This window comes from Streptomyces sp. NPDC005820, assembly GCF_040630255.1.
Lineage (GTDB): Bacteria > Actinomycetota > Actinomycetes > Streptomycetales > Streptomycetaceae > Streptomyces.
Window position 1 is genome coordinate 57,672 of the sequence record NZ_JBEXXE010000018.1, and the last position, 57,671, is coordinate 115,342.

The window sequence follows — 57,671 nt, forward strand, 5'->3', positions numbered from 1 at the left end:
GTTCCAGCCGCCCTCCAGCGTCTCCACCCACTCGGTCTCCGGGCGCACGGTGGTGCAGGCACGGCCCAGCAGGAACGCCTCCTTCTGCAGACCGCCGGAGTCGGTGACGACACCCGCCGAGCCGAGGACGGCGCCCACCAGCCCGGCGTAGGGCAGGGGACGGCCGGCGCGCACCGCGCCCTGGTTCAGGTCGATGCCGTGCTGCTCGGCGCGGGCCACCAGACGCGGGTGCGCCAGCAGGGCCACGGGGACCGGCAGAGCGGCCAGCGACCCGATGATGGCGGCGAGCCGCTCGGGGTCGTCGGTGTTGTCCGGGCGGTGCAGCGTCGCCACCAGGTAGGGGGCGTCGGCGTCGATGCCCTCGGGCAGCACCGGGCGGGGGTGCTCGCCCGCGAGCACGGCGTCGCGGATCCGCAGGCACACGTCCACCATGACGTCGCCGACCAGGGTCGAGCGGTGGGCCAGACCCTCGTTGGAGAGGTGGCGCATCGCCTCCTCGGTGGGCGCGAGCAGCAGGTCCGCGGCATGGTCGGTGAGGACGCGGTTGTGCTCCTCGGGCATCCGCCGGTTGAACGAGCGCAGACCCGCCTCGAGGTGGGCGACGCGGTAGTGCAGCTTCACCGCCGAGAGGGCGCCGGCCACGGTCGAGTTCGTGTCGCCGTACACCAGCACCCAGTCGGGCTTCTCCGCCTCCAGGACCTTGTCCATGGCGGCGAGCACCGCGCCGGTCTGCTCGCCGTGGCCGCCGGAGCCCACACCGAGGTGCACATCGGGGTCCGGGATGCCGAGGCCCGAGAAGAAGACATCGGACAGGTCGGCGTCGTAGTGCTGCCCGGTGTGCACAATCACATGCTCATGGGGCGTTTCGGCGAAAGCCGCCGCGATAGGGGCGAGCTTCACCAATTGGGGCCGCGCCCCCACGACACTGATGACCTTCACGTGTACTGCTCCCGCCGGATAAACGTATGGACGCCGAACTCAGATCATACGGGCGCGCCGCAGATGTCCTTTGTCGCACCTGTGGGCCCCGGCCCCGTCCGCCGTGCGGGGCCTGACGAACGGTATGCTTTGATGCGGCCGGGTTATCGGGTTATGTGGCCGTGCCGACAGCGCCCGAGTGCGACGCACGAGACGCCCGCTGTGGACGGAACTGGTGTGTGAGCCCCATAAATGGTGCGGGCTCCAGCAACGTGCCAGAAGCTTTGGATCAGGAAAGGCACATTCATGGAGCTCGACAGCGCCGCCGGGCAGAGCAGATCGAAAGCCTCCCGAGGCCGAATCGTGATGCTCGTCGACAACGGCGTTCGGAACGACTCCCGCGTCCAGAAGACGGCCCGGTCGGCCGCCGAGGCGGGCTGGGAGGTCATCCTCTTCGGCATCTCGCCCACGAGCGAGATCGAGACCTGGAACATCGGCGCCGCCGAGGTCCGCCTGGTGCCCAAGCCCGGTCCGCTCGCCCGCCGTCGGCAGGACCGCAAGGGTCTGCGGTACCGCAGCCCTCTCGCCTACCGCTCGACGCAGGTCGCCGAGTACCGCCAGCAGCAGGTGAAGGCCTGGCGCGCGGACCTCAAGTTCCGGGCGGACGCGGCCAAGGCCCAGACCCAGGGCCCCGGCCGGCCGAGCGCCAGTGGTTCCCCGGCCCGGCTGATCGTGCCCAAGGCCGGCGCGAAGGCGATGAGCAAGTGGGTCTCGATGCGTGCGCGCACGACCCGCCGGGCGCGCAAGAACCGCACGAACTTCGACGCCCCGCTCGACAAGGCGCTCACCGGCTTCTGGCAGATGACGATGGGCGAGCGCTCCTGGCGCAGGCTGCTGCCCTACCTCTACGACTACGAGCTGGCCTTCGGCAAGCACATCGACGAGCTCGAGCCCGACCTGATCCACGCGCACGACTTCCGCATGCTGGGCGTGGGCGCCCGGGCGGCCGTCCGCGCCCGGGCCGCCGGACGCCCCGTCAAGCTGGTCTGGGACGCGCACGAGTTCGTGCCCGGCCTGCACTCCCAGCACGAGCGCTGGCTCCCGGGCCACGTGGCCTGGGAGAAGGAGCACTCGGTGTTCTCCGACGCGGTGATCACCGTCTCGCCCACGCTCGCCGAGCTGCTGGTGAAGACGCACAAGCTGCAGGAGACGCCGTACGTCGTCCTGAACGCCCCGGTCACCTCGCCGGACCCGGAGGAGGCGGCCGCCGCCGACCCCACCCCGGACCTGCGTGAGCTGTGCGGCGTGGGCAAGGACACCCCGCTCCTCGCCTACTGCGGCGGCATCAACCCGGTGCGCGGCGTGGAGACCATGATCGAGGGCCTCCTGCACCTGCCCGACGTCCATGTCGCGCTGGTCTCCACCCCGCCGGGCAGGCCGTTCCCCGCCACGGCGAAGATCGTGCAGCTGGTCGAGGAGCTGGGGGTCGGCGACCGCGTCCACGTGCTCCCCTTCGTGCCGCACTGGCAGGTGCCCGAGTTCCTGTCCACGGCCGACGCCGCGGTCAGCCCGCTGCACCACCTGCCCAACCACGAACTGGCCCTGAGCAACAAGTTCTTCGAGTACTCCCAGGCCAAGCTCCCGCTGGTGACCAGCGACATCCGCACCATGGCCGAGATGGTCGAGAAGACGGGCCAGGGCGAGGTCTTCAAGGCCCAGGACGTCGAGGACTACGTGCGTGCCGTCAAGGCCGTCCTCGCCGACCCGCAGCGCTACCGCACGGCCTACGACGACCCGGGCCTGCTGGAGCAGTGGACCTGGGAGGCCCAGGCCGTGGTCCTGGACGAGATCTACAGCCGACTGCTGCCCGGCACCGAGGCTCCGGCCACGTCGAAGGCCAAGGGCTGACGGACCCGGCGCTCGACCGTCCCGGGCCCAGGGGCCCGGGACGCCAGGACGGCGGTGCCCGTCCCCGGTACGGAACGCAGAACAGGTGGAGGACCTCCTCGCATGACCCAAGTACTCCTGATTGCCGGCACGGCGCCGACGCACTCGATGCTCAAGGCCGCTGTCGAGCAGTTCCGGGCAGCGGGAGCGACGGTGCGGCTGGCCGGTCTCTTCGACAGCGACGCGGTGGACGGCGTACTCGACGGCTCCGACGTCCGTTCCCTGACGGAGGCGGCCGCGGCGCGCGGCAAGGCGTTCGTCAAGCGCGTCTCGAAGCTTCCTCCGCCCCGCCGGACCTGGGCGAGCGCCGAGCGCGACCCCTGGGTCCGCCGCCAGGCGCGCAAGGCGCAGGTGCTGGTCGCCCTGGACGCCCCCGGCGTGTACGCCGTCTGGCGGCTCGCCCAGGACAACCGGCGCGCGGACGCGGTCTACGGCGTGGCGCCCGCGCTCAGGGCACTGCAGCTGCGGAGCGAGCGTCCGATGCACCACGCGCTCTGGGACGCCGTCCGTACCGTCCCGACCCCCGTCGGGACCCTGCGGTCGACCCGGCGCGGGGTGCGGCACGGCGCGGGCGCGGTGCTGCGCAAGGCCTCGTCCCCCGCGGTGATGCGTACCGCGATCGGGGCCAAGGCGTGGCGGACCGCCGTGAACGCGCCTCGGGTGCCGGACGGCGTGCGCGCCAAGCTGGCCCGTCGGGTGAGCGTGAGCATGGCCAAGGGCGGTCGCAAGGCCGGTGCCACCCTGGTGCTGGACCAGGCCGCCGCCCGGGTCGCCAACCGCAAGCTCAGCGCGGCCCTGCTGGCGGATGCCGCACGCGCCGACCTGGCCCGGGGCCACGACGATCCCGCGGTGCGCGCGAAGGCCGTCAAGGCCGCGCTGACCCTCGCGGACCAGCGGCTGAAGAAGAAGGAGTTCGCGACCGCCGCGGACCAGCTCTCCACCGCCTTCGCCCTCGCCTTCGACCGCGGTCTGCACTTCGACGGCGTGTCCTCACCGCTGGCCGAGGACCCCGAGGGGTATCTGGCCGTCTTCCGGGCGAGTGCCGCGTTCCAGGCGCTGTCCGCACCGCGCGGACGCGCGCTCCCGGCGGCCCCAGCGCCGGCCGGGCGCCCGCTGCGGCTGCTGATCGCCTACCCGAACTCCCGTTTCCTGCGGGCGATCCTCGACCGCTACGAGAACCACCCCGGCGTCGAGATCCGCTGTCTCGACGTCACCGAGGACGAGACCCTGCGCCCCCTGGTCCGCAACACCAAACGGATCACGGAGCACGCCCTGGGCGGGCAGCAGGCGTTCCACGACCAGGTGGAGGCGGCGCTGCGGCCCCATCTGGACTGGGCGGACACCGTCTTCGTCGACTGGTGCACCAACGCCGCGGCGCTCTTCACCGCGGTCGACCCGGGCACCGCGCGCGTGGTCGTCAGGCTGCACAGCTTCGAGGCGTTCTCGTACTGGCCGCATCTGGTCGACTTCACCCGCGTGGACGATCTGATCCTGGTCAGCGACCACCTGCGGGAGATGACGGAGAAGGTCCTCCCCCAGCTGGCGGATCCCGGCACCGCCACCCCGCACGTCATCGCCAACGCGATGGACCTCGCGCCGTTCCCGCGGGAGAAGACCGGTGACGAGCCGCGGTTCGTCCTGGGCCTGGTCGGGGTGAACTCGGTGGCCAAGGACCCGCGCTGGGCGCTTCAGGTGCTGCGGCTGCTGCGCGAACGGGACGAGCGCTACCGCCTGGTGATCATCGGGGAGAGCTTCAACCCCAAGGCGAGCGCCGCCGCCCGTGCGTACGACGGCCTGCTCCAGCGGGATCTGTCGGAGCTCGAGGCGGCCGGTGCCGTGCGCCGGGTGGGACAGACGGACGACGTGCCGGCGGCGCTCACCGGGATCGGGGTGATCCTCAGCAGTTCGGTCCGGGAGAGCTTCCACTGCGGCCTGGTCGAGGGCACGGTCAGCGGGGCGCTTCCGGTGGTCCGCGACTGGCCGTTCTTCGCCGCCCTGGAGAACGGGCCGCGGACGCTCTTCCCGGCCGACTGGGTCGTCTCGACGCCGGAGGAGGCCGCGGAGCGGATCCTGGCGCTCACCGGCTCGGAGGAGAACCGGCGGGCGGCGGCGGAGCCGGCGGCCAAGCACGCGCTGGCGCTGTGGGACTGGCCGGTGGTGGGCCTGGACTTCGACAGGCTGCTGCTGGGCGACCGGGGGTGACGCGTCCGGCGCCGTGCCGGTGACGTACGACGGTACGTCGAAGGGGGTTCGGCCGGATCCCACGGGACCTGGCCGAACCCCCTTCGGCGTACCTCTTGCGGCGGACCGTGTGCGGGGCAATACGCCTAGAGCGCGCGCTCCACGAGCACGCCGTCCTTCTCGTCGTACAGCTCACCGGTCCGCGGGCACTCCCACACCCCGGCCTCCCCGGCGTGCTCGACCAGCTTGACGCCGGCGCGGCCGACCCAGCCGACCCGGCGGGCGGGCACACCGACGACCAGCGCGAAGTCCGGCACGTCCTTGGTGACGACGGCACCGGCTGCCACCATGGCCCACCGCCCGATGGTGATCGGCGCCACGCACACCGAGCGCGCGCCGATCGAGGCGCCGTCGAGGATCTTCACGCCGACGGCCTCCCAGTCGCCGCCGCGCTTCTGCTTGCCGTCGGGGTCCACGGACCGCGGGTTGTGGTCGTTGGTGAGGACCACGGCCGGGCCGATGAAGACACCGCTGCCCAGCTCGGCGGGCTCGTAGACCAGCGCGTAGTTCTGCAGCTTGCAGTTGTCGCCCATGCGCACGCCCGAGCCGACGTACGCGCCCCGGCCGATCACACAGCCCTCGCCGAGGCGGGCGCCCTCACGGATCTGCGCGAGGTCCCAGACACTGCTGCCCGCGCCGATCTCGGCACTCTCGTCGACCTGCGCACTGGGCTGGACCCTGTAGTTCACTGCTTCGCCTTCCGGTGTTGCTGCTCGGGTGCTGAGCATACGAGTCCGCGGACCTGGCCGAAACCTTGGGCCTCGGGCACCTGGAACCGCGAAGACGGTGTCCATTCCGCGGAACCCGGATCGCGCCAATGATGGGTCTGTCAAACGAGCGGGTCTGTTCCGTAGTCGGTGGTGACGGTGGGTGTGGTCAGCCCAGGAGGATGCGGTGGCGGAGGAGAGGGAAGCTCGCACGGCCGTACATCTGGCGCTTGATCAGCTTGGTTTTGTTGTTGACGCCTTCGGTGCCGCCGTTGTGGTGCGGCAGGGTGAGAGCGGCGTCGACTGCGGCGCGGTCCTTCTCGAGGCCGAGTGAAGGCATGCAGGTGGGGTAGGTCCTCGGCCTGGGCCGAGGTGATCCAGGCGCTCAGCAGGGCGGCATTGCCGTCGGCGGGATCCAGCAGCACGGCGAAGCGGTGGACGAGGTCGGCCAGAGCGGTCATCTCGTGGCAGGCGGTGCGGGCGGCCTCGATGCGTTCCCGCTGGTGATCTTTGAGGCGGTCGGGGCGGGTGAGCAAGTAGCGGGCGAGGCGCCGGGGCGAAAGTGCGGGCCGGTCGGCCTCGACGCGGCCCTGGTTGATGTAGCGGACGAGCAAGTTCGAGCTGCCGGTGTAGCCCAGTTCCCTGATCTCCTGGAGGAGATGGGTGACGGGGACGGCCGGGTTCTCCAGTCGCGTCGGCGCAGGTGATCGCGGTAGGGATCCACGAGGGTGGGCCGGTACCTCGATGACCAACGCCGACAACCCCGAAAACACCGTTCCCACGAGCGTGTTCGCATCATGCACGCTCAATGATCACCGGCGAGCACTCACCGTCACCATCGACTACGGAACAGACCCGAACGTTTTACAGTCCCATCTACTGGTGTGTGCTGAAGGCGGCGGCGGTGCCGTCGGGGACGATCAGAGTCTGCGCCGTCTGTGCGGTGAGGGTCCCGGTGGCCGAGTTGAGGAGGCGCGCGGTGCTGACGCCGTTGGAGGAGACGGTGCGCAGGTCCGGGGTGCCGTCGCCGTTGAGGTCGGCGGCCTGCAGAACCGGCAGGGCCGCGAACTCGTAGCCGCTGCTGGCGAGTTGCTGCGGGGTGACGGGGCTGCCGTAAGCGAGGTCCTGCAGTTGTTGCGGGGTGTAGTAGTAGAGCGCGCCGGTGCTTGTGTTGCGGGCGAACAGTGCGGGCAGCCCGTCGACAAGGCTGCTGGTGATGCTCCAGCCGGTCCAGTCGCCGGAGCCGGTGGGGTTGGTGCTGGTCAGCGGTAGCGCGTTGTCGAGGCCGACGAACGCGCCGGGGCTGGGCATGCCCGGCTCGTCCCACACTTGCCCGCCCACGATCATGAGCAGGTCGGGGAAACCGGTGGATGCTTCGCCGTTGAGGATGTGGTAGAGGTCGCCGCCGCTGGCGATGCTGGTGGCTTTGCTGCCGGGCGTGCCGGTGACGCCGGTGAGGTCGGTGAAGACGGTGCCATTGACGTTGACCTGGTAGCCGCTGTAAGGGCTCAGCACCGAGCCGTCGCCGCTGCCGAACAGCACCACTCCGTGACCGGTGGCGGGGTTGTAGTCGAGGACATCGTTGAAGCCAGCGCCGGATCGGAAGTGCCCGGTGATGGCCTGGGTGCCGTCCCAGTCCGCAGGGGAGCCGGGCGAGTTGGTCCCGGTGCCCTGCACGCCCAGGTCGGCGACGCTGGTGGTGAGCTGCCCGTCGGCCGTGCCGCAGGCCAGCCACAGCCCGCTGGGCATGCCTGCCTGGGCGCCCACCACGGTCAGATCGGGCAGGCCGTCACCGGTCAGGTCGCCGTCGTTGGCAGTGGCCACCTCAGGTGTGGCATCGGCGCGGGCGGCAGTCACCGCACCGGAGAGGGACAGCGCGCAGAGCGCGGCAGCTACGGCCGCGCTCAGCATCTTGATGCGCAGGGTGGGTCTCACCGTCGGGTACCCCCAGATCTGGTCGGGCAGGATCAGTCGTGTCGATCGGCGCTCCAGTGGACCGGCTTTTCCGTGCCCGTGGCAGACGTGATTGCTGCGGAGATGACCCGACAGGTCCGAGTCGAGAAGGAAACTTTGCGAATTCTTGGTGTCTGATTGTGTAGGTTTCGTCCGGCTCGCATGTTCTGCGACAGTCACCCGCGCAACCGCGGACTGACTCGCCGCAGCCTGTGTTGCTGCAGACGACTCTTCCGCCTCACCGCGTAGGACACGGTCTTATCCGTTCCGCATTCGCAGGGTGGCTATCAATGCGGCGAGCGGGTGTCTGTTGGTGATAAGGATGGTTCCGGGGTCGTCGCTTTCGCGTAGGAGTAGTGCTCCGCCGGGGGTGGTGGCGAGGTAGACGCATGCGGAGCCTTCTTCGCTGTACGACGATTTCTGCCAGTTGGGTTCGGTCATGTCTCGTCTCTCAGATGTCCTGGGTGATGTGATGGATCAGGTCGCGTGAGGCGGCGGGTTTCAGGGCGACTGCCTCCATGCGGTCCAGAACGAGACGGTACTTCTCCAACTGACCTGTCGCATCGACGAGTTCGCTGCCATGGGCGGTGTCGACCTCCACGGTGTCGAGTGCCGGTACCGGACCGTGGAAGTAGTCGACGGCGTGTCCCGTGGTGGGGAATGACGTGCCGTTGAAGGGGATCACGCGGACGGCGACGTTGCTCTGCTTGCTGACCTCTGCCAGGTATTCCAGCTGTGTCCTGGCCACCTCGCGGCCGCCGAACTGCATGCGCAGGGCTGCTTCGTGGACGATCGCGGTGTACGGCGGTGGTTGTTCGCGGTGGAGGATGGACTGGCGTTTGATGCGGTGGGAGATCCGGAACTCGATCTCGTGCGGGCGCAGAGCGGGAACCGCTTCGCGGAACAGCGCGCGGGCGTGTTCGGGGGTCTGGAGCAGGCCGGGGATGTTGATGACTTGGGTGACGCGCAGGGCGGTGGCGTGGTGTTCCAGTTCGGCGAGGTCCAGCAGACGGGGCGGCAGGGTGTCGCGGTACTCCTCCCACCAGCCTCGTGTTCGATCCGCCGCCATGCCGGCGAGGGCGTCGACGAGGGGTTCGTCCGTGCAGTCGTAGATGTGGGCGAGGGTGCGTACGCGTTCGGCGCTGATGCCGAAGCGGTTGGCCTCGATGTTGCTGACCTGCGCCTGAGTGGTGCCCAGGGAGCGGGCTGCTTGGGCGGCGGTCATGCCTGCCCCTTCCCGCAAGCGGCGCAGTTCGATGCCGATGCGGAGGCGGCGGGCCGTGGGGACGCTTCGTGGTGCCAAGTCCTCGCTCCGTTCCGTACACCTGTTGTGGAGATCACTCACGCGAGGCAAATCCCTGAATCTTTTGCTAGATACTGCAAAACCTTCAGGGAGTGCAGTCTACGGTGAGTCTCGAACCGCTCAACCAGCCCCGCCGACAGGCCGGAAGCGCACCGCGTCGCGGCACTGCCACCGCCCGGCCGGGCCGTCGAGCGAACCAACACCCCCCACCGCAGGAGGCGTTCATGGTCACCGTATCCCCGTCGGAGTGCGAAGCGTCACCAACTTGGGCGTACGCCCTCCAACTGCCCCGCGACCCCCGTGCCGCCCGTATCGCCCGCGTGACTCTTCGAGCCGTCCTCGCTGGACATGGCATGTCCCAACTCCAGGACTCGGCTGAGCTCGTGGCCACCGAGCTGGTCACCAACGCCTACCGCCACTCCGGCGGCCCCGCGACTCTCCGTCTTCGAGGACTTGCCCGCACCCGGCTCCGGGTGAGTGTCTGGGACGCCGATCCGTACATCCCTCCGCCCTTCGACAAGCGGTCCCGGCCTGCCGGGCTCGTCTCGCCGGAGGCGGACGGTGGACGTGGTCTCTTCCTCGTCTGTCATTACGCCGAGGCCTGGGGTGGCTTCCCGCTTGGCGGTGACGGCTTCGGGCGGGGCGGGAAACTGCTGTGGTGCGAGGTCGGGGCCTCGGCCGCGGACCGGGCGGCTGTGGCGTGAGTGTCGGTGAGGGGCGGGCGACCGTTCTGGCCCGGCGCTATCGTGGTGAAGGTGACACGCTCTGTGACCAGTGGAGGAATGTGGTGACCGCCATGACCGAGCGTCCCCGGGCCATAGACGCCCCGCCGAGCGGCTCCTACGAGGAGATGCTCCAGATCGTCGAGGAGATGGACACACCTGTCGGCTACAGGGCCGAGCTCATCCGGGGGAAGATCGTCGTGTCGCCGTGGTCGAGGCTGCGTTACAAGCGAGTCATGAAGTCGCTGCGACTTCAGCTGGAGCCGCACGCTCCCGAGGGGCACGACGTCGACGTCGCTCCCTTCCTCTTCGTCTTTCCCGGCTCCGAGCGGGCATGCGGCCCTGACCTGCACGTCGCTGACGAAGCCGCCTTCGAGGCCGACGGCCGTCACGCCGATGCCTCCGCCCTCTCCCTCGTCGCCGAGCTGACCTCCGACTCCACCAAGGACGTCGACTGGCTCGACAAGATGGCGACGTACGGGCAGATCGTCCCGGTGTATCTCCTGCTCGACATGCGGATCGGGGAGATCAACGTCCTGTGGGATCCGTCTCCCAAGGGATACCGGTCGCGGACCAATGTGCCGTTCGGGCGGCCGGTGCGGATCCCGGCGCCCTTCGACTTCGAACTCGACACGTCGGAGTTCGCCGTGGAGGAGTACGTGGACCCGGAGATCGAGCAGAGGTAGGGGCGGAGAGGGGGCGGCTCGGGTTGCCCCCGCCGCGGGGCAACCTGGCAGGTCAGGTTGCTCCGCACGTCCTGATCCGGATGTCGTCGGCCCCGGGGCTCTGTCGGGTGTGCTCCGCCGCCTGCGCGGACGCCCGAAGAGCCCTGAGGGTTGCGTGTGCGCCTCCTGTGATTCTTGTCATGTTCTGGAGGCCCTGGGGTGTATTGCATGTGCACTTCATGCAAAGAGATGATTCCTTGACCTTGTTTAGGTTCTCTTTACATACGGGGCGAGTGTGTCAACAACGGGGAAAGTGTGGCGGCGTGCTGCCGTCACGGTCGCGGCAGGGGCATTGCTGACCTGGGGGCTCGGAACCGGCGACACGCCTGCCGCGGCCGCGGTCGCGTGCCCGTCGGGAGTCGAGTCGGACTTCAACGGCGACGGCGTCAGGGACACCGCGGTGGCGGACCCCGAGGCGACCGTCGACGGAGTGGCCAAGGCCGGTGCCGTGCATGTCGTATACGGCGGCGGCAAAGGGACTTTGACGGTCACTCAGGCGCCGGACAACATTCCGGGCGCCCCCGAGACGGGCGATCAGTACGGCTACTCGATGGCCGTCTACGACGCCGACCTCGACGGGTGCAGCGACCTGGTGGTCGGCACCCCCTACGAGGATCTCGGCACCGTTCCTGACGCCGGGCTCGTGCAGGTGATCTACGGCGCCACGACCGGGCTGGGCTCGGGCAAGGCCGTCAAGGAGTTCCTCCAGGGCACCGACAAGCCGCTCGGCGGCGCCACCGAAGCCGAGGACTGGGTCGGTTACGCCGTTGCCGCCGGAAAGACCTCGGCCGGTACGCCGTTCCTGCTGATCGGTTCCCCCGGCGAGTCGATCGGCACCCGCGAGGACGCGGGCGCCTTCTACTACATCAGCGGCACCGCGCAGACCGTCGCCGGCGTCAACCAGGACACCGAGACCGCCGGCGCCGTGCCGGGCGCCGCCGAGCAGGACGACCGCTTCGGCTCCACCCTCGCCGCCACCCCGACCCACTTCGCGGTCGGCACGCCCGGCGAGGCGCTCGGCACCGTGGCCTTCGCCGGCGGCGTGGCCTACTTCAACCACACGCTGACCTCCAACTCCCCGAAGCCGCTCGGCGGTCTCGGCCAGGACCAGGACGAGATCAGCGGCGCCGAGGAGGTCGGCGACCAGTTCGGCGCCGCGCTCGCCATGGTCCCGTACCGGCCCTCCGGCGCGACCTCCACCACCGAGTCGCTGCTCGTGGTGGGCGTCCCCAACGAGGACCTGCTGACCACCGTCGACGCGGGCGCGGTCCAGGTCTTCCGGCTCACGGCGAGCGGCACCTTCAGCCAACTCGCCTGGATCGACCAGAACACCGAGAACGTGGAAGAGGCGGCCGAGGCCGGCGACCTCTTCGGCAAGCGCCTCGCGGCCGTCAACACCTCCCCGAACGCCACCTCCACGGCCACGACCACCAAGGTCGCCATCGGTGTGCCCGGCGACGAGTCCTCGGAGGAGCACGCCGACAAGGGCGGAGTGCAGATCGTCCCGCTGGTCGGCGCCCCCGGCGCCGCCGACCAGTGGATCGACCCCGGCTACGGCATCCCCTCCACGCCCGCGCCCCGCATGCTGACCGGCCTCTCCCTGGCCGCCACCCCTTCCCTGCTGTACGTGGGCGTGCCCTACGGCCCGGCCGACGGCCACGCGGTCTACGGCTTCCCATGGAGCGTGACCTCCGGCGGGGCCCCGACCCAGACGATCAAGCCCGGAGAGGGCGGCATCCCGGCGGGCGACGTCGCCTTCGGGGCGACCGTCCGCTGACGAGACGCCGGGCGGACGTGCCCCGAAGGGGCTCCACGCTCGGCCGACGGTCCGTCAGCCCCCTTGCCGACGATGCGCGCGTCCGCGCCGTCCGACCCCGCCGTCCCCGGCCTCCGCGCCGGCCGGCGCCGTCCGACCCGGCCGCCCCGTGGGCACTGACGACACACGCAAGCAGCGAATGGGGAGGAAACCCTTGTCCGCACAAGGACATGCGGCGGCGCAGCCCTGCGCCGCGCAGGACGGCAGAGTGATGCCGTCCACCGGGAAGGCCTGGCGGCGCGGTACCGCCGGGGCCCTGGTGGCGGCGTTGCTCGGGCTGGGACTCGGCGCCGGAGGAACACCGGCCGCCGCGGCGGCCGCCTGCGCCGGCACCCAGTCCGACTTCAACGGGGACGGCGTACGCGACACGGCGATAGCCGATCCGGATGCCACCGTGTCCGGCAAGGAACGCGCGGGCCTGGTCCACATCGTGCTGGGCGGCGGCAAGGGAGTCGTCGAGATCTCCCAGGACACGACGAACGTGGCCGACGCCCCGGAGGCCGGGGACCAGTTCGGCTTCTCGCTTGCGGTGTACGACGCCAACAAGGACGGCTGCAGCGACCTGGCCGTCGGCATCCCCTACGAGGACGTCGGCACCGTCAAGGACGCGGGCTACGTCCAGGTCATCTACGGCTCCACGACGGCGGTCGGCTCCGAGTTCAACAGCAGGGGCTTCGTCCAGGGCGCGAACCAGCCCCTGGGCGGCGGCCCCGAGACGGACGACTGGCTGGGCTACGCGGTGGCGGCCGGCACCTCGCCCACCGGCTTCCCCTTCCTGGTCATCGGCGTACCGGGCGAGGACGGCGCGGCCGGCGCGGACATCGGCGTGATCGGCTATGTGTACGGCACCGACTACCAGGCGGCGTCCGTGGGCCAGGACACCACCGGCGTGTGGGAGGAGGCCGAGCCCTACGACCGGTTCGGCGCCTCGATCTCCGCGACCGACCGGCACTTCGTGGTCGGCGCCCCCGGAGAGAGCCTCGGAAGCGTCGCCTTCGCCGGCGGCGTGGTGGCCTTCAAGCCGTCGATCAACACCTACGGCATCCCCGACCCCATGTTCGGCATGGGCCAGGGCCGCACCCCGGGACCGGACTCCGCCGCCCAGACCGACGACCGGTACGGCGCCGCCCTCGCGATGGCCCCCTACCGCCCGTCCGGAGCGGCCACCATCACCGACTCGCTGCTCGCCGTGGGCGTCCCCGGCGAGGACCTCGGCACCACCGTCGACGCCGGTGCGGTGCACGTCTACCACATCAAGGCCGACGGCACGGTGACGCTGCTCAACTGGATCGACCAGAACATCGAAGGAGTCGAGGGGGAGGCCGAGGCCGGCGACTTCTTCGGCCAGCGGCTCACGGCCGTCAACACCACCACCAACGTGGTGAGTACGGCGTCCACGGTGCGCCTCGCGGTGGGCGTGCCCGGTGAGGAGTCGACGGAGGCGGCCCCCGAGGCGGGCGGCGTCCAGATCCTCCCGATGATCGGGGCGCCCGGCGCCTCGGACGCGTTCGTCGAACCGGGCAACGGCATCCCCTCCGGCCCCGCGCCCCGCACGTACGCGGGCATCGGCCTCGGCAGCAGCCCCTCGCTGCTGTACGTGGGCGTGCCCTACGGCCCCGCCGAGGGACGGGCGGTGCACGGCTACCCGTGGAACACGGCCACGGGCGGCGCGCCCACCCAGACGTACAAGCCCGGTGAGGGCGGCATTCCCGCGGGTGGCGTCGCCTTCGGCGCGACCATCCGATGACCGGACCCGAGACAGACATGAACCAACGGGAGAGTGGACGCGTGTCCGCAGACAGACAGAGACCGATACGGCGTGGCGTGCTGGTGCGCGCCGCCGTCGCGGCCGCCGTCGCCGGCGCGGTGACGGCCGGCACCCTGGCGGTCCTGCCCGCCGGTGGCCCGGGCCACGACCAGACGCCCGTCGCCGCCGACCAGCCGACGGTGACCGAGCAGCAAGCCATGGCGGTGGCCAAGGACAGCGGCAAGAAGACCGAGGTCATCGGTCTGCGCACCGAGCGCCGGGAGATCTTCGCCGAACCCGACGGCACCTTCACCGCCCGCGAGTACACCGAGCCGGTGCGCACGGTCCAGGGCGGCAAGTGGGTCCCGGTCGACGCGACGCTGGTGAAGCGCGCGGACGGCACCTGGGGCCCGAAGGCCGCCACCGTCGACCTCAGCTTCTCCGCCGGCCAGGCCGACAAGCCGTTCGTGACGATGCAGCGCGCGGGCCGCGAGTTCGCCCTGACCTGGCCGTACGGCAAGCTGCCCGCACCGCGGGTGGACGGTGACACCGCCACCTACGCCGAGGTCCTGCCCGGCGTCGACCTGACCGTGCGGGCCGAGGCCGACGGCTTCGGCCATCTGCTGGTCGTCAAGACGCCCGAGGCGGCCGCCGACCCGAGACTGGCCACGGTCGATCTCGGTATGACCACCGACGGCCTGAAGATGACGGAGGACACCACCGGGGCGATCCTCGCGGAGGACGCCGCCGTCGGCGGCACCGTCTTCCAGGCGGGCAAGCCCTCGATGTGGGACTCGGCCGCCGTCCAGGAGACCGCCACCAGGAAGCAGGGCCCGAAGGCCGTCGCGAAGGCGCTGAAGTCCGCCGCGGCCGCCGCCGACGGGACCGCCACGGCCACCCCCGGTCCCAAGACCGCCCCCGAGCCCGCGCTCGAAGGCCCGGGCGGCGGCGGCAAGGTCGCCCCCCTGGGCGTCGAGGTCGGAAGGGGCAAGCTGCGCCTGGTCCCCGACCAGAAGCTCCTCAAGGGCACGGACACCGTCTTCCCGGTCGTCATCGACCCGATCTCGCGCACCACCTCGCGCACCTCGTGGACCGGCGTCATGTCCGGGATGCCCAGTGAGCAGGACTGGAAGTACTCCGGCAGCGCGGGCGTCGGCAAGTGCCCGACCGACTACAACCCGGTCTCCTGCAACGGCGTCGGCGTACGCCGCGTGATGTTCACGATGCCGCTCTCCTTCTACAAGGGGAAGCAGATCCTGGGCGCGACCTTCTCCGCCCGGGTCGAGCACATCTACAGCGCCTCCCCGACGGCGGAGCCCATCCGGCTCTACCGCATCGGCGGCCAGAACTACTCGCTCTCGTCGTCCAGCAACTGGTCCAACACCTCGGACGACTGGGACGACCACATCGCGACGGTCGACAAGGCGATCTCGCCGACCTCCTGCTCCAGCCAGGCCAACCTGCACTTCGAGAGCGGCGCGACCGGCGAGCTGACCAGCGAGATCAAGACGGCCGCCGCCGGCGGCTGGAACTCGATGACCCTGGGTCTGCGGGCCGCCGACGAGTCCCGCTTCGCCGAGTGGAAGCGGATCTGCGGCAACGCCTACCTGTCGGTCAAGTACAACAACCTGCCGCGGCAGATCAAGACGTCCGACATGACCACCGACCCCGGCGGTCTGTGCAAGTGGGGTTCGACCCGCGAGTACTCCGAGGTCCCGCCGAAGCTCCAGGCCATCGCGAGCGACCCCGACCACGGCAACGGCCAGACCGACAAGGTCAAGGTCGAGTTCAAGGTCGAGTGGACCGACCCGACCACCAAGGAGGCCAAGTCCTACACGTACCTGACGCCGGACTGGCTCTCCCCGACGGCCAGCACCAAGTTCACGCACACGGTCAAGTCGTCGATCCCGCAGAACACGGTCATCTACTGGAGCGCACGCGCCACCGACGGTGACGGCTACGGCCCGTGGAGCTACGACGGGGACACCGCGCAGCGCTGCGAGTTCATCTACGACAAGACACTGCCCGGCAAGCCGAACGTGCTGTCCAAGCAGTACCCGTCCGACACCGTCTACCACGACGGCGTGGGCACCTACGGCACCTTCACCTTCGCGCCCAACCCGAACGACTCCATCCCGGACACCGACGTCGTCAAGTACCGCTACGCCTTCGACGGCACGGCGAGCCCGGCGACCGTCGCCACCCCGGCCGCGGCCGGCGGCTCCGTTTCCGTGCAGTGGATGCCGACCCGCTCCGGCCGGCACTGGGTCGACGTGATCGCCGTCGACAAGGCGGAGAACCCCAGCACCAAGGCGCACTACGAGTTCCTGGTGAGCGAGGGCACGCCGGTTGTCGCCCAGTGGAACCTCGCCGACCAGGCGGGTGACACCGAGGCGCACGACGAGAGCGGCGAGTTCTCGGCGACCGCGGGCACCGCCGTCGCGTTCGGCGCGGAGGGCCCCGGCGGCAAGGTCGACAAGGCCGCTCACTTCGACGGCACCTCCGAGGCGTACCTCGACGCGAGCGAGACCGTCCTCGACACCGCCAAGAGCTTCAGCGTCAGCGCCTGGGTGCGCCCCACCGCGCTGGACAAGGACATGGTGATCGTCAGCCAGGACGGCACCGGCGAGCCCGGCTTCACCTTCGGCTTCGACGCCTCGGCGCAGACCTGGAAGTTCTCCGCCCCGGTCAACGACGTGGACTCGCTCGGCGAGTGGAAGGCCGTCTCCACCGGAGTGACCCCGGTCAAGGACCAGTGGGTGCTGCTGACCGGCGTGTACGACGCCCAGAACAGCGCCGGCCCCACGCTCCAGCTCTACATCAACAAGGACCTGAAGGGCTCCGCCACCCGGCGCTCCACCTGGAAGTCGTACGGACCGCTGCAGATCGGCCGCGCCACGGCCAAGAGCGGCTACCGCGGCAACTTCACGGGCGACCTCGCCGAGGTCCGCGTCTTCGACCGCGTCCTGCCGGCGGCCCAGGTCGCCGAGCTGATGACCATCAAGCCGGAGCGCAAGGCCTACTGGCAGCTCGACGACGCCAGCGGCGGCGCCTCCGCCGAGTCCGGCGGCGGCCAGGCGCTGACCCTCGCGGGCAACGCCTCGATCTACCGCCCGGCCGACCCGCTGTTCGACACGGCCGCCCTGGTCGGTGACGGCAACCTGGTCCTGGACGGCGACGGGGACTACGCGTCCACCGCCACCGCCCCGGTCACCGGCAACAGCAGCTTCACCGTGACCGCCCGCGCCCAGCTCACCTCGCTGGACCCGGAGAAGTCGCAGACGGTGCTGTCCCTGCCGGGCGCCAACACCAACCGTCTCCAGGTCCGCTACCAGGCGAGCACGCAGCAGTGGGAGCTGGCCGTCGCCAAGACCGACGCGGCCGCCCCCGAGGTCGTCAGCTTCACCGACGACCAGGAACTGCCCGACACCGGCGGCTCCGGCCAGCACCTGGCGGTCGTCTACGACGCCTTCGCCAACTCGATCCGCCTCTACGTCGAGGGCCAGCTCGTGGCCGGTGCCTACGGCACCAACGACACCCTGTGGTCCGCCACCGGGGGTCTCCAGGTCGGCCGTTCGCTGCGCGGGGCGAGCGAGTTCTTCGCCGGCGCGATCGACGAGGTCCGCGTCTACAGCGGCGCGGCCGACCAGGTCGCGGTGCAGCAGATGGCCGCGCTGACGGCGCTGCCCGACATGTGACGGAGCGTCACTCCTGAAGTGTGCCGGGTCCGACGAGGGCCCGGCACACCTGGTCCTGCCCCTTCCCCCCTCGTCCCCTTCCCCCCTTCCCCCTTGCCCTCCGTGCCCTTCATGACGTTCCTACGATCAGGAAGTTGCCGAATGTTCTTCCGTGGCCGCTCTCTGAGCCGCCGCATGCCTCGACAGACGGTCGTCGCCACAGTGCTGGGACTCTCCCTCGCGCTGTCGGCGTCCTCGGTACAGGCGGCGGGGCTCGACGACGGCGACCGGGGCCGCACCAGCCGCCCCGGCGTCCAGGACGACGGGGATCCCGCGAAGGGATCCGACGCGAAGAAGAAGTCCCGCCCTTCGGATTCGGCGCGCAAGGCGGCGGTCAAGGGCCTGGACAAGGCGGTGTGGCCGAAGCAGGGCGGCGCCGAGGTGAAGATCGGCGCCACCGCGGAGGCGGGCGGCCTGCCGGTCACGGTCACCAGGGCGAAGGCCAAGGTCAAGGCGGCCCAGTCCGCTGATGCCGTGCGGGTCGACGTCCTCGACCCGAAGCGGGCCGACAAGCTCGGCGCCGACGTCCTGCTCGGCGTGGAGCGCGCCGACGGTGCGGACGAGGCCGGCAAGGTCCGTCTGACGGTGGACTACTCGGAGTTCGCGGAGGGCTTCGGAGGTTCCTACGCCTCCCGCCTCCAGTTGGTCCAGCTCCCCGCCTGTGCCACCGTGGCCGTGCCCGGCAGCAAGGACTGCCCCGAGCTGCCCAAGGCGCTGAAGACGGTCAACGATGTCAAGGCGGGAACGGTCTCTGCGGATGTGACCGCGGCTCCGGCCTCCGCCGAGGGCGTTTCGACGATGGCGGCCGAGGCGACCTCGCTGGTAGCGGTGGCGGCCGGCCCGTCGTCGGCCCAGGGCACGTACAAGGCCACGGCGCTCGCGCCCTCCGCCAGCTGGACGGTCTCGAACTCCTCCGGCGGCTTCTCCTGGAACTACCCCTTCCGTTCGGTTCCGACCCCGGGCGGTCTGACCCCGACCGTGGGCCTCGGCTACTCCTCCCAGTCGGCGGACGGCCGCACCTCGGCGACGAACAACCAGGGCTCCTGGATCGGTGAGGGCTTCTCCTACGACCCGGGTTACATCGAGCGCCGCTACAAGCCGTGCTCGGAGGACGGCCACGACGGTTCCGGCGAGCAGTGCTGGGCGTTCGAGAACGCCACGATCATGCTCAACGGCTCGTCCTCGGAGCTGGTCAAGGACGACACCACCGGCAAGTGGCACCTGTCCGGCGAGGACGGCAGCAAGGTCGAGAAGCTGACCAACGCCACCAACGGCGACAACGACGGCGAGTACTGGCGGGTCACCACGACCGACGGCACCGAGTACTACTTCGGTCAGAATCGGCTGCCGGGCTGGGCGTCGGGCAACGAGGAGACCAACTCGGTCTGGACGGCCCCGGTGTTCGGCGACGACTCCGGTGAGCCCTGCTACAACGCCACCTTCACCTCGGCGTACTGCCAGCAGGCGTGGCGCTGGTCGCTGGACTACGTCAAGGACACGCACGGCAACGTGATGTCCTACTTCTACGAGCGCGAGACCAACTACTACGCGCTCAACGGGAAGACGGACGTCAACGGCACCGCGTACCACCGCGGCGGCTACCTGAAGCGCATCGACTACGGCCAGCGCGACGGCCAGGCCTACGCGGCGAAGGCCCCGGCCCGGATCGTCTTCAACACCGCCGAACGCTGCCTGCTCACCTCGGACTTCGACTGTGCGGAGAGCAAGCGCACCGCGGCGAACGCCTCCCACTGGCCGGACGTCCCGGTCGACCAGGAGTGCAAGTCGGGCACGAAGTGCACGTCACCGGTGCAGACCTTCTTCACGACGAAGCGGCTGACGTCCGTGGTCACGCAGATGCGCAAGGACGCCACGACCTACCAGGACGTGGACGCCTGGACCTTCACGCACCTGTTCACGGACAACGGCGACGACTCCAAGACGCTGTGGCTGTCGAAGATCGAGCACGAGGGCCGCGTCGGTACGGCGGTCAAGCTGCCGTCCGTCGACCTCTTCGGCGAGCAGCTCGCCAACCGCGTCGACGCGATCGGCGACAACATCGCCCCGTTCTACCGCTTCCGCCTCTCGACGGTCCTCAGCGAGACCGGCTCCCAGCTCGACGTCAACTACGCGCCGACCGACTGCACCAAGGCCACGCTCCCCAAGCCGGGCGAGTCCACCAAGCGCTGCTACCCCGTGAAGTGGGCTCCGCCCGGTTACATCGACCCGATCACCGACTGGTTCCACAAGTACGTGGTCGCCGCGGTCATCGAGTCCGACCGCACCGGCGGCGGCGACCAGCTCGTCACGCGCTACAGCTACCAGGGCGACGCGGCCTGGCGTAAGGCGAAGCCGGACGGCATCACCGACGACAAGTACCTGACGTGGGGCGCCTGGCAGGGCTACGGCAAGGTCACGGTGACCTCCGGCAGCGCCGACGACCAGAAGACCCGCGTCGACTACACCTACCTGCAGGGCATGCACGGTGACGCGGACCCCGACGGCGGCACGCGCTCCGTCTCGGTGACGGACTCCACGGGGGTCTCGTACACCGACTCCGAGGAGTTCACCGGCCATGAGCTGGAGGTCGCCACGTACGACGGCTCCAAGCTGATCTCGAAGGCGATCAGCGAGCCGTGGAAGCACACGACCGCGACGCAGACCAGGAGCTGGGGCACCACCCGCGCCACCATCGTCAAGGCGGACACGGCACGCGGATACAGCCTGCTGTCCAACGGCACCTGGCGTCAGACGAAGTCGACCACGACGTACGAGACGGATCTCGGCACCGGCCGGGCGGTCACGGTCGACGACCAGGCCGACGTCTCGAAGAGCGACGACGACACCTGCACCCGCCTGTGGTACGCGGACAACACCGCGAAGAACATCCTGGCGCTGCCCTCGCGCAGCGAGTCGGTGTCCGTGAAGTGCTCCGCCACCCCGGACCGCAAGACCCAGGTCCTCGCGGACGAACGCACCTCGTACGACGATCTCGCCGTGGGCGCGGCGCCCACCAAGGGCGACGCCACGAAGACCGAGCGCCTGACGGCCCACGACGGCACCACGGCCACGTACCAGGTCACGGGCACCACCACGTACGACGACTTCGGCCGTCCGAAGATCCAGAAGGACGCGAAGCAGAACCCGACGCGGACCGACTACGTCGAGACGAACGGTCTGCTCACCCAGACCAAGCTGACGAACGCCCTCGGTCACATCACGACCACCGACTATGTCTCCGCGTGGGGTCTGTCCACCGGCCAGACCGACCCCAACGCCCGGCGGACGGACCTCGCCTACGACGCCCTCGGCCGGCTGACCTCGGTCTGGCTGCCCGACCGCGCCAAGTCGCAGACGCCGAGCATCAAGTACGCGTACAACGTCCGCAAGGACAAGGTCACCTCGATCAAGACCGAGAAGATCGAGAACGACGGTTCCTACGGCGCCGAGTACCAGCTCTACGACAGCCTCCTGCGCCCCCGCCAGATCCAGACCGAGGGGCCGGACGGCACCCGGATGGTCGCGGACTCGTTCTACGACGGCGCGGGCAAGATCAAGCAGACCAACTCGACGTACAACGCGGCCGCCGTCCCCTCGGACGAGCTGCTGCTCGTGCACAACGGCGAGGTCGGCGCGCAGACCCGCTTCGAGTACGACGCCCTCGGTCGCACCACGGCCGAGATCTTCGCGGTCTCCGGCGTCGAGCAGTGGCGCACCACGACCACGTTCGACGGCGAACTCACGCACATCGACCCGCCGGTCGGCGGTGTGCCCACGACGACCGTCTCGGACGCCGAGGGCAACACCACCGAGCTCCGGCACTACAAGGGGGCGTCCCCGGCCCCGCTGACCGCGTACGACTCGACGAAGTACACCTACACGCGGGCCGGCAAGCTGGAGACGGTCACCGACGCCAAGGGCAATGTGTGGCGGTACGCGTACGACCAGCTCGGCCGCAACAAGACGACGGTCGACCCGGACGCCGGAACCTCCCGCACGGAGTACGACGAGCTGGACCGGCCCGTCGCCGCCTGGGACGGACGCGACAAGAAGACGTCCACGGCCTACGACGCGCTCGGCCGGGTCACGAGCACCTGGACCGGTGACGTCGACACCGGCACGAAGCTGACCGAGACCCGCTACGACAAGGCCGGCTGGCTCGGCCTGCCGTACGCCCAGCTCAGCTATGTCACCTCGACCGAGTACTTCGCGTCGGTCGTCCAGTCGATGGACGAGTTCTACCAGCCGCTGAAGACGGCCTACTCCGTGCCCGCGTCGCAGGGTTCCCTGGCCGGCACCTATGTCTTCACGTCGACCTTCAACCGTGACGGCACCCTCCAGTCGGCGGGTCTGCCCGCGGCCGGCGGCCTGTCCGCCGAGGCCGTGACCTACGGGTACGACGCGCTGCAGCGTCCGACCACGATGACGGGCACGACCTCGTACGTCACGAACACGGTCTACTCGAAGGACAGCGTCCTGCAGCAGCTGGAGCTGTACACCGGCTCGGGCAAGAAGGTGTGGCAGACCTTCGACCACGAGACGGGCACCGACCGCCTCACCCGGTCCACCGTGGACGTCTACGGCGCGACGGCTCCGGCGAAGCAGTCGTCGTACTCGTACGACCAGGCCGGAAACGTCCTGTCGATCGCGGACACGGCGAACAGCTCGTCCCCGGACGTGCAGTGCTTCGCCTACGACAGCCAGCAGCGGCTGACCGAGGCGTGGACGCCCGCGTCCACGGCGGCGAACGCGGCCGGCGCCGGCACGGTCGGCTCCACCGCGCCCGTCGAGGGCTCCCGCCCGAACGCGTGCACGGCGGCCCCGGGCACGAGCGCGCTCGGCGGTCCCGCCCCGTACTGGAAGTCGTACGAGACGGACGCCATCGGCAACCGTAAGTCGGAGACCATCCACGACATCGGGCTGAACGCGGCCAAGAACATCACCCGCAGCTACGAGTACGGCGGCGCGGGTGCCCTCGGCGACGGTCCGCACCAGCTGACCAAGGTCACCGAGCAGACCCCGACCGGTGAGAAGCAGTACGCGTACGAGTACAACGACGCGGGCGCCACCACCAAGCGCACGATCGGCGGCGACGCCCAGTCCCTCGAGTGGGACGACGCCGGCCGGCTGACCAAGGTGAAGGAGGCGAGCGGCTCCGAGACGACGTACCTGTACGACGCCTCCGGCAGCCGGATCCAGCGCAAGGACTCCTCGGGCACCACGGTCTACCTGCCCGGAATGGAGCTGAAGCTCTCCGCCGACGGCACCAAGAAGTCCGCGACCCGCTACTACGCGCACGCCGGGCAGACCATCGCGATCCGCACCGACGACGGCAAGCTGTCGTTCCTCGCGGCCGACCATCACGGCACGGGCGAGCTCGCGATCGAGGCGGCGACGGGCGCGATCTCGCAGCGCCGCTTCGACCCGTACGGCGTCCAGCGCGGAACGGCCGCCGGAACCTGGCCCGGCGAGAAGGGCTATGTCGGCGGCACCACCGACACCTCCACCGGCCTGACCCACCTGGGCGCCCGTGAGTACGACCCGGCGATCGGCAAGTTCATCTCGATCGACCCGGTCATCGACTACACGCAGCCGCAGCAGATCAACGGCTACGCCTACGCCAACAACAGCCCGGTCACCCTCTCCGACCCGAGCGGACTGCTGTCGTCGACGACATGCAGCCTCTTCCCGAGTGCGCTCGGCTGCGGGACGCCGGACTGCGGCATGCTGTGCGCGCCGGGCTCCGAAGGGGCGAAGGTCACCGAGGCGCAGAACGAGGTCAACCAGGCCCAGAAGCAGCAGTCGTCGGCCAAGAAGCGCATCAGCTCGGCCGGCAAGGAACTCGTCAAGATCGTCCGGGACATCCTCGGTGTCGACGCGGCCCTCGACTGCATCTCCACGGGTGACGTCGGCGCCTGCGGCGAGACGCTGCTGAACATCGCCGGCAGCTTCGCCGGCGGCCTCGCCGGCAAGATCATGGCGAAGTACGGCCTGCCCTGGAAGTGGGCGAAGGGGGTCAAGCTCGCCAAGCGGGTCGTCAATCTCGTCGGTGATCTCATCGGCGGGGTCAAGGACCTGCTGAAGGCGAACAAGGCGCTGGCCAAGGCCAAGGACGGGCTGGCCGTGGCCCGTTCGAAGGCCGCGGCGGCCCTGAAGAAGCTGAAGAAGACCGAGTGTCACAGCTTCCTGCCCGGCACCAAGGTCCTGCTCGCCGACGGCGGCACCAAGCCGATCGAGGACGTCGAACTCGGCGACAAGGTGACGGTGACCGACCCGGAGACCGGGAAGACCACCGTCCGCGAGGTCGCGGGGACCATCGTCACCGAGGACGACAAGGAGTTCTCCGACCTCACGGTGACGACGGACTCCGGTGCCCAGGAGATGCTGGTCGCCACGGTCACGCACCCCTTCTGGGTCGAGTCCGAGCAGGCGTGGATCAAGGCCGGCGACCTCGAACCCGGCATGAAGCTGCGTACCCCGTCGGGCGAAACGGTCGATGTCACGGCCAACCGCCACTTCGAGAAGCGCCAGCGGACCCACGACCTGACCATCACCGGCATCCACGCCTACTACGTCCTCGCGGACGCCACGCCGCTGCTGGTGCACAACTGCGACGGGACGATCACGCTGCACAAGTGGGCCCCGGACAGGGAGGGCGACACACCTCACTTCAGTGTCGAGATCTCCGACGGCAAGGGTCTCTCGCTGCACACGGAGCAGCTCCACACCGAGGACATGCAGAGCACCTGGATCGCCGAGTTCGATCCGGAGGGCATGGTCAAGGTCAGCTCGACCACCATCCGGATCCCGAACGCCCGCGCCGCCATGCGTGAGCAGCTGAGGCTCATGCGCGATGTGGGAGACCTGGGTCCGTACAACGTGATCTCGAACAGCTGCGTCTCGCACTGCAAGGTGGTGGGCGATGCCGGCGGTATGGCGACCGAAGGCTTGCGCGACTTCGCGGGAAGGTTCGGTCTCACATGGCGTGATCTGCGGCGATGAAGAAAGGACGTGCGTTGACCGAACAACAAGGAGGGGCGCCCGGCGGCACCCCGTTGCTCGGGGAGGTCATCTCCAGCGGGCTGGCCGACTCAGCTGTGCACTACGAGGCCGGACGGGTGCTGATGGCCATGTCCAGGTCCGCCTTCGGCTCGCCGGGCGAGGCGACGGGCCTGGACGACGAGAAACTCTTCGAGGCGCTCGAACTGGTCGATGACGGCTGGGTGGCTGTGCGGAGGGCCTGGGCCCGGCTCTCCGCCATGGAGCAGACCCTGGCCGAGGAGAAGGCCGCCGCGGTCGAACGGACGGTCGGCGATCGTGCCGCTCGTCTCGAGGCGCTGTCCGACCTGCCCTCCCAAGCGGCCTACCGCGCGGCCAGGGCCGGAATGGCGGAGGCGCTGAGCCGGCTGGCGGACGCCTATCAGCTCTATCCGGCAGGCGGGTGACACAGCATCACTGACCGAGGGTGCCGGGCCCGTTGAGGGCCCGGCACGCCTGTCCTCGCCCCCTTTTTTTCCTCTTTCCCGCACGTCCCTTTCCTACGATCAGGAAGGTGCCGCATGTTGTTCCGTGGCCGCTCACTGAGCCGCCGTATGCCCGGACCGGCGTTCGCCGCGACAGTGCTCGGGCTCACGCTCGCGCTGTCCGCGTCGTCGGTCCAGGCAGTGGCGCTCGACGGCGACCGGGGCCGCACCAGCCGCCCCGGCGTCCAGGACGACGCGGATCCCGTGAAGGGGTCCGGCGCGAAAGTGAAGTCCCGCCCTTCCGACCCGGCGCGCAAGGCGGCGGTCAAGGGGCTGGAGAAGGCGGTGTGGCCGAAACAGGGCCGCGCCGAACTGAGGACGGGCGCCACCGCGGAGGCCGGCGGTCTGCCGGTGACGGTCACCAGGGCGGAGGCCGAGGTCAAGGCGGCGCAGGCCGCGGACAGCGTCCGGGTCGAGGTCCTCGACCCGAAGCGGGCCGACAAGCTCGGCGCGGATGTGCTGCTGGGTGTCGAGCGGGCGGACGGTTCCGCGCAGGCGGGCACGGTCCGCCTCACGGTGGACTATTCGGAGTTCACGGAGGGCTTCGGCGGTTCCTACGGCTCGCGGCTCCGGCTGGTGCAGCTCCCCGCGTGTGCCGTCGTGGCCACTCCCGGCAGCAAGGACTGCCCGGAGCAGCCGAAGGTGCTGAAGACCGTCAACGACGTGAAGGCGGGTACGGTCTCGGCGGATGTGACCGCCGCCCCCGCTTCCGCCGAGGGCGTCTCCACGATGGCGACGGACGCGACCTCCCTGGTCGCGGTCGCGGCCGGCCCGTCGTCGGCCCAGGGCACCTACAAGGCGACGGCCCTCGCCCCGTCGGCGAGCTGGAGCGTCTCGAACTCGTCCGGCGGCTTCTCCTGGAACTACCCGATGCGGACGGTCCCGTCCCCGGGCGGTCTGACCCCGACGGTGGGTCTCGGCTACTCGTCGCAGTCGGCGGACGGCCGTACCGCGGCGACGAACAACCAGGGTTCGTGGGTCGGTGAGGGCTTCTCCTACGACCCCGGCTATATCGAGCGCCGTTACAAGGCCTGCTCCGACGACGGTCATTCCGGGTCGGCCGAGCAGTGCTGGGCGTACGACAACGCCACGATCCTCCTCAACGGCTCCTCCACGGAACTGATCAAGGACGACACGACCGGCAAGTGGCATCTCGCCAACGACGACGGTACGAAGGTCGAGCAGCTGACCGGCGCCACGAACGGCGACAACGACGGCGAGCACTGGCGGGTCACGACCACCGACGGCACCGAGTACTCCTTCGGCCTGAACCGGCTGCCGGGCTGGGCGACCGGCAACGAGGAGACCGACTCGACCTGGACGGTCCCGGTCTTCGGTGACGACTCCGGTGAGCCCTGCTACAACGCCACGTTCACCAGCGCGCACTGCAAGCAGGCCTGGCGGTGGTCCCTCGACTACGTCAAGGACACCCACGGCAACGTCATGTCGTACTACTACGCGCGGGAGACCAACCACTACGCGCTGAACGGCAAGACGGACGTCAACGGCACGGCGTACCACCGCGGCGGCTACCTGAAGCGGGTCGACTACGGCCAGCGCGACGGCCAGGTGTACGCCGCCAAGGCGCCGGCGCGGGTCGTGTTCGACGTCGCCGAGCGGTGCCTGCCCACCGCGGACTTCGACTGCGCGGAATCCAGGCGCACCACGGCGAACGCCTCCCACTGGCCGGACGTCCCGGTCGACCAGGAGTGCAAGGCCGACACCAAGTGCACGGTCGGCCAGACCTTCTGGACGACTAAGCGGCTGACCTCGATCGTCACCCAGATGCGCAAGGACGCGACCACGTATCAGGACGTGGACGCCTGGACCTTCACGCATCTGTTCACCGACAACGGCGACGACTCCAAGACCCTCTGGCTGTCGAAGATCGACCACGAGGGCCGGGCCGGCACGGCGGTGAAACTGCCCACACTGGAGCTGTACGGAGAGCAGCTGGCGAACCGGGTGGACGCGATCGGGGACAACATCGCCCCGTTCCACCGCTTCCGCCTGTCCACCGTGCTGAGCGAGACGGGCGCCCAGCTCGACGTCAACTACGCGGCGACCAACTGCACCAAGGACGCTCTGCCGACGCCGGGCGAGTCCGCCAAGCGCTGCTACCCCGTGAAGTGGTCGCCCCCGGGCTACGTCGACCCGATCACGGACTGGTTCCACAAGTACGTCGTGGCGGCGGTCGTCGAGACCGACCGCACCGGCGGCAGCGACCAGCTCGTCACGCGTTACTCGTACCAGGGCGACGCGGCCTGGCGTAAGGCGGAACCCGACGGCATCACCGAGGACAAGTACCTGACCTGGGGCGGCTGGCAGGGCTACGGCAAGGTCACCGTCACCAGCGGCAGCGCCGACCGTCAGACCAGCCGGATCGACTACACGTACCTCCAGGGCATGGACGGGGACAAGACCTCCTCCGGCGGCACCCGTTCGGTGAAGGTCTCCGACTCCACCGGCACCCAGTACACGGACGCCAAGGAGTTCACCGGCTTCGAACTCGAGGCGATGGCGTACGACGGAACCAAGCTCGCCTCCAAGGTGATCAACACCCCGTGGAAGGCCTACACCGCCACCCAGACCAAGAGCTGGGGCACCAGCCGGGCGGCCGTCGTCAGCCCGGAGACCAGCCGCGGCTTCAGCCCCCTCGCCTCGGGCGCCTGGCGCGAGACCAGGTCGACGACGAAGTACGACACCTCGAACGGCACCGGCCGGGTCAGCGAGGTCGAGGACCTGGGCGATGTGTCCACCACCGCGGACGACAACTGCACCCGCTTCTGGTACGCGGACAACACCGCGAAGAACATCCTCTCCCTGCCCTCGCGCAGTGAGTCGGTGTCGGTGAAGTGCGCGACGACACCCGACCGCAAGACCCAGGTCCTCGCGGACGAACGCACCTCCTACGACAGCGGTGTCTTCGGCGCGGCGCCGACGAAGGGGGACGCGACCCGGACGGAGCGGCTGACCGCGCACAACGGAACGACGGCCACGTACCAGGTCACCGGCACCACGACCTATGACTCCTTCGGCCGCCCGCTGTCCCAGACGGACGCCTCCGGCGCACTGACGAAGACCGCGTACACGGACGTCAACGGGCTGATCTCGAAGACGACGTTCACCAACGCGCTCGGGCACGCCACGACGACCGACTACGCGCCTGCCTGGGGCATGTCCGCGGGCCAGACCGACCCGAACGGCAAGCGCACCGACCTCGCCTACGACGGCCTCGGCCGCCTCACCTCGGTGTGGCTGCCGGACCGGGTGAAGGCCTCACAGACGCCGAGCATCAAGTACTCGTACAACGTCCGCAAGGACAAGGTCGTCGCGATCAGGACCGAGAAGATCGAGAACGACGGCTCCTACGGCAGCGAGTACCAGCTCTACGACGGACTGCTCAGAGCCCGTCAGATCCAGACCGAGGGTCCGGGCGGCACCCGTATGGTCGCCGACACGTTCTACGACGGCACCGGGAAGGTCAGGAAGGCCAACGAGACCTACAACGCGGCGGGCGCCCCGTCCGACGAGCTGTTGCTGGTCCACAACGGCGAAGTCGCCACGCAGTCGCTCTTCGAGTACGACGGACTGGGCCGCACCACGGCGAGCATCTTCGCCGTCTCGGGCGTCGAGCAGTGGCGCACCACGACCACGTACGACGGCGAGCGCACCCACATCGACCCGCCCGTCGGCGGTGTCCCGACGACGACGGTGCGGGACTCCGCAGGCCGCACCAGCGAGATCTGGCACTACCGGGGCGCCTCCCCGAACCCGCTGTCCGGCTACGACGTCACCAAGTACACCTACACCCCGTCCGGCAAGCTCCAGACGGTCGTCGACGCGAAGAACAACGTCTGGCGCTACGAGTACGACCAGCTGGGCCGCAACACCAGGTCGATCGACCCGGACGCCGGCACCTCGTCGGTGACCTACGACGCCGTCGACCTCCCCGTCTCCTCCACGGACGGCCGGGGCAAGAAGCTGTCGACGGTCTACGACAAGCTCGGCCGTGCCGTCTCGACCTGGCAGGGCGACGCCGACACCGGCACCAAGCTGACCGAGACCCGGTACGACAGGGCGGGCACGCTCGGCGAGGTGTACGCGCAGCTGAGCTACGTCTCGCCGACCGAGTACTTCGCGACGGTCGTGCAGTCGACGGACGAGTTCTACCGTCCGCTGAAGACGGCGTACTCGGTGCCCGCCTCGCAGGGCGCGCTGGCCGGTACCTACGTCTTCACCAGCGCCTACAACCGCGACGGCACCGCCCAGTCCGGAGGAATCCCCGCGGCGGGCGGACTGCCGGCGGAGGCCGTCACCTTCGGGTACGACGAACTGCAGCGCCCGACGACCATGACGGGCACCACCTCGTACGTCACCGACACCCGCTACTCCACGCACGGACACCTCCAGCAGCTGGAGCTGTACGCGGGGTCGGGGAAGAAGGTCTGGCAGACCTACGACTACGAGACGGGCACCGACCGGCTGGCGCGTTCGGTCGTCGACGTCTACGGAGCCACGGCCCCCGCGAAGGAGTCGAACTACTCCTACGACCAGGCCGGAAACGTCCTGTCGATCTCCGACACGGCCAACGCCTCCTCCCCGGACGTCCAGTGCTTCGCCTACGACAACCGGCAGCGGCTCGCGGACGCCTGGACACCGACCTCGACGGCGGCCGACGCCGCGGGCAACGGGACCCCGGGCACGACGGCCCCGGTCGACGGCTCCGGCCCGAAGGCGTGCGAGGCGGCACCGGGAGCGACCCCGCTGGGCGGTCCGGCCCCGTACTGGAAGTCGTACACCGTCGACGCCATCGGCAACCGCACCGGCGAGACCGTGCACGACACGGGGCTGGTGGCGTCGAAGGACATCTCCCGCACCCTCACCTACGGCGGGGCGGGTACGGCCGGGGACGGTCCGCACCAGGTCACGAAGATCGTGGAGAACACCCCGACCGGTGACCGGCAGTCGTCCTACGAGTACGACGACTCGGGCAACACCACCAAGCGCACCATCGGAGGCAACGCCCAGACCCTGGCCTGGGACGACTCCGGGAAACTCACCAAGGCGACCGAGGCCGGCGGGGCGGAGACCAGCTACCTCTACGACGCCGAGGGCGAGCGGGTCCAGCGCAAGGACCCGTCGGGCACCACCGTCTATCTGCCGGGCATGGAACTGCGCCTGCCCACGGGCGGGTCCCAGGTGTCGGCGACCCGGTACTACACCTACCTCGACCAGAGCGTGGCGGTGCGGACCAGCGACGGCAAGCTGTCCTTCCTGGCCGCGGACCACCACGGGACGGGCGAACTGGCGATCGACGCGGCGACCGGTGCGCTCTCGCAGCGGCGCTTCGACCCGTACGGCGTCGACCGCGGCCAGTCGAGCGGCACCTGGCCCGGGGAGAAGGGCTACGTCGGCGGCACCATCGACGCCTCGACCGGTCTGACCCATCTCGGGGCGCGTGAATACGACCCGGTCATCGGGAAGTTCCTCTCCGTCGACCCGCTCATCGACTACACACGACCACAGCAGATCAACGGCTACGCCTACGCGGACAACTCCCCGATCACGTTCAGTGATCCGTCCGGCCTGGAGAGCTGCTATCCGTACGCCTACTGTTCCGGTGACAACGGCACGTACGGCCCGTACAAGCCGAAGAACCCGGAGAAGGACGCGGCCGAGGCCGAGGAGTACGAGGCCGAGCAGTCGGTCTCGAACGCCCGGAGCCAGCAGTCCGCCTCCAAGCAGCGGATCAAGCAGGCCGGCAAGGCGCTGGTCAAGATCGTCCGGGACATCCTCGGTGTGGACGCGGCACTGGACTGCATCTCCAGCGGTGACCTGGGCGCGTGCGGCGAGACGCTGCTGAACGTCGCGGGCAGCTTCGCCGGAGGCATCGCAGGCAAGATCCTCGCGAAGTACGGTGCCCCCTGGGACTGGGCCAAGGGCGCCAGGCTCGCCAAACGCGTGGTCGGCCTGGTCGGCGACCTCGTCGGCGGGGTCAAGGACCTGCTGAAGGCCAACAAGACGCTCGGCAAGGCGAAGGACGCGCTCTCCTCGGCACGGGCCAAGCTCAAGGCAGTGATCAAGAAGGGCAAGAAGGAGGATTCGGGAGCCTGCCCGACCAACGCCCTGCCCAACCACAGCTTCCTGCCGGGGACGAAGGTCGCTCTCGCCGACGGCGGCAGCAAACCCATCGAAGAGGTGGAACTCGGCGACGCGGTGCTGGTGACCGACCCGGAGACGGGCGGGACGACGGCCCGTCAGGTCGTCGGCACCATCGTCACCGAGGACGACAAGCACTTCGTCGACCTCACGGTGCGAGGCGAGTCCGGTGAGCCGTCCGGCCTGGTCTCCACCACGACCCACCCCTTCTGGGTGGAGTCGGAGTGGGCCTGGATCGAGGCCGGCGAGCTCGAACCCGGCATGCGGCTGCTCACCGCGGACGGCGGCCTCGCCACGGTCGAGGCGGTCAGCCCCTTCGAGCGGCGGCAGCGCACCCACGACCTCACCGTCGAGGACATCCACACGTACTACGTGCTGGCGGACGAGGAACCCCTCCTCGTGCACAACTGCGGCACCGGCGGCGGGAGCGGCGGCAGTCGCAGCAGCGGCGACCCCGAGCGCTCCGACCACGGTGACGACGACCCGAGTTCCGTCCCCGACCTCTACGACCCGAACGACGCCGACTACAAGCCCGTCAAGCGCAAGGAGGCCGAGGGCGAGACGCGTCGTGCCTCCGAATCCGTCGGTGACGCGGCCAAGCAGCGGCAGAGTGCCCTCTCCGGCGCCTCCACCAACGCCGGGAAAATCCTGAAGCCCTTCACCCATCAGGCCGGCGCGTCCCCTGGGATAGTCGAGGCCACCATCGCCACGGCACTCGTGATCGCGAGGATCGGGCAGGCCGTCAAGAAATGGAAGAGGGGCCGCGGTGCGCCATAAAGCAAGGGAAATTCTCGCCCAGTTCCGGCGCGACGGGTTCATCGCGCCGGAGAGTGAATCGGCGGCGGAATTCGGCGTATGGGACCGGCTGACCCCTGGCCGGGTCCTCCTCACGGCCCTGCAACTGGAGTTGAACGACCGCAGGACAGAGGGCCGTTCACCCGAGGGCATCGCCACGGACCTCGGGCACGAGGAGGCCACCGCCGTGATCACCGGCCTGCTGGGGGACGTCGCCGCGCTCCGGGACGCCGACCGGCGGGGCCGCCTCGCGCTGAGCGGTGTGCTGACCCTGCTGCGGGCCGTGATCGACGCCGAGGGCTACACCGGAGCCGACGTCGACGAACTGCTGGGCTTCGCGGAGGATGCGGCCCGCGCGGCCCTGCGGGGACCCGTCTCCGGTCCCTGGGACGCCGGTTCGCCCGGCGTCCCGGCGGGGGAGCGCACCGACCTGGGCGGCCTGCGCGTCCCCGCCCGGCCGGACGTCGAGCTCAAGTTCGTGGGCGACAAGAGCGGCCACGGCGGCGTCCTCGCCGTCACCGTCGTCCACGGCCGGACCGCGCTCCAGCTCCAGGCCTACCACCGGACCCCGGGCCGCTCCTGGGACACCGTGCGCGCCGACCTGCTCGCGAAGCTGAGCAGGGACGGCGCGTCGGTACGGGAATGGGCGGGCCCCGCCGGAGTCGAACTGCGGGCCGACGTGCCCGTCGTACGCCGCGACGGCACCCCCGCCACCATGCACTCGCGTTTCCTCGGCTTCGACGGCCCCGGCTGGCTGCTGCGCGGAGTCGTCACCGGCGCGGGAGCCGCGCCGGACAGCACCGACGAATGGCCGTACGAATTCTTCGGGAACACCGTCGTGGTCCCGGAATTCGCCAACTCCTCGGAGCGGAACACCATTCCACTCCGCATCCCCTGACTTTCTTCTCCCTCCTTGCCGCGGCGCAAGCCATGCGCCGCGGCAAGTAGTTCCTGTCCACAAACGGAGATCATTGATGTATCGGAAGAGTCGGCCGTTGAACCGACGAATACCCAGACGCATTCTCGGCACGACGGTGCTGAGCCTGGCCCTGGCGCTCTCGGCGTCCACCGTCCAGGCGGTGCCGCTCGCCGCGGACGACAAGGGCCGCACCAGCCGCCCCGGCGTCCAGGACGACGGGGATCCCGCCGATGGGCGGGATGCCAAGGCGAAGTCCCGCCCTTCCGACCCGGCGCGCAAGGCGGCGGTCAAGGGCCTGGACAAGGCGGTGTGGCCGAAGCAGGGCGGCGCCGAGCTGAAGCTGGGCGCCACTGCTGAGGCGGGCGGTCTGCCGGTGCGGGTGACCAAGGCGAAGGCCAAGGTCAAGGCGGCGCAGGCGGCCGGCGAGGTCCGGGTCGACGTGCTCGATCCGAAGCGGGCCGGCAAGCTGGGCGCCGACGTGCTGCTGGGTGTCGAGCGGGCGGACGGTTCCGCGCAGACGGGCAAGGTCCGTCTGACGGTGGACTATTCGGAGTTCGCGGAGGGCTTCGGAGGTTCCTACGGTTCGCGTCTGCGGCTGGTGCAGCTCCCGGCGTGTGCCGTCGTGGCGGTGCCCGGCAGCAAGGAGTGCCCGGAGCAGCCGAAGGTGCTGCCGACGGTCAACGACGTGAAGACGGGAACGGTCTCTGCGGATGTGACCGCCGCCCCGGCCTCTGCCGAGGGCGTCTCGACCATGGCGGCCGAGGCGACCTCCCTGGTCGCGGTGGCGGCCGGCCCGTCGTCGGCGCAGGGCACGTACAAGGCGACGGCGCTTGCGCCCTCAGCCAGTTGGAGCGTTGCCACCTCCTCCGGCGCGTTCAACTGGAACTACCCCTTCCGTTCGGTTCCGACCCCCGGCGGTCTGACCCCGACCGTGGGCCTCGGTTACTCCTCCCAGTCGGCGGACGGCCGCACCTCGGCGACGAACAACCAGGGCTCCTGGATCGGTGAGGGTTTCTCCTACGACCCGGGTTACATCGAGCGCCGTTACAAGCCGTGCTCGGAGGACGGGCATGACGGTTCGGCCGAGCAGTGCTGGGCGTTCGAGAACGCCACGGTCATGCTCAACGGTTCCTCGGGTGAGCTGGTCAAGGACGACACCACGGGTGAGTGGCACATGTCGTCCGACGACGGCTCGAAGGTCGAGAAGCTGACCGACGGCACCAACGGCGACAACGACGGTGAGTACTGGCGCATCACCACGTCGGACGGTACGGAGTACTACTTCGGCAAGAACCGTCTGCCGGGCTGGGCGACGGGCAACGAGGAGACCAACTCGGTCTGGACCGCCCCCGTCTTCGGCGACGACTCCGGTGAGCCCTGCTACAACGCCACCTTCACCTCGGCGTACTGCCAGCAGGCGTGGCGCTGGTCGCTGGACTACGTCAAGGACACGCACGGCAACGTGATGTCCTACTTCTACGAGCGCGAGACCAACTACTACGCGCTGAACGGGAAGACGGACGTCAACGGCACCGCGTACCACCGCGGCGGCTACCTCAAGCGCATCGACTACGGCCAGCGCGACGGCCAGGCCTACGCGGCGAAGGCCCCGGCCCGGATCGTCTTCAACACCGCCGAACGCTGCCTGACCACCGCCGACTTCGACTGCGCGGAGAGCAAGCGCACCAAGGCCAACGCCTCCCACTGGCCGGACGTCCCGGTCGACCAGGAGTGCAAGTCCGGCACGAAGTGCACCTCGCCCGTGCCGACGTTCTTCACCACCAAGCGGCTGGCGTCCGTCGTCACGCAGATGCGCAAGGACGCCACGACCTACCAGGACGTGGACGCCTGGACGCTGACCCACCTCTTCACGGACAACGGCGACGACTCCAAGACGCTGTGGCTGTCGAAGATCGAGCACGAGGGCCGCGCCGGCACGGCGGTCAAGCTGCCGTCCGTCGACCTGTTCGGCGAGCAGCTCGCCAACCGCGTCGACGCGATCGGCGACAACATCGCCCCGTTCTACCGCTTCCGCCTGTCCATGGTCCTCAGCGAGACGGGCGCCCAGCTCGACGTCACGTACGCGGCCCCCGACTGCACCAAGGCCACGCTCCCCAAGCCGGGCGAGTCGACCAAGCGCTGCTACCCCGTGAAGTGGGCTCCGCCGGGCTACGTCGACCCGATCACGGACTGGTTCCACAAGTACGTCGTGTCGGCGGTCATCGAGACGGACCGCACCGGCGGCAGCGACTCGATGGTGACCCGCTACGACTACCAGGGCGACGCGGCCTGGCGTAAGGCGAAGCCGGACGGCATCACCGACGACAAGTACCTCACCTGGGGCGGCTGGCAGGGCTACGGCAAGGTCAAGGTCACCAGCGGCACCTCGGACGTCCAGAAGACCCGGGTCGACTACACGTTCCTGCAGGGCATGAACGGGGACAAGGACGCCGACGGCAACACGCGATCGGTGTCGGTGAAGGACTCCACGGGTGCGTCGTACACGGACGACGAGGAGTTCACCGGCCACCAGCTGGAGGTCGCCACCTACGACGGCGCCAAGCTGATCTCCAAGTCGATCAGCACCCCGTGGAAGCACTACTCGGCCACCCAGACCCGGAGCTGGGGCACCACCCGCGCGGTGATCGTGCACGACCAGGTCGGCCGCGGCTTCAACCTGAAGTCCGACGGCACCTGGCTGGAGACGAAGTCCACGACGACGTACGACACCTCGAACGGCACCGGCCGCGTCCTCGTTGTCGACGACCAGGGCGACGTCTCCACCACCAAGGACGACACCTGCACCCGCACCACCTACGCGGACAACACGGCGAAGAACATCCTGTCGCTTCCCGCCCGCAGCGAGTCGGTGTCCGTGAAGTGCGCGACGACGCCCGACCGCAAGACCCAGGTCATCGCGGACGAGCGCACCTCCTACGACGGCGGCGCGTTCGGCGCGGCGCCCACCAAGGGTGACGCGACCAGGACCGAGCGGCTGACGGCGCACAACGGGACCACGGCGACGTACCAGGTCACGGGCGTCACGACCTACGACGACTTCGGACGTCCGAAGTCCCAGCAGGACGCCAAGCAGATCGGGACGACGGATCAGACCAGCACCGTCTACACCGAGACCAACGGCCTGCTGACGAAGACGAAGGTCACCAACGCCCTCGGCCACGCGACCACCACCGACTACGCCCCCGCCTGGGGCATGTCGTCGGGCCAGACCGACCCGAACGGCAGGCGGACGGACCTCGCGTACGACGCCATGGGCCGCCTCACGTCGGTGTGGCTGGCGGACCGGACCACGACCCAGACGCCGAGCATCAAGTACTCGTACAACGTCCGCAAGGACAAGGTCACCTCGATCAAGACCGAGAAGATCGAGAACGACGGCTCCTACGGCGCCGAGTACCAGCTCTACGACAGCCTCCTGAGGGCCCGCCAGATCCAGACCGAGGGCGCCGACGGCACCCGCATGGTCGCGGACACCTGGTACGACGGCACGGGCAACGTCAAGAAGACGAATTCGACCTACAACGCGGCGGGCGCCGCCTCGGACGAGCTGTTGCTCGTGCACAACGGCGAGGCGGGCGCGCAGAGCCTGCTGGAGTACGACGGCCTGGGCCGCACCACGGCCGAGATCTTCGCGGTCTCCGGCGTCGAGCAGTGGCGCACGACGACCGGATACGACGGCGAACTGACCCATGTGGACCCGCCGGTCGGCGGTGTGCCCACGACGACCGTCACCGACGGACAGGGGAACGTCTCCGAGATACGGCACTACAGAGGCTCCGCCCCCGGCGCCGGAGTGCCGTACGACTCGACCAGGTACACGTACACCGCGGACGGTCAGCTGGAGACGGTGACCGATGCCAAGAGCAACGTGTGGCGGTACGAGTACGACCAACTGGGCCGTCAGCACAAGAGCGTCGACCCGGACTCGGGTACGTCGATCACGGACTACGACGAACTGGACCGTCCGATCGTCACCTACGACGGACGCAACAAGAAGATCTCCACGGTCTACGACAAGCTCGGCCGCGCCATCTCCACCTGGCAGGGCGACCCGGACACCGGAACGAAGCTCACGGAGACGAAGTACGACAAGGCGGGTTGGCTGGGCCAGGCCTACGGGCATCTGAGCTATGTCTCCGCGACGGAGTACTTCGCGGTGGCCGTCCAGAGCATGGACGAGTTCTACCGTCCGTTGAAGACCGCGTACCAGGTGCCCGCCTCGCAGGGATCACTGGCCGGTACGTACACCTTCACCTCGGCGTACAACCGTGACGGCACGCTCCAGTCCTCAGGGCTGCCGGCCATCGGCGACCTGCCGGCGGAGGCGCTGACGTACACGTACGACGCGCTGCAGCGCCCCATGACGATGACGGGCACCTCCTCGTACGTCACCAACACCGTCTACTCCCAGGACAGCCACCTCCAGCAGCTGGAGCTGTACGCGGGCAGCGGCAAGAAGGTCTGGCAGACCTTCGACTACGAGAAGGGCACCGACCGCCTGACCCGTTCGGTGGTCGACGTCTACGGCGCGACCGCTCCGGCCAAGGAGGCGAACTACTCCTACGACCAGGCGGGCAACGTCCTGTCCATCGCGGACACGGCGAACGCCGCGTCTCCGGACGTGCAGTGCTTCGCCTACGACAGCCGGCAGCGGCTCGCGGACGCCTGGACCCCTGGGGCCACGGCGACGAGCGCGGCCGGCTCCGGCACCCGTGGCTCAGTGGCGCCGCTGGACGGGACCGGCCCGCAGGCGTGTGACTCAGCGGTCGGCACGAGCGCGCTCGGCGGCCCGGCACCGTACTGGAAGTCGTACGAGACCGACGCCCTCGGCAACCGGACCGCGGAGACCATCCACGACACCGGCCTGAACACGGCGAAGAACATCACCCGCGACTACGAGTACGGCGGCGCGGGCGCCCTCGGTGACGGACCGCACCAGGTCACCAAGGTCACCGAGAAGACCCCGACCGGGAACAAGCAGACGTCGTACGAGTACGACGACGCGGGCAACACCACCAAGCGCACCATCGGTGGCGACGCCCAGTCGCTGGCGTGGAGCGACTCCGGGACGCTGACCGACGTCACCGAGGCGAACGGCTCGAAGACGAGCTACTTGTACGACTCGACCGGCGCACGGATCCAGCGCAAGGACCCCTCCGGCACGACTGTCTACCTGCCGGGAACCGAGCTGCGGCTGTCCGCCGACGGCACCAAGAAGGAGGCGACGCGCTACTACGACTTCGCCGAACAGACCGTCGCGGTCCGCAGCGCCGGCAAGCTGTCCTTCGTCGCGTCCGATCACCACGAGACCGGTGAGCTCGCCATCGACAGCGCCACGGGCGCGGTGTCCCAGCGGCGCTTCGACCCCTTTGGCGTCGAACGGGGTGAGAAGACCGGTGTCTGGCCCGGTCAGAAGGGCTTCGTCGGCGGCACGATCGATGCCTCGACCGGCCTGACCCGCCTGGGGGCACGGGAGTACGACGCGGCCATCGGCAAGTTCATATCCGTCGACCCGGTCATCGACTACACCCAGCCGCAGCAGATCAACGGCTACGCCTACGCGAACAACTCCCCGGTCACCCACGCCGACCCCAGCGGCATGATCATCCCGGAATGCCGGGAGGGACTGATCGAGTGCCGGGGCGGCCTGCCGGTCATCCACCAGACGCAGGAGGAGAAGGCACAGTCGGAGTACGACAACGCCTCCCGGAACGTGTCGGCGGCCGAGGGGCAGCAGTCCGCGGCCAAGCAGCGCCTCAAGTCCGCCGGCAAGGCCCTGGTCAAGATCGCCCGGGACATCCTCGGTGTGGACGCGGCCCTGGACTGCATCTCCAGCGGTGACGTCGGCGCCTGTGGCGAGACCCTGCTCAACATCGCCGGCAGCTTCGCGGGCGGTCTGGCGGGCAAGATCCTCGCCAAGTACGGCGCCCCGTGGAACTGGGCCAAGGGCATCAAGCTCGCCAAGCGGGTGACCGGCCTGGTCGGCGACCTCATCGGCGGTGCCAAGGACCTGTTCAAGGCCAACAAGGCGCTCGGCAAGGCGAGGACCGGTCTGTCCAAGGCCGGGGAGAAGCTGGCCGCCGCGAAAAAGAAGGCGGCGCAGGCCCTCAAGAAGAACAAGACGTGCGAGATCGAGAACCACAGTTTCCTGCCCGGTACGAAGGTTCTCCTCGCGGACGGCACCAGCCGCCCCATCGAGGACGTCAAGCTGGGTGACGAGGTCGTCGTGACCGACCCGGAGACGGATGAGACGACGGTCCGGGAGGTCGTCGGCACCATCGTCACGGAAGACGACAAGCACTTCGTCGACCTCACCGTCACCACGGAAGCCGGTACCTCGGCGAAGCTGGTGTCCACCACCACCCATCCCTTCTGGGCGGAGTCCGAGGGAGAGTGGGTCGACGCCGGTGACCTGAAGCCGGGCATGACCCTGCGCACGCCGGAGGGCGCCTCGGTCGACCTCGTGGGTGTGCGTCACTTCGAGGAGCGGCAGCGCACGCACGACCTCACCGTCGCGGGCATCCACACCTACTATGTGGTCGCCGGTCAGTCACCACTGCTCGTGCACAACCGCGGCGGTGACCTGGGACCGGACGAGATCTACCTCTGGCGGGCGGTCAAGGGCATGGAGCGCGACGACATCCACAAGAGCCGGGCCTTCAGGAGCACCCAGGGCGTGAAGTACTTCTCCTTCACCGAAAGGGGTGCGGCGGAGTACGCCCGCCGGGCGTACAAGGCGTTCAAGAAGGAGGGGTCCTACACGATGACCCGCACGAAGGTCAGCCTGTCCGACCTGCCCGAGTCGGCTCGCATGGCCTACACGGCGGACGTCGTCGACGGCGGTGTCGCCGTGACGGACGATGTGCTCCCCAAGCTGAGCAGGCCCCAGATCATGCCCGGCATGAGTTGCGGGTGATGTGGTCATGAAGGTGGACTACGTGATCGCCTCGGGGACGGAGGACGTCGCCGCGGCGTGCCGGGCGGCCCTGGGGGGCATTCCCGGGGTCGACATCCGGACGGGCTCGGTGCCCGAAACCGGAGGGGACTGCGACGCCGCGATCCTGAACGGCCCCCTTGCTCATGAGCGCTACGGGGGAGTGCCTCGCAAGGGGGAGGTGCAGGTCCTGGCGAATCGTCTGAAGGACGGCGCGCCGCCCGTCATCCTGGCTGCGGCTCCCAGAGCGCTGGACGCGGCGGTCACCGACCCCGATGACGCCGAGATCGAGGACTACGTCCAGGACGTTCTCGCATCGTGTGTCTCGGCGTTCGCGGCGGAGTTTCCCGACCGCGACGAGGTGCGGGTTCTTGTGCACCTGGAGGGCGCGGCGCTGGATCGCCCTGCCATCGAGGTGCCCCTGAGAAGCATCCGGAGGTTCCTCACGGAGTCCCGCAGCTAGGCCGGCACCATCCGCCCACCAGGTGACACCGGGGCCCGGTTTGACCCCTCAAGCCGGGCCCCGTAGCCTTGACCCTCGGCGTGTTCCCTAGACGCGCCACATCTCCGTAAACCTCTTCCTCCCGGACACCGGTCCGCCGGTGGACAGGGAGAGGCCGTCCGTGACTGTTCCCGGGTGGCTGGACTGCGGGGGTGCCGTTCCCGAGCGAGAGAGTGAGATCCGCGTGTACGCCATCGTGCGCAGCGGTGGTCGCCAGCACAAGGTTGCTGTCGGCGACATCGTTGAGGTTGACAAGATTTCCACCGCCCAGGTTGGCGACACGGTCGAGCTCTCGACCCTGCTCGTTGTCGACGGCGACGCCGTGACCAGCGACCCGTGGGTGCTGGCCGGCATCAAGGTCCAGGCCGAGGTCGTGGACCACCACAAGGGCGTCAAGATCGATATCCTTCGCTACAAGAACAAGACCGGCTACCGCCGTCGTCAGGGCCACCGCCAGCAGTACACGGCGATCAAGGTCACCGCGATCCCCGCGGCTGCGAAGTAAGGACTGAGGAGACATGGCACACAAGAAGGGCGCATCGTCCACCCGGAACGGTCGCGACTCCAATGCCCAGCGGCTCGGCGTGAAGCGCTTCGGCGGTCAGGTCGTCAACGCGGGTGAGATCCTGGTCCGCCAGCGTGGCACCCACTTCCACCCGGGCGCCGGTGTCGGCCGCGGTGGCGACGACACGCTGTTCGCGCTCGAGGCCGGTTCGGTGCAGTTCGGCACCCACCGTGGCCGCAAGGTCGTGAACATCGTTCCGGTCGCCTGAGTCGGCTGATCGGAAGCTTTTCGCGAGGCGGACCTCACTTCCCTGGTGGGAAGGCGGGTCCGCCTTTCGCGTGTTAGGCAGTAAGACACATCCGTACGTTTTCGCAGTGCTGGAGGCACCCACCATGACCACCTTCGTGGACCGCGTCGAGCTGCATGTCGCCGCGGGTAACGGAGGTCACGGCTGTGCCTCCGTCCACCGTGAGAAGTTCAAGCCGCTCGGCGGCCCCGACGGGGGCAACGGCGGGCGCGGCGGCGACGTCATCCTCACCGTCGACCAGTCGATCACCACGCTCCTCGACTACCACCACTCCCCGCACCGCAAGGCCACCAACGGCAAGCCGGGGGAGGGCGGCCACCGCTCCGGCAAGGACGGGCAGGACCTCGTCCTCCCGGTGCCGGACGGCACCGTCGTGCTGGACAAGGCGGGCAACGTCGTCGCCGACCTCGTCGGCCACGGCACCTCCTTCGTCGCCGCCCAGGGCGGCCGCGGCGGTCTCGGCAACGCGGCGCTCGCCTCGGCCCGCCGCAAGGCGCCCGGTTTCGCGCTGCTCGGTGAGCCCGGCGATCTGCAGGACGTCGTCCTGGAGCTGAAGACCGTCGCCGACGTGGCCCTGGTGGGCTACCCGAGCGCGGGCAAGTCCTCGCTGATCTCCGTGCTCTCCGCCGCCAAGCCGAAGATCGCCGACTACCCGTTCACCACCCTGGTGCCGAACCTTGGTGTGGTGACCGCGGGCTCCACCGTCTACACCATCGCCGACGTGCCGGGTCTCATCCCGGGCGCCAGTCAGGGCAAGGGCCTCGGCCTGGAGTTCCTGCGGCACGTGGAGCGGTGCAGTGTGCTGGTGCACGTCCTGGACACCGCCACCCTGGAGTCCGACCGCGACCCGGTCTCCGACCTCGACATCATCGAGGAGGAGCTGCGGCAGTACGGCGGGCTCGGCAACCGTCCGCGGATCGTCGTCCTGAACAAGATCGACGTACCGGACGGCAAGGACCTGGCCGACCTGGTGCGGCCGGACCTGGAGGCGCGCGGGTACCGCGTCCTCGAGGTGTCCGCCGTCGCCCACATGGGGCTCAAGGAGCTGTCGTTCGCGCTGGCCGAGCTGGTCGGGCGGGCGCGTGCCGCCAAGCCGAAGGAGGAGGCGACGCGGATCGTCATCCGGCCCAAGGCCGTGGACGACGCCGGCTTCACCGTCACGCTGGAGGAGGACGGCCTCTACCGCGTCCGCGGCGAGAAGCCCGAACGTTGGGTGCGGCAGACCGACTTCAACAACGACGAGGCCGTGGGCTACCTCGCCGACCGCCTCAACCGCCTCGGTGTGGAGGAGGAGTTGATGAAGGCCGGCGCCCGGGCGGGTGACGGGGTGGCGATCGGTCCCGAGGACAACGCGGTCGTCTTCGACTGGGAGCCGACCGTCATGGCCGGCGCGGAGATGCTGGGCCGGCGCGGTGAGGACCACCGCCTCGACGAGCCCCGTCCGGCCGCCCAGCGCCGCCGTGACCGCCAGGCCGAACGCGACGAGGCCACCCAGGAGTTCGAGGGCTTCGAGCCCTTCTGAGGCACGCGTCTCCGACCCGTTGCGGTGCGTCCGCAACGGGTCCTTCTCGTGCCCCGTTCGTTGTCCGTCTCCTTGTCATGTATGCGCGGTTCCGCGTTCAGCGGGCCGACCGGCTGTCCATGCCACCTTTCCTTGCGTCAAGACGCCAGCGACGCAAGGGAGTTCCCCCCCCATGTCCCCGGACCGCCGTCGTCTCCTCACCGCCGGCGCCGCCGTACTCGGCGCCGCCGCCTCCGCCCAGCTCTGGCTGCCCGCCACCGCGCACGCCGCCGCGAGCACCCTGCCCGAGAACGTGTTCAGCCTCGGCGTGGCCTCCGGCGATCCGCTGCCCGACGGGATCGTGCTCTGGACCCGCCTCGCCCCCGACCCGCTGGGCGGCGGCGGGATGCCGCAGCAGGACGTCGCCGTGCAGTGGGAGATCTCGCCCGACTCCCGGTTCGCCTCCTCCGTGCGCCGGGGCACCGCCATCGCCCGGCCCGCGTACGGGCACAGTGTTCATGTGGATGTACGAGGCCTGAAGCCGGGCCGCGACTACTGGTACCGCTTCCGGGCCGGCGGCCGGATCTCCCCGGTCGGCCGCACCCGTACCGCGCCCCAGCCGCTCGCCTCGGGCGGCTCGCTGCGCATCGCGCTCGCCTCCTGCCAGAACTGGCAGCACGGCTACTTCACCCCGTACGCCGACATGGCCGCCCAGGACCCCGACGTCGTCCTCTTCGTCGGCGACTACATCTACGAGTCGGGGCCTTCCGCGACGGCCGTGCGCCGGCACGAGGGGAGCGGTGAGCCGTACACGCTCACCCAGTACCGCAACCGGTACGCCCAGTACCGCAGCGACCCCGATCTGAAGCGGATGCACGCCCGCGCCCCCTGGGTGGTCACCTTCGACGACCACGAGGTGGACAACGACTTCGCCGGGGAGGTCCCGCAGGACCCCGACAAGCAGTCCCACGACGCCTTCACGGCCCGGCTGACGGCCGCCTACCAGGCGTACTACGAGCACATGCCGGTACGGGCCACGGCGGTGCCGAACGGCCCGCACATCCGGATGTACCGCGCCCTCAGGTTCGGCCGCCTCGCCCGGCTCAACGTGCTGGACACCCGGCAGTTCCGCAGCGACCAGGCGATCGGCCAGGAGGGCGCCCAGGACCCGGAGCTCACCATGCTGGGCGCCGAGCAGAAGCGGTGGCTGGTCAACGGGCTGCGCAGCTCCGACACCCGCTGGAACCTGATCGCCTCACAGATCATGATGGCCGAGACCGATCTGCTGGCCGGCCCCGGCAAGCTCTGGTACTACGACGCCTGGGACGGCTACCAGGCCGAACGCAACACGCTGCTGGGGGAGTTGGCCTCCGTCCGCAATCCGGTGGTGCTCAGCGGCGACCGGCACCTCACCATGATCAGCGACCTGAAGCGGGACTTCGCCGACCCGTCCTCGGCGGTCGTCGGCGCCGAGTTCGTCGGGACGTCGATCTCCAGCAACGGCGACCAGGACCAGGCCGCCTTCCGCGCCCAGTGGGACCCGCTGAAGGCCGACAACCCGCACTGGAAGCTGATCGACGCCCACCGCGGCTACCACCTCTTCGACATCCGCCCGGACGCCGTCGACGCACGGGTACGCGTCGTGGACACCGTCCTGAAGACGAAGGCGACCGCCCGCACCCTGGCCGCACTCAGGGTCACGGACGGCAGGCGCGGCGTCCGCAAGGTGTGAAAACTGTGTGACCGGAGCCTGAGGCTCATCTGTGCCCCAGGCTCCTCTCAGTGCACTCTCAGGAACACCTCTTACCGTCCCTTGACCATGGAGACGGACTGTACGAGAGACGACGCCCCGGTGAACGAGCGCGCGGAACTCGCGGCCATGCCCGCGCAACGGACCCGGCCGACCGCGCGACCGGTACCGCTGCCCGCCGGCACCCGGCTGCTGCACATCGGCCCCCATAAAACCGGGACCACCTCGATCCAGGGCGCCCTCTTCGGGGCCAAGGAGACGATGCCGGCGTACGGCGTCGTGTTTCCGGCCCTGAGCAGGCACCCCATGCAGGCCGTGCTCGCGGCCTGCTCCCGCGGTGGGATGATCGGCGACACCACGCCCACCGAGCGGCACTGGCAGCAGCTCGTGGAGCAGGTGGCGGCCGGCGGCCGGAAGACCTCCGTGATCAGCAGCGAGTTCTTCGCCGACGCCCCCGACGACGCCACCGTCGAGCGGGTCGTCGAGCAGCTCGGCGGCGAGCGCGTGCACGTCCTGGTCACCCTGCGGCCGCTGGCGAAGATCATGCCCTCGCAGTGGCAGCAGTACGTGCAGAACGGGCTGCGCATGGGCTACGAGGAGTGGCTGGAGCACATGCTCCGCAAGGCCCCCTACGAGAAGCCCAACCCGAGTTTCTGGCGGCGGCACCGGCACGACCGGCTCGTCGAGCGGTGGGTGCGGGTGGTCGGCGCCGACCGGGTCACCGTCGTCGTGGTGGACGACCGGGACCGCGAGGGGCTCATGCGCACCTTCGAGGCGCTGCTGGGTCTTCCGGACAAACTGCTGCAGCCGGTCGCGGACACCGCGAATCGCTCGCTCACCCTCGCCGAGACCGAAATGCTGCGGAATCTCAATAAAGAATTCCGGGGCAATGGGCTGCCGGACGAGCTTTATTCGAAACTTATCCGCAACGGCGCGGTGATGCATATGAAGAACGCGTGCAGCCCGACGTCACGGGACGTGAAGATCTCCACCCCGGAGTGGGCGGTGGAGGCGGCGGCAGGGATCGGCGCCGAGATGGCCGAACGCATCACCGCAATGGGCGTACGCGTCCTCGGCGATCCGAAGCTGCTGTCCGCCGTGCCGAAACCGGCCGCCCCCGACGGCGGAGAGGATCCCCGGATGGCCCCCGAGGTGGCCGCTCAGGCCCTGTACGGGGCGCTCGCCGCGGTCGCCGAGGACGGGTCGGGCCGGCCCGCCGCGCGCGGGGTGCACCAGACCTCGTCCAAGGAACTGGTGAGAGTCCTCGGGCATCGCTGCCTCAAGCGGCTGCGCCGTCGCTGACCATCGTTCACCGTTACTCTCAGGTATCACTCAGCTCCTGTGGAGTTACTCACAGGATTTCCAGGGAGCATCCCATGGGTCCCGTACACGTCTTACCAATCACCAGCGGTTCAAGGTGAATGGCGGGTGGCGCGCACATATGCAGCGAAGGGCGCTCACCTTGCATCGCGGTAACCGCAAGTGGGACCATTTCCCCGTTCCCTGTCGCCCCAAGGTAGGTCTCTGGTGTCCCAGCACATAGCCAAGCCCCGTACGACCGCAGTGATCCTGGCCGGTGGCACCGGCCAGCGCGTGGGTCTGTCGATCCCAAAGCAGCTGCTGAAGATCGCAGGCAAGGCCGTCATCGAGCACACGCTGACCACCTTCGAGAAGGCCGACTCCGTCGACGACGTCATCGTGCTGATGGCGCCGGGCTATGTGGCCGACATCGAGAAGATCGTCGCCAAGGCCGGGTTCAAGAAGGTCTCCAGGATCATCGAGGGCGGCACCACCCGCAACGAGACCACCGAACGGGCCATCACCGCCCTGGGCGAGGGCCTGGCCGAGGGCGAGGACCTCAACGTCCTCTTCCACGACGCCGTACGCCCCCTGCTCTCCCAGCGCGTCATCGACGACTGCGTGGCCGCCCTGGAGCGCTACCAGGCCGTCGACGTCGCCATCCCGTCCGCCGACACCATCATCGTCACCCGGACGCACGGCGAGGACGGCGAGTTCATCACCGAGATCCCGGACCGCTCCCGGCTGCGCCGCGGCCAGACCCCGCAGGCCTTCAAGCTGTCCACCATCAAGCGGGCCTACGAGGTGGCGGCCGGCGACCCCAACTTCCAGGCCACGGACGACTGCACGGTGGTCCTCAGGTACCTGCCGGACGTGCCGATCCACGTCGTCGCGGGCGACGAGTACAACATGAAGGTCACTCAGCCGGTCGACGTCTTCATCGCCGACAAGCTGTTCCAGCTGGCCTCCACCGCCACCCCCGAGCCGTACGGCGAGGAGGTCTACCGCGAGCTGCTGACCGGCAAGACCGTCGTCGTCTTCGGCGGCTCCTACGGCATCGGCAAGGACATCGCCGAGCTCGCCGAGTCCTACGGCGCCACCGTGTACGCCCTCGGCCGCTCCACCACCGGCACGCACGTCGAGAACCCGGAGGAGGTCGACGACGCCCTGTCCAAGGCCTACAGCGAGACCGGGCGCATCGACCACGTCGTCAACACCGCCGGGGTGCTGCGCATCGGCAAGCTGGCCGAGACCGACAACGCGACCATCGAGGAAGCGCTGAAGGTGAACTACCTGGCGCCGGTGCAGATCGCCCGTTCGGCCTACAAGTACCTCGCCGAGACCAAGGGCCAGCTGCTGCTGTACACCTCCAGCAGCTACACCCGCGGCCGCGCCGAGTACAGCCTCTACTCCTCCACCAAGGCCGCCATGGTGAACCTCACCCAGGCCCTGTCCGACGAGTGGGCCGGCGACGGCATCCGGGTGAACTGCGTGAACCCGGAGCGCACGGCGACCCCCATGCGCACCAAGGCCTTCGGGCAGGAGCCGGCGGGCAGCCTGCTCTCCTCCGAGGCCGTCGCCCGCACCTCGCTCGACGTCCTCCTCTCCGAGCTCACCGGGCACGTCATCGACGTCCGCCAGCAGGACCCCACGGCCCCCGCGGGCAAGGCCTCCGGCTTCGAGCAGGCCCTGGCCTCGGTGCTCGACCGACAGGACGGCGTGGCATAATCAACCGCAAATAGCCATCGAATTTCAGGCCTCTGTGGCTCCCTGTTTACGGAGAATTCACAGAGGCCTGACGCGTAAGAATCCCGAAACCTTCACAAAGGACTTTCCGGACTTTTAGGCTTCTATGACCGGCACCCCTCCCAGAGCAGGTTTCTCCGTGATATCCACTGCCATTCGCGTGGCCCGGGTGGGCAGCGCGGCCGAACTGGCCGCGGCGGTCCTCATGATGCTGGGCTACCCCTGCCTCATGCTGGCCGCGCTCGTCCCGAGCACCCCCGCCTTCGCCGCCGCGGCCGCCGTGACGTACCTGGCGGACCTCTATCTCCACCGCAAGGGCACCTACCTCATCACCCTGCTGAACAAGGTGAGGGCGGGCCTGTCCACCCGGTTCCTGGTCCGCGAGCTGCTGCTCATCCTGCTGCTGGCCCGGCTCGACCTGTCGGAGGAGCCGGTCTTCTACGCGGCGATCGCCTGCTTCACGCTCTTCTTCGGTCTCCAGGCCCCGCACGGCGCCCTGGTCACCCTGATCGGCAAGCGCCGCCAGATGCCGGTCGTGACCCGCAACGTCGACGTGGCCTCCCGGCTGACCGTCCCGGACGCCCCGCCGCGCGCGCTGCTGTCCCGGGCCGGGCAGAAGATGCTCCACCTGGACCTCGCGGCGGTGGCCGGCCTGCTCGTCTGCGCCCTCACCGGCGTCGACCTCGCCGGCTACGTGGGCGTCGCGGTGACCCTGGTCCTCGGCGCGCTGTACGTCGTCCTGCTGGTGCCGCACCTGCGCGCCCGCCGGCTGCCGCCGAAGCCCGACAAGGTGCTGGCCACGGTGAGCGCCTGGCTGCGCGAGTACCGCCCGGAGACCGTGCTGTACTTCTCCGGCTCCAAGGAGTCCGCCTACCAGGTCAACATGTGGCTGGAGACCATGGAGCAGCTGGACAGCCGGCCGCTGATCATCCTGCGTGAGCGCTCCGTCCTGGAGAAGATGTCGCCCACGACGGTCCCCGTCATCTGCGTGCCCGGGGGGGTGCACCTGATGAACATGGACCTCTCCATGGTGCGGGTCACGCTGTACGCCGCGAACGTCGGCAAGAACATCCACATGCTGCGCGTGCCCACTATGAAGCACGTCTTCATCGGCCACGGCGACAGCGACAAGCTCGCCAGCGTCAACCCGTTCAGCAAGGTGTACGACGAGGTGTGGACCGCCGGCCGGGCGGGCCGCGACCGCTACGCCATCGCCGACGTCGGCATCCGCGACGAGGACATCGTCGAGGTCGGCCGCCCGCAGCTCGCGCCCATCAAGATCTGGGAGGGCGCGCCGAAGGACCGCATCCCGACCGTCCTCTACGCGCCCACCTGGGAGGGCTGGGACGACAACCCGGGCAACACCTCGATCCTGCTGGCCGGCGAGAACATCGTGAAGAAGCTGGTCGCCGCCGAGCCCCCGGTCCGCGTCCTGTACAAGCCGCACCCGTTCACCGGCACCCGCAGCGCCGCGGCCGGCGCCGCGCACCGCCGGATCACCGGCCTGATCAAGAAGGCCGCCGCACAGCGCGCCGGCGACTCCCGCTTCCACGGCGACGCGGCGGCCCAGGCCGCGGCGAAGACCGAGCTGACCCGCCTCAAGGCCCGTCTCGACTCCCTCTCGCTCGCCTTCGACGAGAAGGCCGACGAAGCGGTGACCAGCCGCGACGGCATCGTCGACATGCGCAAGCACGAGGAGGCGGCCCGGCTGCGCGCCGACTGGAACGACGCCTACTGGCGGTCCTTCCCCGACTTCGAGCACCGGGTGGTCACCGGCACCGAACCGCGCCTGTACGACTGCTTCAACGCCGCCGAGGCCATGGTCTCCGACATCTCCAGCGTGGTCTCCGACTTCATCGCGAGCGGCAAGCCGTACGCGGTCACGGACTCCGCGGAGCTGGGCGCGGAGGAGTTCCGGCGGCAGAACACCGCGGTGCGCGCGGCCGTGATCCTCACCAACTCCGCCGCCGAGCTGGACCAGCTGCTCGACGCGGTGCGCGATCCGGCGGCGGACGCGCTGGCCGAGGACCGCAAGGAGCTCAAGGCGTACCTGCTCGGCCCCGACGAGCCGACCTCCCTCGCCCAGTTCAACACCGCCGTCGCCGACCTCGCCCTCAAGGCCGAGGCCCGCAACGTCGGCCAGGCCTCCCGGGCCGCCGCCGCGGACGGCGCGACCGGCGCGGTGGCCGGTGACGGCGCGGAGCTGACCAACGAGGTGACGGCGGGCTGACGCCCGTCCTCGCGCAGGGCCCGGTCCCCGGAGACGTCATCCGGGGACCGGGCCCTTCGGCATTCTGTGATGTGGGACACCTTCGGGCGCCGGGACAACCCGTTCACCCAGCCAACCGTCTATCGGGTAGCTGGAATATTGCATAGGGGGAACCGTTGCGTGATGAGAGGGAGAAGTGACTCTCGCACAGCCTGACGTCACGGTGATCATCGGGGCGTACGAAGCGATGCCGTACCTCGTCGAATGCCTGGCGTCGGTCGAGGCACAGACGCTGGACCCGGCGCGGATCGAGGTCGTCGCCGTCGACGACGGCTCGAAGGACGGCACCGGGGACTACCTGGAGGAGTTCGCCGCCCGCGCCCCCATGGCCGTCACGGTGATCCGCCAGGAGAACTCAGGCGGCCCCAGCGGCCCGCGCAACGTCGGCCTGGCCAAGGCCACCGGGCGGTACGTGTTCTTCCTCGACGCCGACGACCGGCTCGGCACCGAGGCGCTGGAGCGCATGGTCGCCATGGCCGACCGCAACGGCACCGACGTCGTCCTCGGCAAGGTCGAGGGCGTCAACCGCAACGCGCCCAAGTCGATGTGGGGCAAGAACCGCGACCGTACGGACGTGTTCTCCTCCAACATCAAGTTCACGCTGAGCGCGCAGAAGCTGTTCCGCCGCGCGTTCCTGGAGCGTCACGGCATGCGCTTCGACGAGTCCCTGTGGACCGGCGAGGACGCGCTGTTCACGATGGAGGCCTATCTGCGGGCCGACGGCGTCTCCATAGTCGCCGACCACACCTGCTACTACCTGGTGGGCCGCGACGACGGCAAGCACGTGACGAAGAGCGGCAGTTACAAGCTCCGCTTCGACTCCGCGCGCGCCCTGATGGGCCTGCTGGAGCGGATGCTCCCGCCCGGCCCCAAGCGGGACGTGCTCATGGTCCGCCCGTTCCTCGTGACGCTGCTGCCGCAGTTCGGCCCGGTCTTCCTCCGGCAGGACGAGGAGATCCGGCGCACCAAGTTCGAGCTCGCCAAGCCGCTGATGGACGCCTACTGGAACGAGGGCGTCGCCCAGCGCCTCAAGGTCCACGAGCGGCTGCGGCTTCAGCTGCTGGCCATGCAGCGCCCGGACCTCCTGGTGGACGTCCTGGAGTTCATGAAGGCCAAGAGCGAGCCCCGTCCCGTCCTGAAGAAGGGCGGCACCCAGCTCTATCTGGCCTACCCCGGCTACCGCTCCCGCAAGGAGGGCGTCCCCGACCGCGTCTACCTCGCCGAACCGCGCGAGGCCAAGGCCTACCCGGGCTGGCGTCAGACCCCGGCCGAGACCTTCCTGCGCGGTGCGACCCGCAAGGTGCGGCGCAAGCTCGGACGGCTGAAGAAGCGGGTGAGCGGGCCGCGCGGCCGGGTGCACGCCTGAGCGACGGTGCGGGCGCGCGCCGCTACTTGGCCGGCTTCAGGGCCCGGCCCATCACGCGGCGCGCACGGCGGTAGATCGAGGGCGTGGGGATGGACGCGGCCGCGGCCTTGGCGGCCGCCTTCGCCCCCGCCCGGGACTTCGCCAGCTCCCGCTTCAACTGCGCGTTGTGGGTGTCCAGTTCGGTGATGCGCTGCTGCAGCCAGCCGAACCGGCTCGTCAGTGAGGCGATGTCCGCGTCGATCCAGGGGCGCACGCCCGCCGGGAAGCGCAGCGCGCGCAGCTGCTCGTCGAAGGCCTTGCCGCCGTCGCCGTGCGTGAAGGTGTTCTCCAGCCCGTTCTTGTCGAGGAACGAGGTGAACCGGTCGAACCGCTCCCGGTGGTTGCCGGTCAGCGCGCCGAAGTCGGCCTCCTCGTACAGCTCGGCCGGGTCGAGGTCCGCGGGCACCTCGCTGAGCAGCCGGTGCGGGATCTCGAAGTAGCGGCACAGCTCCAGCGTGCGCGAGTCGAAGGCCAGCACGGTGGCCGGCGTACCAGCCAGCAGGGCCGCGATGTTGCCGTGGATGCGCGAGCCGAACGAGTAGTCGAACTCCTTGAGGTCGTCGATCCAGGTGACCGGGTCGATGTACATCCGGACCTTGTCCTCCCGGTACATCGGGTGGTCGGGGTGGGTCGGCATCTCACGGATCCGGCCGACCGGCGAGTCGACGTCACGCCAGTGCAGCTGACGGGCGTCGGTGAGGTTCTGTCCGATGTAGCGCAGGTGGGGATAGCGCTCATGGGCCCGTTTGAGGATCTTGCTCAGGCCCCCGCGCACCGCGGTGTGCGAGCCGTTGGTCGAGATCCTCGACTCGGGGGTGATGGCCGCCACCCGCTTGGTCACCTCGAGCCGGTCGCCGTGCATGAACAGCGACGGGCAGCCGATGATCTCGACGTCCCTGAAGCCCATGTCGGTGAGGTACTTCGCGGTGAACTCGCCCCGCACCCCGATGGACGCGCTGTGGTCCAGCACCGCGGAGACGAAGTCCCGCACGGTGGACTCCATGGACTTCAGCCGCGCCGGATCGTTGTCCAGCCCGGCCTGCGCGCCGACGCCCACCACCACGACGGGGATCTTCAGCTTCGAGATCAGCTGGGTCAGCCGCTGGAGCGGGGCCTCGAACGTCGGCCGGAAGGCGTTGGCCAGCGGTACGACGAACGCGTCGTACTCCTCGTTGATCTGGCCGGCCGCGCTGACCTGGGTCGCGATGCCGTTGGACACCACCTCCGCGCTGCCGGGCACCGTGAGGATCTTGTGCGTGGCGTCACTGAAGATCAGGTTGCCGGAGTTGGTGGCAAAGACGTCGCGGTGGAGGGCTTCCTCGACGGGGACCACGTCGAAGGGGCTCTTCCCCGACCTGAGGAGTATGCGCTTCACAGGGCGAACTGTAGGTGACACAAACTTCAAAATAAATTTGTATTCCCTTCAGATTCCATGTGGAACCAACGCAGCTTTTTTGCCCTACGCAAAGAGTGAGCAAACGGTTACGCAGGCGGACCGTCCGGGGACTGGTACTCGCGCGCGGCCCCGGGGTGCGTTCGCGTAGATTGCGAGAAGGCCCGGCAGGGCTCGGAACGGCAGCGCGAGGGGACGAAGAACAAGGTGGCAGGGGCAAGGCAGGCCGTGGGCGAGGCCCGCAGGATCGTCGTCAAGGTGGGCTCCTCGTCGCTGACCACGGCCGCCGGGGGACTGGACGCCGACCGGGTGGACGCCCTCGTCGACGTCCTCGCCAAGAGCCGCAGCGGCGGTGAACGTGAGATTGTCCTCGTTTCCTCCGGCGCCATCGCCGCCGGCCTCGCCCCGCTGGGACTGCGCCGCCGCCCCAAGGACCTGGCCCGCCAGCAGGCCGCCGCCAGCGTCGGCCAGGGCCTCCTCGTCGCCCGCTACACCGCCTCCTTCGCCCGCTACGCCGTCCGCGTCGGCCAGGTCCTGCTGACCAGCGACGACATGAGCCGCCGCGCCCACCACCGCAACGCCTCGCGCACCCTCGACAAACTGCTCGCGATGGGCGCGTTCCCCATCGTCAACGAGAACGACACCGTCGCCACCGACGAGATCCGCTTCGGTGACAACGACCGCCTCGCCGCGCTCGTCGCCCACCTCGTCCACGCCGACCTGCTGGTGCTCCTCTCCGACGTGGACGGCGTCTACGACGGCGACCCCAGCAGGCCGGGCACCTCCCGGATCGCCGAGGTGCGCGGCCCCGAGGACCTCGCGCACGTCGAGATCGGCAGCGCCGGCAAGGCGGGCGTCGGCACCGGCGGCATGGTCACCAAGGTCGAGGCCGCCCGGATCGCCACCGGCGCCGGCATCCCCGTGGTCCTCACCAGCGCCGTGCACGCCGCCGACGCCCTCGCCGGCGGCGACACCGGCACCTACTTCCACCCCACCGGCAAGCGCTCCGCCGAACGGCTCCTGTGGCTCCAGCACGCCTCCACCCCGCAGGGCTCGCTCACCCTGGACGACGGCGCGGTCCGCGCGGTCGTGGAGCGGCGCACCTCGCTGCTGCCGGCCGGGATCGCCGGCGTCGAGGGCGACTTCAGCGCGGGCGACCCCGTCGAACTGCGCGACACCGCCGGACACGCGGTGGCCCGCGGCCTCGTCAACTTCGACGCCAGGGAGATCCCCCGGCTGATCGGGCGGTCCACCCGCGAGCTGGCGCGCGAGCTCGGCGCGGAGTACGAGCGGGAGGTCGTCCACCGCGACGACCTGGTGATCCTCCACCCCTGAGGCCGTCGAACGGCTGTCTGCGGAGGGCCCCGAACGGTCCGTACCGGTGGGGGACGTTCCGTGAAACCGCCCCAAGGAGCCGTGCGGCCTGCTCAACTTTGTCTCAGGGAGACCAGCCACACGAGCGCTGCGGAAGGAGACCGTCGTGAGACGAGTGCGCCCTGGGGTGGCAGCGGCCCGTGGGAGTACCGGCGCGTCCGGCGAGGAACGCGCGCTGACCAGCGTGGCGGCGGGGGAGCGGTACGAGGGACCCGCCGACCTGCCCCGGCTCTGGCACGTCACCCTCAGCGTCTCCGGCGAGGAGGCACCGCTGGGGGAGGTCCGGCGCGCGCTCGAACAACTCGCGCACGACCATCCCTTCCTCCTGACCAGCCGCTATGCGGGCGATCACGCGGAGATCCGCTACTGGGAGGAGGCCCGCGACCTCCACGACGCCGCCGCCGTCGCGCTGCGCCTGTGGGGTGAGCACCGGCGCACCTCCCAGCTGCCGCCCTGGGAGATCGTCGGCCTCGAGGTGATCGACCGGGAGACCTACCACCAGCGCATCGCCGAGGGCTACGGCCCGGCACCGGCCCGCCCGGTCGGCGTCCACCCCTTCTGACCCCCGTCCGGCCCGTCTCGGTTCCTGGGACGGCCCATGGAACGACCATGGCCCCCTCCACCCGGCGCACTACCCTTCCCGTATGACCACGCTCTCCCCGTACGACGCCATGTCCCCGGTCACCCAGGCCGCCTACCGCGCCAAGGCCGCCGCCGCCGACCTCGCGCCACTGCCCCGGGCCGCCAAGGACGACGCGCTGCTCGCCATCGCCGACGCGCTGGAGGTCCGTACGAGCGAGATCGTCGAGGCCAACGCCAAGGACATCGCCAAGGCCCGCGAGGCCGGCACCGCCGAGTCCGTCATCGACCGGCTGACCCTCACCCCGGAGCGGGTGCGGGCCATCGCCTCCGACGTGCGGGACGTCGTCGCGCTGCCCGACCCGGTCGGCGAGGTCGTCCGCGGCTCCACCCTCCCCAACGGCATCGACCTGCGCCAGGTCCGCGTCCCGCTGGGTGTCGTCGGCATCATCTACGAGGCCCGCCCGAACGTGACGGTGGACGCCGCCGCGCTCTGCCTGAAGTCCGGCAACGCGGTCCTCCTGCGCGGCTCCGCCTCCGCGTACGAGTCCAACACCGCCCTCGTCCGCGTCCTGCGGGACGCCGTCGGCGGCGCCGGGCTGCCCGCCGACGCCGTCCAGCTGGTGCCCGGCGAGGGCCGGGAGTCCGTGCACGAGCTGATGCGCGCCCGCGGCCTGGTCGACGTCCTCATCCCGCGCGGCGGCGCCTCCCTGATCCAGACCGTGGTCATGGAGTCCAAGGTCCCCGTCATCGAGACCGGCACCGGCAACTGCCACGTCTACGTCGACGCGCAGGCCGACCTCGACATGGCGATCGACATCCTGATCAACTCCAAGGCCCAGCGGGTCAGCGTCTGCAACTCCGCCGAGACCCTCCTGGTCCACCAGGACATCGCCGCCGAGTTCCTGCCCCGCGCCCTGGACGCCCTCGCCGAGGCCGGGGTCACCGTCCACGCCGACGACCGGGTCATGGCGTACGCCAAGGACTCCCGGGCGAAGGTCGTGGAGGCCACCGCCGAGGACTGGGAGACCGAGTACCTCTCCTACGACATCGCCGCCGCCGTCGTCGACTCCCTCGACAAGGCCGTCGAGCACATCCGGCTGTGGACCTCCGGCCACACCGAGGCGATCGTCACCACCTCGCAGCAGGCGGCCCGCCGCTTCACCCGGCTGGTCGACTCCACCACGGTCGCCGTGAACGCCTCCACCCGGTTCACCGACGGCGGCCAGTTCGGCTTCGGCGCGGAGATCGGCATCTCCACCCAGAAGCTGCACGCCCGGGGCCCGATGGGCCTGCCGGAGCTGACCAGCACCAAGTACATCGTCACGGGCGACGGACACGTACGGCGCTGACGCACCGCCCCGACGGGACGCCTCCGCACCACCGTGAGAGGCGTCTCATCCGGCGGACGAATTTCCCCACCGTCTGCCCAAACCGAACCCCCAGGTCTACTCTGGATCCGTGCCGGAGGACGTGGGGGGCACGCCGTTCCCTGACGGCTGGGAGCCCGACGACGACCACGACCGCGGGGTGTCGGACGAAGAGTTCGCCTCCGTGGTCTTCGACGAGGCCTTCGTACGGGCGGCCGTGGTGCACGAGCCGTCCGCCGTGGAGCGCCTCCTGGCCGCCGCCGAGGCGAGAGCCGAGGCCTCCGAGGCCGAAGCCCACCGTGCTCGCGCGCGCGGCGACCGCTACGACGACGTGTACGGACCCGGCGATTTCGGCCATGATCCGGACTTCGACGACCTGGACGACGACGACCCGGACGGCCGTCACGGCCCCTTCGGACCGTACGGCAAACAGGTCCGCTGGCACCGTCCCGTCGCCTGGATGCTCGCCGTCGTCATGGGCGTCGGCATGGTCGCGCTGGCCTTCGCGGCGGTCTACCGGGGCTCCTCCTCCAGCAGCCGGGACCAGGTGCCGCCGCCCGCCTCGACCGGACTGGAACAGGGCAGCGCGGCGCCGCCCTCCGCCTCCACGGGCTACTCCCGGCCACCGGCCTCGGTGGTACCCCGCACGCCCTGAGGACCCGCCCCGTGCGGCACCCGCCCGCCCGGGTCGAACCTGGTGAGAACCTGTCAGAACTTGTCGCGCAGCGGGGCGTTTACCCGAGCCCCGCGCGACCTACCCTGAAAGTATGGGCGGGCCTGGCAACCCACCGGAGGGGACACCCGAGGGCGCTCCCGGAGGTGGAGAGGACGAGTACCGATCCGTCGTCTTCGACGAATCGTTCGTCCGCGCTGCCCGGCTCCAGGAGTACTCGGCCCTGGAGCGCATGGCCGACCACGCGCCCGCCGTACGCCGCCGCCCGCCCCTGCACCGCGGTCTGTCCCGGCAGGCACTGATCCTGGTCCTGCTGATCGCCGTCGCCTTCGGCACCGCGATCTACATGGGCGTACGCAACCCGTACCAGAGCTCCGCCACCCGCCGGGCCGTGGAACCCCTGCGGATGACCGTCGTCCCGCTGGCCCCGCAGGGGGTGGTGCCCGGCACCGCCGACACCGGGTCGCTGTTCGCCCACAGCCCCGCCGCGCAGTTCCGCGTCGGCGCCGAGGGGATCCCGCTGCCGGCCGCCCGGCGCACCGCGCACTTCTCCGACAGCCAGGTCGTCACCGCCCTGACCACCGCCAAGGAGTACCTGGTGCGCTCCTCCCTCTATCCGGAGGTGCTCACCGGGCAGGCGGTGCAGCCGGTGCGCGGGCTGATCGACGCCGAGCAGCTCGACCAGTTCGACGAGAGCTTCAGCCATCCGGCCGCCGACGGGCGGCACGCGCCGACCGGCTGGCTGGTGCGCTTCGATTCCGCCCGGACGGAGCTGGCCGACCGCAAGGTCCGGGTCCAGGGCACGCTGACGGCCGTCGAGACCGACTC

General features: G+C 69.8%; 33 protein-coding genes and 1 pseudogene (2 of these 34 cut by a window edge). 27 read left to right on the forward strand and 7 right to left on the reverse strand.

Features of this window, described 5'->3' with window-relative positions; all coding sequences use genetic code 11:
- A protein-coding gene (wecB, locus tag ABZ464_RS22750; protein ID WP_359279451.1) for a UDP-N-acetylglucosamine 2-epimerase (non-hydrolyzing) crosses the window boundary here: on the reverse strand, positions 1-939 show its 5' portion. 138 nt of this gene lie to the left of the window's left edge; 939 of the gene's 1,077 nt are visible here — the first part of the coding sequence; it begins with the start codon at positions 937-939; its stop codon lies off the left edge, out of view.
- A 285-nt stretch (positions 940-1,224) separates the two neighbouring features.
- Here wecB and ABZ464_RS22755 point away from each other — a divergent pair, with 285 nt between their 5' ends.
- Both ABZ464_RS22755 and ABZ464_RS22760 read left to right on the forward strand, forming a co-directional pair.
- Entirely contained in the window at positions 1,225-2,826 is a 1,602-nt protein-coding gene (locus ABZ464_RS22755) for a glycosyltransferase family 4 protein (RefSeq protein ID WP_359279452.1), read from the forward strand.
- 102 nt (positions 2,827-2,928) lie between these two features.
- A complete protein-coding gene (locus ABZ464_RS22760) occupies positions 2,929-5,067 on the forward strand; it encodes a hypothetical protein (RefSeq protein ID WP_359279453.1) in 2,139 nt (712 codons plus the stop codon).
- Positions 5,068-5,192: 125 nt separating this feature from the next.
- On the opposite strand, the gene ABZ464_RS22765 is transcribed toward ABZ464_RS22760, so the two are convergent.
- Positions 5,193-5,795, reverse strand: coding sequence for an acyltransferase (locus ABZ464_RS22765; protein ID WP_359279454.1), 603 nt, complete (start codon positions 5,793-5,795; stop codon positions 5,193-5,195).
- Positions 5,796-5,982: 187 nt separating this feature from the next.
- A pseudogene (locus ABZ464_RS22770) lies at positions 5,983-6,141 on the reverse strand (transposase); the annotation flags it as partial.
- Positions 6,142-6,247: 106 nt separating this feature from the next.
- Here ABZ464_RS22770 and ABZ464_RS22775 point away from each other — a divergent pair.
- Positions 6,248-6,520 carry a hypothetical protein gene (locus ABZ464_RS22775; RefSeq protein WP_359279455.1) on the forward strand — a complete coding sequence of 91 codons (273 nt, stop codon included), beginning with the start codon at positions 6,248-6,250 and terminating at the stop codon, positions 6,518-6,520.
- A 169-nt stretch (positions 6,521-6,689) separates the two neighbouring features.
- Here the strand turns inward: ABZ464_RS22775 and ABZ464_RS22780 are convergent, their stop codons facing one another.
- From ABZ464_RS22780 to ABZ464_RS22790, 3 genes are all read right to left on the reverse strand, one after another.
- Complete coding sequence (locus ABZ464_RS22780; protein ID WP_359279456.1) at positions 6,690-7,748, reverse strand: hypothetical protein; 1,059 nt, start codon at positions 7,746-7,748, stop codon at positions 6,690-6,692.
- A 276-nt stretch (positions 7,749-8,024) separates the two neighbouring features.
- Entirely contained in the window at positions 8,025-8,207 is a 183-nt protein-coding gene (locus tag ABZ464_RS22785; RefSeq protein ID WP_359279457.1) for a DUF397 domain-containing protein, read from the reverse strand.
- A 10-nt stretch (positions 8,208-8,217) separates the two neighbouring features.
- The gene (locus ABZ464_RS22790; protein ID WP_359279458.1) at positions 8,218-9,069 is read right to left on the reverse strand and encodes a helix-turn-helix transcriptional regulator; all 852 of its coding nucleotides are present in this window, start codon (positions 9,067-9,069) and stop codon (positions 8,218-8,220) included.
- Positions 9,070-9,293: 224 nt separating this feature from the next.
- Between ABZ464_RS22790 and ABZ464_RS22795 the strand changes: the two genes are divergently transcribed.
- The 19 genes from ABZ464_RS22795 (at position 9,294) to ABZ464_RS22885 (ending at position 51,415) form a co-directional block, all read left to right on the forward strand.
- Entirely contained in the window at positions 9,294-9,773 is a 480-nt protein-coding gene (locus ABZ464_RS22795) for an ATP-binding protein (protein WP_359279459.1), read from the forward strand.
- Positions 9,774-9,865: 92 nt separating this feature from the next.
- Positions 9,866-10,477 (forward strand): Uma2 family endonuclease, encoded by a 612-nt coding sequence (locus ABZ464_RS22800; RefSeq protein WP_359279460.1) that lies wholly within the window; start codon positions 9,866-9,868, stop codon positions 10,475-10,477.
- Between the two features lie 292 nt (positions 10,478-10,769).
- Positions 10,770-12,293, forward strand: a complete 1,524-nt coding sequence (locus ABZ464_RS22805; protein WP_359279461.1) for a VCBS repeat-containing protein — start codon at positions 10,770-10,772, stop codon at positions 12,291-12,293.
- A 193-nt stretch (positions 12,294-12,486) separates the two neighbouring features.
- A complete protein-coding gene (locus tag ABZ464_RS22810) occupies positions 12,487-14,079 on the forward strand; it encodes a VCBS repeat-containing protein (protein ID WP_359279462.1) in 1,593 nt (530 codons plus the stop codon).
- A gap of 41 nt (positions 14,080-14,120) precedes the next feature.
- The gene (locus tag ABZ464_RS22815; protein WP_359279463.1) at positions 14,121-17,777 is read left to right on the forward strand and encodes a LamG domain-containing protein; all 3,657 of its coding nucleotides are present in this window, start codon (positions 14,121-14,123) and stop codon (positions 17,775-17,777) included.
- Between the two features lie 174 nt (positions 17,778-17,951).
- The gene (locus ABZ464_RS22820) at positions 17,952-24,818 is read left to right on the forward strand and encodes an RHS repeat-associated core domain-containing protein (protein WP_359279464.1); all 6,867 of its coding nucleotides are present in this window, start codon (positions 17,952-17,954) and stop codon (positions 24,816-24,818) included.
- Positions 24,819-24,832: 14 nt separating this feature from the next.
- Complete coding sequence (locus ABZ464_RS22825; protein ID WP_359279465.1) at positions 24,833-25,261, forward strand: hypothetical protein; 429 nt, start codon at positions 24,833-24,835, stop codon at positions 25,259-25,261.
- A gap of 114 nt (positions 25,262-25,375) precedes the next feature.
- Entirely contained in the window at positions 25,376-32,278 is a 6,903-nt protein-coding gene (locus ABZ464_RS22830; RefSeq protein ID WP_359279466.1) for a polymorphic toxin-type HINT domain-containing protein, read from the forward strand.
- On the forward strand, positions 32,268-33,194 hold the full coding sequence (locus tag ABZ464_RS22835) for a DUF3710 domain-containing protein (RefSeq protein WP_359279467.1): 927 nt from the start codon (positions 32,268-32,270) through the stop codon (positions 33,192-33,194). Before ABZ464_RS22830 ends, ABZ464_RS22835 begins: the two co-directional genes overlap by 11 nt.
- A gap of 97 nt (positions 33,195-33,291) precedes the next feature.
- Entirely contained in the window at positions 33,292-40,152 is a 6,861-nt protein-coding gene (locus ABZ464_RS22840) for an RHS repeat-associated core domain-containing protein (protein ID WP_359279468.1), read from the forward strand.
- A 7-nt stretch (positions 40,153-40,159) separates the two neighbouring features.
- Positions 40,160-40,633 carry a hypothetical protein gene (locus tag ABZ464_RS22845; protein ID WP_359279469.1) on the forward strand — a complete coding sequence of 158 codons (474 nt, stop codon included), beginning with the start codon at positions 40,160-40,162 and terminating at the stop codon, positions 40,631-40,633.
- 223 nt (positions 40,634-40,856) lie between these two features.
- Positions 40,857-41,177 (forward strand): 50S ribosomal protein L21, encoded by a 321-nt coding sequence (rplU, locus tag ABZ464_RS22850; RefSeq protein WP_359279470.1) that lies wholly within the window; start codon positions 40,857-40,859, stop codon positions 41,175-41,177.
- A 13-nt stretch (positions 41,178-41,190) separates the two neighbouring features.
- On the forward strand, positions 41,191-41,445 hold the full coding sequence (rpmA, locus tag ABZ464_RS22855) for a 50S ribosomal protein L27 (protein ID WP_003990207.1): 255 nt from the start codon (positions 41,191-41,193) through the stop codon (positions 41,443-41,445).
- Positions 41,446-41,569: 124 nt separating this feature from the next.
- Complete coding sequence (gene obgE / locus ABZ464_RS22860; RefSeq protein ID WP_359279550.1) at positions 41,570-43,006, forward strand: GTPase ObgE; 1,437 nt, start codon at positions 41,570-41,572, stop codon at positions 43,004-43,006.
- Positions 43,007-43,178: 172 nt separating this feature from the next.
- Positions 43,179-44,717 carry an alkaline phosphatase D family protein gene (locus tag ABZ464_RS22865; RefSeq protein ID WP_359279471.1) on the forward strand — a complete coding sequence of 513 codons (1,539 nt, stop codon included), beginning with the start codon at positions 43,179-43,181 and terminating at the stop codon, positions 44,715-44,717.
- 87 nt (positions 44,718-44,804) lie between these two features.
- Complete coding sequence (locus ABZ464_RS22870) at positions 44,805-46,037, forward strand: hypothetical protein (protein ID WP_359279472.1); 1,233 nt, start codon at positions 44,805-44,807, stop codon at positions 46,035-46,037.
- Positions 46,038-46,262: 225 nt separating this feature from the next.
- On the forward strand, positions 46,263-47,762 hold the full coding sequence (locus ABZ464_RS22875) for a bifunctional cytidylyltransferase/SDR family oxidoreductase (RefSeq protein ID WP_359279473.1): 1,500 nt from the start codon (positions 46,263-46,265) through the stop codon (positions 47,760-47,762).
- A 157-nt stretch (positions 47,763-47,919) separates the two neighbouring features.
- Positions 47,920-50,010 (forward strand): hypothetical protein, encoded by a 2,091-nt coding sequence (locus ABZ464_RS22880; protein ID WP_359279474.1) that lies wholly within the window; start codon positions 47,920-47,922, stop codon positions 50,008-50,010.
- A 175-nt stretch (positions 50,011-50,185) separates the two neighbouring features.
- On the forward strand, positions 50,186-51,415 hold the full coding sequence (locus tag ABZ464_RS22885) for a glycosyltransferase family 2 protein (protein WP_359279475.1): 1,230 nt from the start codon (positions 50,186-50,188) through the stop codon (positions 51,413-51,415).
- 22 nt (positions 51,416-51,437) lie between these two features.
- On the opposite strand, the gene ABZ464_RS22890 is transcribed toward ABZ464_RS22885, so the two are convergent.
- Positions 51,438-52,829, reverse strand: a complete 1,392-nt coding sequence (locus tag ABZ464_RS22890) for a polysaccharide pyruvyl transferase family protein (protein ID WP_359279476.1) — start codon at positions 52,827-52,829, stop codon at positions 51,438-51,440.
- Positions 52,830-53,075: 246 nt separating this feature from the next.
- Between ABZ464_RS22890 and proB the strand changes: the two genes are divergently transcribed.
- From proB to ABZ464_RS22915, 5 genes are all read left to right on the forward strand, one after another.
- Complete coding sequence (gene proB, locus ABZ464_RS22895) at positions 53,076-54,182, forward strand: glutamate 5-kinase (RefSeq protein WP_359279551.1); 1,107 nt, start codon at positions 53,076-53,078, stop codon at positions 54,180-54,182.
- A 154-nt stretch (positions 54,183-54,336) separates the two neighbouring features.
- Positions 54,337-54,783, forward strand: a complete 447-nt coding sequence (locus tag ABZ464_RS22900) for a hypothetical protein (RefSeq protein ID WP_359279552.1) — start codon at positions 54,337-54,339, stop codon at positions 54,781-54,783.
- A gap of 82 nt (positions 54,784-54,865) precedes the next feature.
- Positions 54,866-56,152 carry a glutamate-5-semialdehyde dehydrogenase gene (locus ABZ464_RS22905; protein WP_359279477.1) on the forward strand — a complete coding sequence of 429 codons (1,287 nt, stop codon included), beginning with the start codon at positions 54,866-54,868 and terminating at the stop codon, positions 56,150-56,152.
- A gap of 109 nt (positions 56,153-56,261) precedes the next feature.
- Positions 56,262-56,825, forward strand: a complete 564-nt coding sequence (locus ABZ464_RS22910) for a hypothetical protein (RefSeq protein ID WP_359279478.1) — start codon at positions 56,262-56,264, stop codon at positions 56,823-56,825.
- Positions 56,826-56,937: 112 nt separating this feature from the next.
- Positions 56,938-57,671: the 5' portion of a hypothetical protein gene (locus ABZ464_RS22915; protein ID WP_359279479.1), read on the forward strand. The gene runs 331 nt beyond the window's last position; 734 of the gene's 1,065 nt are visible here — the first part of the coding sequence; it begins with the start codon at positions 56,938-56,940; its stop codon lies off the right edge, out of view.

Excerpts from the sequence above, each read along its gene's own strand:
- ABZ464_RS22795 (WP_359279459.1), top strand. The coding sequence starts at position 9,294 with ATGGTCACCGTATCCCCGTCGGAGTGCGAAGCGTCACCAACTTGGGCG.
- ABZ464_RS22845 (WP_359279469.1), top strand. The coding sequence starts at position 40,160 with ATGAAGGTGGACTACGTGATCGCCTCGGGGACGGAGGACGTCGCCGCG.
- ABZ464_RS22820 (WP_359279464.1), top strand. The coding sequence starts at position 17,952 with ATGCCTCGACAGACGGTCGTCGCCACAGTGCTGGGACTCTCCCTCGCG.
- ABZ464_RS22800 (WP_359279460.1), top strand. The coding sequence starts at position 9,866 with ATGACCGAGCGTCCCCGGGCCATAGACGCCCCGCCGAGCGGCTCCTAC.
- ABZ464_RS22755 (WP_359279452.1), top strand. The coding sequence starts at position 1,225 with ATGGAGCTCGACAGCGCCGCCGGGCAGAGCAGATCGAAAGCCTCCCGA.
- obgE (WP_359279550.1), top strand. The coding sequence starts at position 41,570 with ATGACCACCTTCGTGGACCGCGTCGAGCTGCATGTCGCCGCGGGTAAC.
- rpmA (WP_003990207.1), top strand. The coding sequence starts at position 41,191 with ATGGCACACAAGAAGGGCGCATCGTCCACCCGGAACGGTCGCGACTCC.
- ABZ464_RS22865 (WP_359279471.1), top strand. The coding sequence starts at position 43,179 with ATGTCCCCGGACCGCCGTCGTCTCCTCACCGCCGGCGCCGCCGTACTC.
- ABZ464_RS22785 (WP_359279457.1), bottom strand. The coding sequence starts at position 8,207 with ATGACCGAACCCAACTGGCAGAAATCGTCGTACAGCGAAGAAGGCTCC.
- ABZ464_RS22760 (WP_359279453.1), top strand. The coding sequence starts at position 2,929 with ATGACCCAAGTACTCCTGATTGCCGGCACGGCGCCGACGCACTCGATG.
- ABZ464_RS22830 (WP_359279466.1), top strand. The coding sequence starts at position 25,376 with ATGTTGTTCCGTGGCCGCTCACTGAGCCGCCGTATGCCCGGACCGGCG.
- ABZ464_RS22905 (WP_359279477.1), top strand. The coding sequence starts at position 54,866 with ATGACCACGCTCTCCCCGTACGACGCCATGTCCCCGGTCACCCAGGCC.
- ABZ464_RS22870 (WP_359279472.1), top strand. The coding sequence starts at position 44,805 with ATGGAGACGGACTGTACGAGAGACGACGCCCCGGTGAACGAGCGCGCG.